The 55,225-nt window shown below is 68.1% G+C and carries 51 protein-coding genes (1 of these 51 cut by a window edge); 22 read left to right on the forward strand and 29 right to left on the reverse strand.

What is annotated here, in order from left to right:
• From ACSFBM_RS31470 to ACSFBM_RS31480, 3 genes are all read left to right on the forward strand, one after another.
• The coding region (locus ACSFBM_RS31470) for a DUF2345 domain-containing protein (protein ID WP_435487906.1) at positions 1-1,533 on the forward strand (1,533 nt) is incomplete at its 5' end.
• The gene (locus ACSFBM_RS31475) at positions 1,530-3,581 is read left to right on the forward strand and encodes a phospholipase D-like domain-containing protein (RefSeq protein WP_435487907.1); all 2,052 of its coding nucleotides are present in this window, start codon (positions 1,530-1,532) and stop codon (positions 3,579-3,581) included. The genes ACSFBM_RS31470 and ACSFBM_RS31475, both read left to right, overlap by 4 nt.
• 92 nt (positions 3,582-3,673) lie before the next feature.
• Positions 3,674-5,236, forward strand: coding sequence for an SEL1-like repeat protein (locus ACSFBM_RS31480; protein ID WP_435487908.1), 1,563 nt, complete (start codon positions 3,674-3,676; stop codon positions 5,234-5,236).
• Positions 5,237-5,272: 36 nt separating this feature from the next.
• Here the strand turns inward: ACSFBM_RS31480 and katE are convergent, their stop codons facing one another.
• Positions 5,273-7,459, reverse strand: coding sequence for a catalase HPII (katE, locus tag ACSFBM_RS31485; protein ID WP_435487909.1), 2,187 nt, complete (start codon positions 7,457-7,459; stop codon positions 5,273-5,275).
• A 32-nt stretch (positions 7,460-7,491) separates the two neighbouring features.
• A complete protein-coding gene (locus ACSFBM_RS31490; protein ID WP_435437749.1) occupies positions 7,492-7,641 on the reverse strand; it encodes a hypothetical protein in 150 nt (49 codons plus the stop codon).
• A 348-nt stretch (positions 7,642-7,989) separates the two neighbouring features.
• Between ACSFBM_RS31490 and ACSFBM_RS31495 the strand changes: the two genes are divergently transcribed.
• Positions 7,990-8,805, forward strand: coding sequence for a transglutaminase-like domain-containing protein (locus tag ACSFBM_RS31495; RefSeq protein WP_435487910.1), 816 nt, complete (start codon positions 7,990-7,992; stop codon positions 8,803-8,805).
• 141 nt (positions 8,806-8,946) lie between these two features.
• Here ACSFBM_RS31495 and ligD read toward each other — a convergent pair whose 3' ends face one another.
• The 3 genes from ligD to ACSFBM_RS31510 form a co-directional block, all read right to left on the reverse strand.
• A complete protein-coding gene (ligD, locus tag ACSFBM_RS31500) occupies positions 8,947-11,499 on the reverse strand; it encodes a DNA ligase D (protein ID WP_435487911.1) in 2,553 nt (850 codons plus the stop codon).
• 15 nt (positions 11,500-11,514) lie between these two features.
• Positions 11,515-12,486 (reverse strand): non-homologous end joining protein Ku, encoded by a 972-nt coding sequence (gene ku, locus ACSFBM_RS31505; protein WP_435487912.1) that lies wholly within the window; start codon positions 12,484-12,486, stop codon positions 11,515-11,517.
• A gap of 73 nt (positions 12,487-12,559) precedes the next feature.
• A complete protein-coding gene (locus ACSFBM_RS31510) occupies positions 12,560-13,570 on the reverse strand; it encodes a M14 family metallopeptidase (RefSeq protein ID WP_435487913.1) in 1,011 nt (336 codons plus the stop codon).
• Between the two features lie 165 nt (positions 13,571-13,735).
• Here ACSFBM_RS31510 and ACSFBM_RS31515 point away from each other — a divergent pair, with 165 nt between their 5' ends.
• Positions 13,736-13,993, forward strand: coding sequence for a hypothetical protein (locus ACSFBM_RS31515; RefSeq protein ID WP_435487914.1), 258 nt, complete (start codon positions 13,736-13,738; stop codon positions 13,991-13,993).
• Positions 13,994-13,996: 3 nt separating this feature from the next.
• On the opposite strand, the gene rpe is transcribed toward ACSFBM_RS31515, so the two are convergent.
• Positions 13,997-14,692, reverse strand: a complete 696-nt coding sequence (gene rpe, locus ACSFBM_RS31520) for a ribulose-phosphate 3-epimerase (protein ID WP_435487915.1) — start codon at positions 14,690-14,692, stop codon at positions 13,997-13,999.
• 59 nt (positions 14,693-14,751) lie between these two features.
• On the opposite strand from rpe, the gene apaG reads away from it, so the two are divergent.
• The 5 genes from apaG to thiL are packed head-to-tail and all read left to right on the forward strand — an operon-like array spanning position 14,752 to position 20,625.
• A complete protein-coding gene (apaG, locus tag ACSFBM_RS31525; protein ID WP_435439050.1) occupies positions 14,752-15,147 on the forward strand; it encodes a Co2+/Mg2+ efflux protein ApaG in 396 nt (131 codons plus the stop codon).
• 43 nt (positions 15,148-15,190) lie between these two features.
• Positions 15,191-17,164: a site-specific recombinase gene (locus ACSFBM_RS31530; RefSeq protein WP_435487916.1), complete on the forward strand. Its 1,974-nt coding sequence runs from the start codon at positions 15,191-15,193 to the stop codon at positions 17,162-17,164.
• A complete protein-coding gene (locus ACSFBM_RS31535; protein ID WP_435487917.1) occupies positions 17,161-18,432 on the forward strand; it encodes a cation:proton antiporter in 1,272 nt (423 codons plus the stop codon). Before ACSFBM_RS31530 ends, ACSFBM_RS31535 begins: the two co-directional genes overlap by 4 nt.
• Entirely contained in the window at positions 18,429-19,637 is a 1,209-nt protein-coding gene (locus ACSFBM_RS31540; protein WP_435487918.1) for a YbdK family carboxylate-amine ligase, read from the forward strand. The genes ACSFBM_RS31535 and ACSFBM_RS31540 overlap by 4 nt, the downstream gene beginning before the upstream one ends.
• 31 nt (positions 19,638-19,668) lie before the next feature.
• The gene (gene thiL, locus ACSFBM_RS31545) at positions 19,669-20,625 is read left to right on the forward strand and encodes a thiamine-phosphate kinase (protein WP_435487919.1); all 957 of its coding nucleotides are present in this window, start codon (positions 19,669-19,671) and stop codon (positions 20,623-20,625) included.
• Between the two features lie 35 nt (positions 20,626-20,660).
• On the opposite strand, the gene ACSFBM_RS31550 is transcribed toward thiL, so the two are convergent.
• Together ACSFBM_RS31550 and ACSFBM_RS31555 are read right to left on the reverse strand one after the other, a co-directional pair.
• Complete coding sequence (locus tag ACSFBM_RS31550; protein WP_435487920.1) at positions 20,661-21,371, reverse strand: DUF3053 domain-containing protein; 711 nt, start codon at positions 21,369-21,371, stop codon at positions 20,661-20,663.
• A gap of 116 nt (positions 21,372-21,487) precedes the next feature.
• Positions 21,488-22,936, reverse strand: a complete 1,449-nt coding sequence (locus ACSFBM_RS31555; protein ID WP_435487921.1) for an MFS transporter — start codon at positions 22,934-22,936, stop codon at positions 21,488-21,490.
• A 183-nt stretch (positions 22,937-23,119) separates the two neighbouring features.
• On the opposite strand from ACSFBM_RS31555, the gene ACSFBM_RS31560 reads away from it, so the two are divergent.
• Genes ACSFBM_RS31560 through ACSFBM_RS31575 form a run of 4 tightly spaced genes read left to right on the forward strand, consistent with a single transcriptional unit; the run spans position 23,120 to position 25,041 of the window.
• Positions 23,120-23,647, forward strand: coding sequence for a phosphatidylglycerophosphatase A family protein (locus tag ACSFBM_RS31560; protein WP_435439043.1), 528 nt, complete (start codon positions 23,120-23,122; stop codon positions 23,645-23,647).
• Between the two features lie 5 nt (positions 23,648-23,652).
• Complete coding sequence (locus ACSFBM_RS31565; RefSeq protein ID WP_435487922.1) at positions 23,653-24,207, forward strand: CinA family protein; 555 nt, start codon at positions 23,653-23,655, stop codon at positions 24,205-24,207.
• A 28-nt stretch (positions 24,208-24,235) separates the two neighbouring features.
• Positions 24,236-24,730, forward strand: a complete 495-nt coding sequence (locus tag ACSFBM_RS31570) for a nuclear transport factor 2 family protein (RefSeq protein WP_435439041.1) — start codon at positions 24,236-24,238, stop codon at positions 24,728-24,730.
• Positions 24,727-25,041, forward strand: coding sequence for a GNAT family N-acetyltransferase (locus tag ACSFBM_RS31575; RefSeq protein WP_435439040.1), 315 nt, complete (start codon positions 24,727-24,729; stop codon positions 25,039-25,041). Before ACSFBM_RS31570 ends, ACSFBM_RS31575 begins: the two co-directional genes overlap by 4 nt.
• Here the strand turns inward: ACSFBM_RS31575 and ACSFBM_RS31580 are convergent.
• Both ACSFBM_RS31580 and ACSFBM_RS31585 read right to left on the reverse strand, forming a co-directional pair.
• Entirely contained in the window at positions 25,031-26,218 is a 1,188-nt protein-coding gene (locus tag ACSFBM_RS31580) for an MFS transporter (protein WP_435487999.1), read from the reverse strand. The two genes, ACSFBM_RS31575 and ACSFBM_RS31580, sit on opposite strands and share 11 nt — an antisense overlap.
• A gap of 46 nt (positions 26,219-26,264) precedes the next feature.
• A complete protein-coding gene (locus tag ACSFBM_RS31585) occupies positions 26,265-27,074 on the reverse strand; it encodes a UPF0149 family protein (RefSeq protein WP_435487923.1) in 810 nt (269 codons plus the stop codon).
• 55 nt (positions 27,075-27,129) lie between these two features.
• Here ACSFBM_RS31585 and ACSFBM_RS31590 point away from each other — a divergent pair, with 55 nt between their 5' ends.
• Together ACSFBM_RS31590 and ACSFBM_RS31595 are read left to right on the forward strand one after the other, a co-directional pair.
• Positions 27,130-28,827, forward strand: a complete 1,698-nt coding sequence (locus ACSFBM_RS31590) for an FMN-binding glutamate synthase family protein (RefSeq protein WP_435487924.1) — start codon at positions 27,130-27,132, stop codon at positions 28,825-28,827.
• Between the two features lie 64 nt (positions 28,828-28,891).
• Positions 28,892-29,800, forward strand: coding sequence for a BUD32 family EKC/KEOPS complex subunit (locus ACSFBM_RS31595; RefSeq protein ID WP_435487925.1), 909 nt, complete (start codon positions 28,892-28,894; stop codon positions 29,798-29,800).
• Positions 29,801-29,829: 29 nt separating this feature from the next.
• Here the strand turns inward: ACSFBM_RS31595 and ACSFBM_RS31600 are convergent, their stop codons facing one another.
• The 15 genes from ACSFBM_RS31600 to ACSFBM_RS31670 all read right to left on the reverse strand — a co-directional run bounded on the left by ACSFBM_RS31600 (position 29,830) and on the right by ACSFBM_RS31670 (position 45,890).
• On the reverse strand, positions 29,830-32,097 hold the full coding sequence (locus tag ACSFBM_RS31600; protein WP_435487926.1) for a spermidine synthase: 2,268 nt from the start codon (positions 32,095-32,097) through the stop codon (positions 29,830-29,832).
• Positions 32,097-33,296 carry a TadE/TadG family type IV pilus assembly protein gene (locus ACSFBM_RS31605; protein WP_435487927.1) on the reverse strand — a complete coding sequence of 400 codons (1,200 nt, stop codon included), beginning with the start codon at positions 33,294-33,296 and terminating at the stop codon, positions 32,097-32,099. Before ACSFBM_RS31605 ends, ACSFBM_RS31600 begins: the two co-directional genes overlap by 1 nt.
• Before the next feature lie 22 nt (positions 33,297-33,318).
• Positions 33,319-33,666 carry a DUF192 domain-containing protein gene (locus ACSFBM_RS31610; RefSeq protein ID WP_435439034.1) on the reverse strand — a complete coding sequence of 116 codons (348 nt, stop codon included), beginning with the start codon at positions 33,664-33,666 and terminating at the stop codon, positions 33,319-33,321.
• 17 nt (positions 33,667-33,683) lie between these two features.
• Positions 33,684-34,574, reverse strand: coding sequence for a type II secretion system F family protein (locus tag ACSFBM_RS31615; RefSeq protein ID WP_435439033.1), 891 nt, complete (start codon positions 34,572-34,574; stop codon positions 33,684-33,686).
• 19 nt (positions 34,575-34,593) lie between these two features.
• Positions 34,594-35,451, reverse strand: a complete 858-nt coding sequence (locus tag ACSFBM_RS31620; protein WP_435439032.1) for a type II secretion system F family protein — start codon at positions 35,449-35,451, stop codon at positions 34,594-34,596.
• The gene (locus ACSFBM_RS31625) at positions 35,448-37,091 is read right to left on the reverse strand and encodes a TadA family conjugal transfer-associated ATPase (RefSeq protein ID WP_435439031.1); all 1,644 of its coding nucleotides are present in this window, start codon (positions 37,089-37,091) and stop codon (positions 35,448-35,450) included. The genes ACSFBM_RS31620 and ACSFBM_RS31625 overlap by 4 nt, the downstream gene beginning before the upstream one ends.
• Before the next feature lie 20 nt (positions 37,092-37,111).
• The gene (locus tag ACSFBM_RS31630) at positions 37,112-38,719 is read right to left on the reverse strand and encodes a type II and III secretion system protein family protein (protein WP_435487928.1); all 1,608 of its coding nucleotides are present in this window, start codon (positions 38,717-38,719) and stop codon (positions 37,112-37,114) included.
• An 87-nt stretch (positions 38,720-38,806) separates the two neighbouring features.
• Complete coding sequence (cpaB, locus tag ACSFBM_RS31635; protein WP_435487929.1) at positions 38,807-39,772, reverse strand: Flp pilus assembly protein CpaB; 966 nt, start codon at positions 39,770-39,772, stop codon at positions 38,807-38,809.
• A 6-nt stretch (positions 39,773-39,778) separates the two neighbouring features.
• Positions 39,779-40,015 carry a hypothetical protein gene (locus tag ACSFBM_RS31640; protein ID WP_435487930.1) on the reverse strand — a complete coding sequence of 79 codons (237 nt, stop codon included), beginning with the start codon at positions 40,013-40,015 and terminating at the stop codon, positions 39,779-39,781.
• Positions 40,012-40,734 (reverse strand): hypothetical protein, encoded by a 723-nt coding sequence (locus ACSFBM_RS31645; RefSeq protein WP_435487931.1) that lies wholly within the window; start codon positions 40,732-40,734, stop codon positions 40,012-40,014. Before ACSFBM_RS31645 ends, ACSFBM_RS31640 begins: the two co-directional genes overlap by 4 nt.
• Positions 40,734-41,705 carry a hypothetical protein gene (locus ACSFBM_RS31650; RefSeq protein WP_435487932.1) on the reverse strand — a complete coding sequence of 324 codons (972 nt, stop codon included), beginning with the start codon at positions 41,703-41,705 and terminating at the stop codon, positions 40,734-40,736. Before ACSFBM_RS31650 ends, ACSFBM_RS31645 begins: the two co-directional genes overlap by 1 nt.
• A 37-nt stretch (positions 41,706-41,742) precedes the next feature.
• A complete protein-coding gene (locus tag ACSFBM_RS31655) occupies positions 41,743-43,650 on the reverse strand; it encodes a Tad domain-containing protein (RefSeq protein ID WP_435487933.1) in 1,908 nt (635 codons plus the stop codon).
• Positions 43,651-43,689: 39 nt separating this feature from the next.
• Positions 43,690-43,995 (reverse strand): Flp family type IVb pilin, encoded by a 306-nt coding sequence (locus ACSFBM_RS31660; protein WP_435439024.1) that lies wholly within the window; start codon positions 43,993-43,995, stop codon positions 43,690-43,692.
• A 144-nt stretch (positions 43,996-44,139) separates the two neighbouring features.
• Positions 44,140-45,078, reverse strand: a complete 939-nt coding sequence (locus tag ACSFBM_RS31665) for an AraC family transcriptional regulator (RefSeq protein ID WP_435487934.1) — start codon at positions 45,076-45,078, stop codon at positions 44,140-44,142.
• A 380-nt stretch (positions 45,079-45,458) separates the two neighbouring features.
• Positions 45,459-45,890 (reverse strand): putative toxin-antitoxin system toxin component, PIN family, encoded by a 432-nt coding sequence (locus ACSFBM_RS31670; RefSeq protein ID WP_435487935.1) that lies wholly within the window; start codon positions 45,888-45,890, stop codon positions 45,459-45,461.
• Between the two features lie 124 nt (positions 45,891-46,014).
• Here ACSFBM_RS31670 and ACSFBM_RS31675 point away from each other — a divergent pair, with 124 nt between their 5' ends.
• The gene (locus ACSFBM_RS31675; protein ID WP_435487936.1) at positions 46,015-46,482 is read left to right on the forward strand and encodes a surface-adhesin E family protein; all 468 of its coding nucleotides are present in this window, start codon (positions 46,015-46,017) and stop codon (positions 46,480-46,482) included.
• Here ACSFBM_RS31675 and ACSFBM_RS31680 read toward each other — a convergent pair.
• Positions 46,468-47,715, reverse strand: coding sequence for a THUMP domain-containing class I SAM-dependent RNA methyltransferase (locus tag ACSFBM_RS31680; protein WP_435439020.1), 1,248 nt, complete (start codon positions 47,713-47,715; stop codon positions 46,468-46,470). The genes ACSFBM_RS31675 and ACSFBM_RS31680 overlap by 15 nt on opposite strands.
• 110 nt (positions 47,716-47,825) lie before the next feature.
• Here ACSFBM_RS31680 and ACSFBM_RS31685 point away from each other — a divergent pair, with 110 nt between their 5' ends.
• The 4 genes from ACSFBM_RS31685 to ACSFBM_RS31700 all read left to right on the forward strand — a co-directional run bounded on the left by ACSFBM_RS31685 (position 47,826) and on the right by ACSFBM_RS31700 (position 51,549).
• Positions 47,826-49,592, forward strand: a complete 1,767-nt coding sequence (locus ACSFBM_RS31685; RefSeq protein ID WP_435487937.1) for an ATP-binding response regulator — start codon at positions 47,826-47,828, stop codon at positions 49,590-49,592.
• A 91-nt stretch (positions 49,593-49,683) separates the two neighbouring features.
• On the forward strand, positions 49,684-50,277 hold the full coding sequence (locus tag ACSFBM_RS31690) for a cytochrome b (RefSeq protein ID WP_435487938.1): 594 nt from the start codon (positions 49,684-49,686) through the stop codon (positions 50,275-50,277).
• Positions 50,274-50,855, forward strand: a complete 582-nt coding sequence (locus tag ACSFBM_RS31695) for a YceI family protein (protein WP_435487939.1) — start codon at positions 50,274-50,276, stop codon at positions 50,853-50,855. The genes ACSFBM_RS31690 and ACSFBM_RS31695 overlap by 4 nt, the downstream gene beginning before the upstream one ends.
• 58 nt (positions 50,856-50,913) lie before the next feature.
• Positions 50,914-51,549, forward strand: coding sequence for a YceI family protein (locus ACSFBM_RS31700; RefSeq protein WP_435439081.1), 636 nt, complete (start codon positions 50,914-50,916; stop codon positions 51,547-51,549).
• On the opposite strand, the gene ACSFBM_RS31705 is transcribed toward ACSFBM_RS31700, so the two are convergent.
• Positions 51,546-51,803, reverse strand: a complete 258-nt coding sequence (locus tag ACSFBM_RS31705; protein ID WP_435487940.1) for a hypothetical protein — start codon at positions 51,801-51,803, stop codon at positions 51,546-51,548. The genes ACSFBM_RS31700 and ACSFBM_RS31705 overlap by 4 nt on opposite strands.
• A gap of 137 nt (positions 51,804-51,940) precedes the next feature.
• On the opposite strand from ACSFBM_RS31705, the gene ACSFBM_RS31710 reads away from it, so the two are divergent.
• Complete coding sequence (locus ACSFBM_RS31710) at positions 51,941-52,600, forward strand: LysE family translocator (RefSeq protein WP_435487941.1); 660 nt, start codon at positions 51,941-51,943, stop codon at positions 52,598-52,600.
• A gap of 18 nt (positions 52,601-52,618) precedes the next feature.
• On the opposite strand, the gene ACSFBM_RS31715 is transcribed toward ACSFBM_RS31710, so the two are convergent.
• Both ACSFBM_RS31715 and rpoN read right to left on the reverse strand, forming a co-directional pair.
• Positions 52,619-54,232, reverse strand: a complete 1,614-nt coding sequence (locus ACSFBM_RS31715) for a phospholipase D family protein (protein ID WP_435487942.1) — start codon at positions 54,230-54,232, stop codon at positions 52,619-52,621.
• A gap of 10 nt (positions 54,233-54,242) precedes the next feature.
• Positions 54,243-55,225 carry the 3' portion of an RNA polymerase factor sigma-54 gene (gene rpoN / locus ACSFBM_RS31720; RefSeq protein ID WP_435487943.1) on the reverse strand. Its footprint extends 631 nt past the window's final position, so 983 of the gene's 1,614 nt are visible here — the last part of the coding sequence; the start codon falls outside the window, past its right edge — the gene reads right to left on this strand; it ends in the stop codon at positions 54,243-54,245.

Consider the following 55,225-nt stretch of genomic DNA (forward strand, 5'->3'; position numbering starts at 1 on the left):
GACGAACTGGGCCGCATCAAGGTGCAGTTTCCTTGGGACCGCATCGGCCAGAAGAACCAGCACAGCACCTGCTGGATACGGGTGTCGAGTCCGTGGGCGGGCAACCAGCTGGGTGGCATCCAGATTCCGCGCATCGGGCAGGAGGTGATCGTCGACTTCTACGGCGGCGATCCGGACTTGCCGATCTGCACCGGGCGGCCTTACAACCAGAACAACCTGCCGCCATGGGCGTTGCCGGGCCAGCAGGCGCTGTCGGGTTTTCGAAGCCGGGAGCTGACCGAGGAAGGTGGCAACAGCGCAGCCGGGCGCAGCAACCACCTCGCGCTCGACGACACGGCCGGCAAGATCCAGGCGCAGCTCAAGAGCGACCACCAGCACAGCCAGCTGAGCCTGGGGCACATCACGCGCATCGAGGACAACGCGGGGCGCAAGGACCTTCGGGGCGAAGGCCTGGAACTGCGCACCGATGGTCATGGCGCCATTCGTGCCGCCCAGGGTCTGTTGCTCACCACCGAGGGGCGAGCCAACGCCAGGGCCCACATCACCGACATGGGCGAAACAGTGGCAAGGCTGACAGAGGCCCGCGAACAGCACGAGGGCTTGTCCGGATCGGCGCTGCAGGCCGAGGCGCATTCCTCGGGAGATCAGGACGAAGTCACTCAGGCCCTGAAGGCGCAGAACGACGCCATCAAAGGCGGCGCCCCGGCAAGCAAAGACCGCTTCCCCGAGCTGGCCGATCCGCATCTCGTGTTGGCCAGCCCCGCAGGCATCGAGACCACCACGTCGCGGTCCACCCATATCGCCAGCGCCAAGCACAACGCACTGACCAGCGGAGGGCACACCAGCATCTCCGCAGCCCAGAGCTTCCTGGTCAGTGCCAAGCAGGCGGTTCGGCTCTTTGCCTACCAGGCAGGGATGAGGCTGTTCGCCTACGGGGGCAACATCGACATCAAGGCGCTCAAGGAGAGCATCAACATCCTGGCCAAGCTCGATATCGTTCAAGTCGCCAACCGAATCACCATCACCGCCAAGGAGGAACTCGTTCTCAATGGCGGCGGAAGCACGATACGCCTGAATGCCGCAGGCATCGAAGATGCCACCTCCGGCAAGCATGTGGAATACGCCGCCGCGCACAGCATGGTCGGGCCGAAGAACGCACCCACCCGGTCGGCGAGTGGCATGTCGAACCTGGACCTCAAGGAAAAAGGGGCGCTGAGCTTCGTGCTGCTTTCGCACGCGCAAGACGGCCGGCCTCTCGGCTTGGAGCCCTACACCTTGTACAAGGACGGCGCGAAGGTGGCCGACGGCATCACCGATGCCGATGGGCGAGTCCTCATTGAAGACCATCAGAGCGATACGGCCTCCTACAAGGTGCGCCTTGCCAACGGCAACGAATACGAGTTGCCCGTCAGGGCACGAATTGAATCCGACGATGACAGGCTCGCTGCCTCCGGGTATCGCGCGGCTCACGGTGAAAACAGAAACCGGATGCAGCACTACCTGCGACACCGCGACGAAGAAGGCAACTCATGAGCGACCCGCGACCCGTGAACGACACCCAGCACACATCGACGGTGCCTTTGTGCACTGGCACAGGCACCGCCATCGGCAGCGCGCAATGGCTCCTGGAGAAGAAGGGCGAGGACGAGAAATCGCCGGTACTTCATCACAACAATCTGCGCCTCTACATCTGCGGCGAAGAAACTTTCAAACAGATCGCCGCCGACATACGAAAAGCACAGCACAGCATCGACCTCGTCTGCTGGGGCTTCGATCCGGCGATGGAGCTCACACGCGGCACGGCCGACCACTGGCCGCGCGGCGAAACCTGGGGCGATCTGTTGCTGGGCGCTGCGCGAGGCGATTTCAACAATGGAAAGCCGGTGCAGGTGCGTCTGCTCGTGTGGTACGACTTCATTGGCAGCGCCGCTGTGAACAACATGCCGGGCTACAAGTCTGAGTCGCTCTATGAACACAGCAAGCCGGGTTTGTTGTTTCCTCCATCCCCTTCCTTGCGTGATCGACGGGAAATATTCAATTCGCATTGGTACAGGGATGTTGTGGCGGGACGCCAAAACGCCCTGTCGCTGCGCACGCGCGGCGGCGTTCATGCCGACGTGATGGCCAGTCTGCAGGGCGAAGCGAGCGCCAAAGGCCTAGGCCGCATCGAGCGCCTGGGCTTCGAGTACCTGGCCACGCATCACCAGAAGACCATCGTCATCGACTACGAGGGCGAAAGGCCTTGCGGCTATGTGCTCGGACTGAACTCGGTCACCGACTACTGGGATACCACGTCACACAAGTTCGACGACCCCCGACGCGGCAAAAGCTGGGAGGGTGCGAACGACGTGGAGCCCGGGCTCAAGCCCTACCAGGACTACGGTTGCCGTATCGAGGGCGAAGTGCTGGCGGTGGTGTGCAAGAACTTCACCGAGGCTTGGAACAAGGCCGGAGCCAAAGGCAAAGGCGCGGGCAGCAACGTGAACCGCAAATTCGATTTCAAGGCGACGCCTGCGAACCTGACCAGGAACTTGGTCGCTCCGCGCCAGAGCGCGCAGATCCTGCGCACCTTGCCTGCCGAGGACGGCAGCGAGAAGTCCATCCACCGCCTCTATGACCACGCGATCAGCTTTGCGCGCCACTATCTGTATGTAGAGAACCAGTACTTCCAGCACGCTGACTGGGTCAAGGAACTCAAGCGCCTGCGTGCGGAGCAAGTCGCAGGTTGCCAGAAAGGCAAGCTCGACATGGCCGACGTGCCCAAGCTGCATGTGATGGTCGTGACGCCCACGCCGGAACGCGCGCAGATGGTGCCGCGAACACACGACACCGTGACGGAGCTGGGGCATGGTTCGTCCATGCCCAATCAGGCGAAGATGGTGGAAGAAGAAATCGCGCGCTACGAAGCCGTGCAGGAAGCCCGCAGGCGAAGCAAGGATCCCCTCATGATTCCACCGCCGGCTCCCCTGTCCAGCATTGCCCAGGCCTACAAGGACGCGGGCGGCGGCAAGGACGATGAGACGGCACGCAAGGAGCTGGAGGGCCAGTTCGCCATGCGCACGTTGGTGGCCAGCCTGTGGACTTTCGATCCGAATTGGCAGAGCAAGCAGAAAGACGACCTGGGCAGGCTCAAAGAATGGAGCAGCACCTCGACGTACGACAAGAGCGGGCAAGACATCAGCCTGAACCGCCAACGCATCAAGAGCATGAGCGACAAGCTTTACAAGGCGCGCTATCGCGAGATCTACATCCACAGCAAGCTGATGATCATCGACGACAGCATGTTCACACTGGGCAGTGCCAACCTGAACCTGCGCAGCTTTGCGGTGGACAGCGAGATCAACATCGCCAGCGACGATGCGGTCACGGCTGCGAATCTGCGCGAGCGGGTGTGGGGGCAGCATACCGACGGGAAGTTTTCGGGGGGGAATGCGACGGATCAGAAGGTGATGTTTCAGACGTTTCAAGATTGGCACAAGGAGGCCAGCACCAACTTTAAGAAGAAAGTCCGCGGCGAAACTCCGTCCTGCTTTCTTGTCGCATTCAACGACGAACGCACAAGCACCATTCGCTTGGGTTAATCACCTTGAAGCTACTCCGTATTTGCAACACCGCTCAGCCGCGCGCAGCATGCGCAGCGCTGTTTGTTCTCTTCACCCTGACCGCCTGCGCCATGAATGATCTTCCCCGCAACATGAACCTCAAGGCCTTCAACCCGCACCGGCTCGATTTCATATGCATGCAAGAAGCGTCCAAACTGCCAGCGATCACGAACGAATCGGAAATGCTGTTCCAGCAAGGTATGGCGGTGACCAGCAACGAACTCTGGCCCGACCAGCGCGACTACAAGAAGGCGGCTCAGCTTTGGGAGCAGGCCGCAGCCGAGGGCCATTGGAAGGCCGCGATGAATCTTGCGGGCTTGCTCGAGCGCGGCCTGGGTGTGCAACGGGATACAGAACGAGCAGTGCTGATCGTTGAAGGATTGATGAAACAGGGGGTGCCGAGCGCCTTCGACAAGATGGGCACCTACCACCGGCGCGGCATCGGGGTCAACCCGGACATCGATCGGGCTTACGGGTTCTGGCAACTCGCAGCGGACATGGGTAATCCCGCGGCGCAGACATATCTCGGCAACAAACTCGACGCCGCCTATGACGATTCACAGATGGGCGTTTGGGGCAATCGCATCGTGGGACTCAAGATGTTGGAGTGCGCGTTTGCGCAGGGATTTGGGGAAGCAGCGTACAGGCTTGGGCAAACGCTGGATATCGACAAAGACTATGACCGGGCGCTCGTTGTCCTTCACGAAGGCGTGAAATTTGGCAGCAAGGACGCAGCTGGCTACTTGTCGTCAAGCTTTAGAAATCAGGATCCGCTTACCAGCAACTTGATTGATCAGGCTCGTGCTGAGCGTTACAGCACGTTTTACGAGGCCCTCGAGCTCAACCCAGACCTTCGTCTCCCAAATCTCGACAAGGTCCTTCCCCTGCCGCCCGCTGCGCTGCCCTTCTGGAACGGCAAACGCGCGACGTTGATCGACGCAGCGAAAGCGGTCATCGTCAAGCAACCAACGCCCGCGAGACCAGAGGCCAACCGCACCGGCCGTGCACACATTCCTCAAGGCTACGTGCTGGCGAGCAACGTCACATCGCCGCCCGGCGAGAACGCCTACGACAGCCACGGCAGACCATGGGGTTTCACAGCCAAACAGCACGCTCACTTCACCGGCTACTGGCAACCTCGGATCGATGTGGTGCGGGGTGACTGGCAACTCGACTGGAACGCAGCACAGGTGCCCCAGCATTTCAAACGTGGCGAGGCCCTCCCCGATCTGGCAGAACAAATACCCCCGGGGTATGGCGCAGTGACCTGGCACTACAAGGGCATTCCGGTTCAGCAAGCCTTGTCGATCAATCCGCATGTCGCACAGGGCATTGCGCGATACGTGCCGGTACCGGAAGTGCCCCGCAGCTGCAGCGGGACCGTTCTCTGTCCGCAGACCGGCATCTGGCATGCGCGCTTGAAGAAGGAACACGCGCAGCACGCGGTATTCCATGAGCAGGGGCAGCAAACGTACATGGAAAAGGGCCAGCCGTTCCCGGTGCCAACCGCGCTACGCGGAGCGGGCGGGATCACGGTGGCAGCCAGGGACATCCGATGGGATTGGATCGGCGATGCCAATCAGACGGATGCCTCGGGGCATGTCCATGTGACGTTGGCCCCGATCGAACGTTAGCGCATTCGCTTCCGCTTCTCTCCCGCGCCCTTTTGCCTACGCCGGCACCGCGTCGACATTGGCCCGGTCCCAATGCCGGTGCTTCGCGATCGCCGCAATGAAGTCGCTCGCCACCTGCGCCGCGGCCGTCGTGTCGCCCATGTTGGTGACCGGCGTGGCCGCCACGACGACACCGGCCGGCGCCTCGGACTCCGGCGTGATGCCCAGCGTCGACAGCAGCTTCACGCCCTCGCCCACCGTGCAGATGGCCTTGCAATGCTTGTAGGCCTCCAGCACGAAGTGCACCGCGTCGCCGATGCCCGCCATCGCGGCAGCGGCTTCGCTGCCCGCAGGCACCAGCACGGCGTCGAACATCACCGAGGGCGTGTTCGAGAAAGTCATGTCGACATCGATCTGCCGCTTCGACGCGCTGGCCACGGTGCCCAGGCGCGGGCCCACCACCTTGCATTGCGCGCCGGCCTGTTCGAGCGCCTCGCGAATCGGCTTCAGCGAGGCCGAATCGACACCGTCGGCCACCAGAATGGCGATCTTGCGGGTGCGGATGGAACCGTCGCCGGTGTCGGCCATGCTGAGCGCCGGCGATTCGTCGATGGGCAGCGACATGCGGTGGTCGCGAAAGCCCGCGCGGCCTGCAGCGGCCTTGGCATCGGGCTCGCCGATGCCCAGCGGCTCGGCCACACGGCGTGCGAGCTTCTCGTCCACATGCGCCAGGTTGTCGACCATGCGCTGGCGGATCGCCGGCACCTCGAGCTTGGACAGTTCGAAGCGGAAGGCCGCGATGATGTGCTCCTTCTCGGGCGCGCTCTGGCTGTTGAAGAACAGGCGTGCCTGCGTGAAGTGGTCGTCGAACGACGGGCTGCGGCGGCGCACCTTGGGCGGATCGATCTCCTCGGGGAACGACTGGAAGCCGTTGCTGCCGCCGTCCACCCGAAACTCGGTGCCGCTGCCCAGCGTGTTGGGCTCGTAGGCCACCTGGCCGCGCGCGATGCTCTGGCGGTGCATGCCGTCGCGCTGCATGTTGTGGAACGGGCACACGGCCTTGTTGATCGGCAGCTCGTGGAAGTTGGCGCCGCCCAGCCGCGAGATCTGCGTGTCGGTGTACGAGAACAGGCGGCCCTGCAGCAGCGGGTCGTTGCTGAAGTCGATGCCCGGCACCACGTGTCCCGGGTGGAAGGCCACCTGCTCGGTCTCGGCGAAGAAGTTGTCGGGGTTGCGGTTGAGCACCAGCCGGCCGATCTTCTGCACCGGCACCATTTCCTCGGGGATCAGCTTGGTGGGGTCGAGCAGGTCGAAGCCGAGCGAATGCTCCTTGTCGGCCGGGATCATCTGCACGCCGAGTTCCCATTCGGGGAAGTGGCCGTTCTCGATGGCTTCCCACAGGTCGCGGCGGTGAAAGTCCGCATCCTTGCCGGCGATCTTCTGCGCCTCGTCCCACACCAGGCCGTGGATGCCGAGCTTGGGCTTCCAATGGAACTTCACGAAGTGGCTCTCGCCGCGGCTGTTGATGAAGCGGAAGGTGTGCACGCCGAAGCCCTCCATCATGCGCAGGCTGCGCGGAATGGCGCGGTCGCTCATGGCCCACATCAGCATGTGGGTGCTCTCGGGCATGAGGGAGGCAAAGTCCCAGAAGGTGTCGTGCGCGCTCGCAGCCTGGGGCATCTCGTGGTGCGGCTCTGGCTTGACGGCGTGGATGAGGTCGGGGAACTTCATCGCGTCCTGGATGAAGAACACCGGAATGTTGTTGCCCACGAGGTCGTAGTTGCCTTCGCGGGTATAGAACTTGACGGCGAAGCCGCGCACGTCGCGCACCGTGTCGGCCGAGCCGCGCGAGCCGGCCACGGTCGAGAAGCGCACGAAAACGGGCGTCTTCGCGTCCGGGTCCTGCAGGAAGTCGGCGCAGGTGAACTGCGACATCGACTTGTAGACCTGGAAGTAGCCGTGCGCCGCCGAGCCGCGCGCATGCACGGCACGCTCGGGAATGCGTTCGTGGTCGAAGTGCGTGATCTTCTCGCGCAGGATGAAGTCTTCGAGCAGCGTCGGCCCGCGCACACCCGCCTTCAGCGAGTTGTGGTTGTCCGGTAACTGCAGGCCCTGGTTGGTGGTGAGCGTCGCCGGATGCTCGGTGGTGAAGCCCTCGAGCTGCTGCTGCTTGGCGCTGCCCCCATCGCTTGCCTTGGAGGCACCGGTGCGGCGGCCTGCTGCGGCCTTGTTCTGTGGCGTCATCGTGGACCTGGAGTCTTTCATGAGGAGGGCGCTCAGCCCATTTCGTTGTTGTCGAGGAACATGTCGAGCACGTTGACCACGGCCACCAGGCAGATGCAGCCCGCGACGGCGGCGACGGCCCACACGAGGATCTCGTCGCCCCAGTTGGTGGTGAGCGTGTCGAAAAGCGAAGCAAAGTCCATGATTCCCTCCAAGGAAACAAACAGAACGAACCGGGCGAACGGCGGGTTGGAACTGCTTGCAATCGGGGGGCTGCAAGCGAAATGCAAGGTTATGTTTCGTGCCGCCTGCAGGCCGTAGTGGCCGCCCTCCCCCATTTGTGGGAGAAAACGTGCGGCTTCGGTAGGAGCACACCGACAGCACATCGCCGCGGCCTACGAGGGTTCGCGCGTCCTTGCCGTGGGGCGCGCGGGGCTTCGTCGCATAGCATGGGTGCGGAACATCGGAGGGGGCGGCATCAATCGTGCTTGTCGTCCCTTGCCTCGCGCGCCGGCCGCACCGCCCGGATCACCCAGGGAAGAAAGATACCCATGCAGATCAGGATCGGCTTCGACATCGAACTCGGCGTGACCGCGCCCACGGCATTGATCTACATGCTGCAGGTCCATCCGTCGCGGGCTGCGGACCTGCAGGGTCCGGAAAACATCACCATCAGCCCGCCGCTGGTCACCGACCACTACCAGGACAGTTTCGACAACCACTGCGCGCGCGTGCACATTCCGTTCGGCGTGAGCAGCGTGCGGTTGCGCAACAACGCCGTGGTGTACGACACCGGCTGGCCCGACCCCGTCGATTTCGGCGCCATGGAGCACGCGGCGGCCGACCTGCCGGTGTCCACGCTGCCCTTCGTGCTGCCCAGCCGCTACTGCGAGGTCGACAGCGAACTGCTGCAGTTCGCCTGGGCCAACTTCCTGAACGTGGCGCCGGGCTGGTCGCGCGTGCAGGCGATCTGCGACTTCGTGCACCGGCACCTGCGCTTCGACTACCAGAACGCACGCGCCACGCGCACCGCGCTGGAAGGTTTTCGCGAGGGAACGGGCGTGTGCCGCGACTTTGCGCACCTGGCCATCACGCTGTGCCGCTGCATGAACATTCCGGCGCGCTACGTGACGGGCTACCTCGGCGACATCGGCATTCCGCCGGTGCGCTACCCGATGGACTTCAGCGCCTGGTTCGAGGTGTACCTGGGCAACCGCTGGCACACCTTCGACGCGCGCCACAACACGCCGCGCATCGGGCGCGTCGTGATCGCGCGCGGGCGCGACGCGGCGGACGTGCCGATCACGATGATGTTCGGGGCGAACACGCTGCAGCGCTTCGATGTGACGACGGAAGAAGTGCTGTAGCAGCTTTGGATTTGCGCCTTCATCTGCCGGGGGAAGGCGGAGATGGGGGCAAGCCTTCGATCGAACGCCATGCCTTTTCCAACGCCGTCGTGCCCCCACCCCAACCCTCCCCCAGGGGGGGAGGGAGCAAGACACAGCGCGCTACTTGTAGCCGAGCAGCTTCATCGCTGGAGCCAGCCCCTTGCGGCTGCTTTCCATCGCGTCCCAGGGCTTGTTGCCGGTGGCGAATCGCTCCGCCGCGTTGGCCACGGTCCATTGCGAGGCGCTCGTGAGCACCGGCAGCTCTTCCCACGCCACAGGCACCGACACACCCAGCCCCGGCCGTGACCGCGCCGACCACGCAGCGACCGTGGTCGCGCCGAAGCCGTTGCGCAGGTAGTCGACGAACACCTTGCCCACCCGGTTGCGCGGCCCGCTCTTGGCGACGAAGCGCTGCGGAATGGTCTTCGCCAGATGCACGACCACGGCCTGCGAGAAGCCCTTGACGGTGTCCCAGTCGTATTGGCGGCGCACCGGCACCACCACGTGCAGCCCCTTGCCGCCGCTGGTCTTCAGGAACGAGGGCAAGCCCATCTCGTCGAGCAGCGTGCGCACCAGCATCGCCGCCTCCTGGATCTGCGGCCACGCCACGCCCTCGCCCGGGTCCAGGTCGAAGGTCATGCGGTCGGGCTTGCCGATGGCGCGCGAGGTGGCGTTCCAGGTGTGCAGTTCGATGACGTTCATCTGCGCGGCACCGATCAGCCCTGTCTTGGTGTCGATCTGCAGCAGCGGCTCATGCCCCGGGTCGAGTGCGGGATCGAGCAGCTTCACGCCGGGGATCTCGCGGTTCTGCAGGTGCTTCTGGAAAAACAGTTCCCCGCCCACGCCTTCGGGCGCGCGCACCAGCGACACGGGCCGCCCGCGCAGGTGCGGCAGCATGAGCGCGGCCACGCTGTCGTAATAGGCCGCGAGCTCGCCCTTGGTGATGCCGCTGTGCGTGTCGATCACGCGGTCGGCGTGGCTGATCTTGAGGGCCATGGGCGTTCCTGCTCCCCTGCGCTTCGGTGATGGTGTGGATTCACCGGCCGGCTGCGGCCGTTCGCGGCGGATGTCGCGCGCGGGCTTGTCGGCACGCAAGCCCTGGAACACCGCGTGGCGCACGCGGTGCTCGCGCGTCCACTCGCCGAACGACACCTCGGCCACCAGCGTGGGCGCTACCCATTGCGCCTTCACGCCGCCCGGCGGGGGCTCGAAGGGGCACGCTTCGGTGGCGAGCTTGTCGAGGCGCGACTTGATGTCGGCAAGGCGGTTCGCGTCGAACCCCGTGCCCACGTTGCCGCAGTAGCGCAGCTTTCCCGTGGCCTCGTCATGCACGCCCAGCAGCAGGGCGCCGAAGCCCGAACGCGAACCCTTGGGTGCGGTGTAGCCGCCGATCACGAACTCCTGGCGCTGCTGGTTCTTCAGCTTGATCCAGTCGGCCGAGCGGCGCGAAACATAGGGCGAGCCCTTCAGCTTGCCCACGATGCCCTCGAAGCCGATGCGCGCGGACGAGGCCAGCAGGTCGCGCGGCGAAGCGTCGAAGGCCTCGCTCAGCCGCAGCGATGCGGGCGGTTTCTTGCCCAACAGCTTTGCGAGCCGCGCGCGCCGTTCCTCGACGGGCAGCTCGCGCAGGTCTTCGCCGTCGAGAAAGGGTGCGTCGAACAGCCAGTACGCCATGGACGACGTGGCGCCGCTGTCGAAGGCGTTCTGCAGCGCCTGGAAGTCGGGTGCGCCGTTCTCGCCGTCGACGGTGATCTCGCCGTCCAGCCAGGCCGAATCGGTGGGCAGCCTGGCCAGCGCCTTGGCCAGCGCGGGCAGCCTGGCGGTCCAGTCATGGCCGTTGCGGGTGAAGCAGCGCACCTTGCCCTTGTCGATGCGCGCCAGCAGGCGGTAGCCGTCGAACTTGAGCTCGTAGAGCCAGTCCTCTGGCGATGCGGGCGGCGAGGCCGCGAGGGTGGCGAGCTGGGGCTGCAGGGTGGCGGGCAGCGCGCCTTTCTTCGCCGCCTTGGGGGCGGCCTTCTTTGCGACAGCTTTCTTTGCCGCGGCCTTCTTTGCGGGCGAACTGGTCGCGACCTTCTTCGGCGGCTGGCCGACCTCGTCCACGCCCAGCCCGGTGATCACGCTCGCGGGTTGCGCTTCGAGCACGTCGTAGTCGCCGATAGGGCGCGCCTCGCCGTCGCGCTCCTTGATGAGCAGCCACGGCTCGTGCGACTCGTCTCCCTTGCCGTGCATGCGCACCAGCGTCCAGTGCCCGTGCAGCTTCTCGCCGCGCAGTTCGAACTTGAGCTTGCCGGCGGCCAGCGATTGGCGCGCATCGCCGTCGGGCAGCCAGTCGCCGCGGTCCCAGACGATGACGGAGCCCGCGCCGTACTGCTTGGGCGGGATGGTGCCTTCGAAGTCCGCATAGGAGATCGGATGGTCCTCGACATGCACCGCCATGCGCTTCACTGTCGGGTCGAGGCACGGCCCCTTCGGTACGGCCCAGCTCTTGAGCGTGCCGTCGAGTTCGAGCCGGAAGTCGTAGTGCAGATGACTCGCGTGGTGCTTCTGAATGACGAAGGACAGCACGCCCTTGCCCGCCTTGCCGCCAGCCTTGGGCTCCGGCGTGCGGGCGAAATCGCGCTTGCCGTGATAGCGCGCCAGCGCCTTGCTCGCGGCCGATGCGGTGGTGCCCATGGCGATCGGCCCGCGTCAGGCGGCGCGGCGCGCCTTTGCGGCGGTGGCGGTCTTGCCAGCCGCCTTCGCGGCCGGCTTGCGCTTCTTCGCGGCAGCCTTGGGAGGGGGTGCTTCGTCCTCCTCCTCTTCGTCGTCGGCGGCTGCCTTGGCCTTGCTGCCGCCCTTGCGCAGGCTGCGCTGCAGCAACTCCGTGAGGTCGATGATCTTGGCGCCGCGGCTTTCGCTGGCCTGCCCTTCCTCGGGCTCGGGCTGCGTCACCGTCTCGGTCTGGCCGGCCTTCACCTTCTTGTCGACCAGCCGCAGGATCTCGTCCTTGAACTCGTCCTTGAATTCGTTCGGGTCCCAGTCGGCGCTCATGTCTTCGACCAGCTGCTTGGCCATCTTGAGCTCGCGCTCGCTCAGGCCCGCCTTCTTCACGTCTTCGGAGGGCAGCGGCAGGTCGGTCCAGGGGCGGATGTCCGCGCCCCAGCGCAGCAGGTTCAGCACCAGCCCCGGGCCCGCCGGCACCAGCACGGCCAGGTGCTGCTTGGTCTGGATGACCACGCGCGCCACCCCCACGCGGCCGCTGCGCTGCAGCGTCTCGCGCAGCAGGGCGTACACCTTGGCGCCGCGGTTGATGGGCGCCACGTAGTAGGGCCGCTCCAGGTACACGAAGGGAATGCCGTCGGCCGGCACGAAGGTCTCGATCTCGATGGTCTGCGTGGTCTTGGGGTAGGCCGCCGCGATCTCCTTGTCGCTGAGCACGACGTATTCGCCGTCTTCGTAGGCAATGCCCTTCACGATCTGCTCGCGCGCGATTTCCTTGCCGGTCTTCTTGTTGATGCGCTTGTAGCCGACCGGGTCCATGGTGCGCTTGTCGAGCCAGTCGAAGTCGATGCCGTGGTCGGTGGTGGCCGAGTAGAGCGCAACCGGAATGTGGACCAGGCCGAAGCTGATCGCACCCTTCCACAGGACGCGCGGCGCAGGGGATTTTTGAGAGACGGGCATGGGCACACTCCTTCGGCATCGCACTGTGCGCCTGCCATGGCCGCCCGGTGTAGGAGCGCCGCCCCAGACGCGGTCAGGCGGTGCCGGTCGAACCCGCCACGGGCCCCAGCTGCCGCTCGCTCGGGTGCGCGAAGTAGAACCACTCGGTGCCGGGCAGGGCCACGGCGTTGGGGAACACGATGAAGCCGTCTTCGGGCGCGGTCACCAGCGTGCCGTCGTGGCGCATGCCGATGGGCTCGCCGCGTTGCACTTCGTCGAAGGTGGCCCAGTCGCGCACGAAGCTGTCTTCTTCGTGCAGGCGGTCGGTCACGCTGGCCAGGCGCAGCAGACGGGGTGCCTGCACCGGCGCCCCTGATAGCCCCGGCGGCAGCGCCGCCATGCCCAGCAGCGCCAGCGCGCGGCGAATGGCGCGCCACGCCACCTCGGGCGCCTGCGGGTCCAGGTGCTGGCCGCATTCGAGCGTCACGCCGTAGCCGCCGCGGCTGCGGATGTACTCGTTGGTGCCGCGGCCGAAGTCGAGCGCAGCCTCGTCGGCAGGCGCGCCGCCCGCGCGCTGCGCCAGGTTCGCGGCATAGATGTCGAGCCAGCCTTCCACCACCACGGGCGTGCCGATGTGCAGCGCCAGCTGGCCTTCCTCGAACGAACGCGCGAAGGGCTCCAGCGTGCCGGTGTTGTCGCGCGGGCCGATCATGGCGAAGGCCTCGCCCGCGCTCTGGAAGGAGTGCAAATCGAGCAGCACCTCGTGGCGCGCGATGAGCGGGGCCAGCACGTTGGTGACGCGGGCTTCGTAGTCGGCGGGCTGTTCGCTCGGGCGGAACAGCCGGTTGAGGTTGCGTTCGCCCTCGCGCTGCAGGCGGCGCCGCGCGAGCGGGTTGGCCACGGGCACCAGGGTGAGCTCGCCGCGCTGCAGCTGCAGCGTGCCGGCGTCGAACTCGCCCAGGATGCGCTCGATGCCCAGCGTGCCGGAGATTTCGTCGCCGTGGACGCCGCCCACCACGAGCAACCGCGGTCCGGGGGTCAGCGAGGCAAAAGTGTGGATGCGCAGGCTGTCGGTGGCCACGCCGGCAAAAGGATCGGAGGACATGCCGGGGATTATTGCGGAGCCCCATGCCACTGAGCAAAGGCACTGCGCAAAGGCACTGCGCATTCGATGCCGTTCGAGCGCGCACCTACAGGGGCAGCCTTGCATGTCCTACCGCCCTGCCGGGGCGCTCGCGGCACGCTGGAGCGAATCACAAGGAGCAGCGCAATGAACACGAAGACGAAGACCCAGCCGAGCGACAAGACCTCGGACGCGAACGACGGCAAGACCAAGGTGCAGCAAGGCGGCGAACCGGCCCCGCGCCTGCCGAACGAGCGCGACCAGTCGTCGGACAGCCAGCAGACCCGGGACGGCAAGCCCTCGGAGGTGGGTCGCAAGGCCCATGACGACGTGGAGCGCGGCGTGGTCGACACCGACCGCGGCCCGGAAGCGGACCGCGTCTACAACGAGCAGGTCAAGCGCTGACGCTCAGGCAGCGGCAACGCCGGCGAGCTGCTTGCGCATGTCGGCGATCACCGCGCCGTAGTCCTTGGCATTGAAGATCGCGCTGCCCGCCACGAAGGTGTCGGCGCCGGCGGAGGCCACGCGTGCGATGTTGTCGACCTTGATGCCGCCGTCCACTTCAAGGCGGATGTCGCGACCGCTCTGCTCGATGCGCTTGCGCGCCAGTTCGATCTTTCGCAGCGCCGAATCGATGAAGCTCTGGCCGCCGAAGCCGGGGTTGACGCTCATGATCAGGATCAGGTCGATGTCGTCGATGGCCCAGTCCAGCGCCTCCAGGCCCAGCCCCGGGTTGAACACCAGTCCGGCCTTGCAGCCCGCGCCCTTGATGGCCTGGATGCTGCGGTTCACATGGGGCGACGCGTCGGGGTGGAAGCTGATGCAGTCGGCACCCGCTTCCGCAAAGGACGCGGCGAGGGCATCGACCGGCTGGATCATCAGGTGCACGTCGATGGGCACCGGGGTGCCGTCGGCGGTCTTGGCGTAGGGCTTGAGCGCATGGCAGATCATCGGGCCGAAGGTCAGGTTCGGCACGTAGTGGTTGTCCATCACGTCGAAATGGATCCAGTCGGCGCCGGCGGCGATCACGTCGGTCAGTTCTTTGCCGAGGTGCGCGAAGTCGGCGGACAGGATGGAGGGCGCAATGCGAAACGGGGTGCTCATGCCCCCGATTCTCGCAGCCGATGGAAGTCCGACGAAAGGCCTCCGTTACCATGCGCCCCATGTCAAACAGCCCCTTCAGCGTCCAGGTCGAACCGCGCTACCTGGCCGACCAGTCCTCCCCAAAGGACCACATCTACACGTTTTCGTACACGATCACCGTCACGAACACGGGCTCGGTGGCGGCGCAGCTGATTGCCCGCCACTGGCGCATCAACGACGCATCGGGCCATCCGCAAGAGGTCAAGGGCCTCGGCGTGATCGGCCAGCAGCCGTTGCTGGCGCCCGGCGAATCTTTCCGTTACACGAGCGGTTGCCGCCTGCAGGCGCCCAGCGGCACCATGCATGGCAGCTTCCTGGTGGTGACCGAGGAAGGCGAACGCTTCGACGTGCCGGTGCCGATGTTCGTGCTGGAAGCGGATGTCGACGGCACCCCGGTGTCACGCATCCTGCATTGAGCGCCACGACGCTCCCTTTCTTTTCCTTCCCCCGCCCCCCGACATGGCTGCCGCTTCGCGCGACTTGCAGGGGCTGCTTGCCGGCCTCGACCCCACGGCCGATGTGGCGCAGCGCCACATCTGGCTCATCAACCTCTTCGACTGGCTGCGTGGCGACCGTGCGTCGCCCCAGGCGGCCATGGGCCGCGTGCAGTTGCTGCTCGACGCCATCGAGGCGCGCCCGGAGCTGCGCGAGCGCCTGCGCGCCTGGTGGCGCGTGTTCACGCAGTCGGTCGACCTGACCACGCTGCTGGCCGACTACGGCTTCGCGCCGCGCACGGCCTTTGCCAGCGAACTGGCCGAACGGCTGCGCCGCAAGATATTGCCGGGCACGCCGGAGACCACCGACGCATCGGACCTGTTTCGCATGGTGCTGCCCGGTGTGTTCGACGCGGGCTGGATCGCGCTGCTCGACGAGGCACCGCTTGCGCGCATCGGCATGCTGCTGGCCGACGCAGCCATCGACGACGACGGCGCGCCGCGCTGGCGCCACACGGTGATGGACGCCGTCACCTACTGCGCCAGCCAGGTGGTGGCGGCCGGCTTCTCGCCCGAGTTGCGCCTGCGCATGAGCGCCGAGCTGGGCGCCACGCGGCCCTTTCATTCGCTCATGGCCGACCTGGACGAGCTGCGCGAGCAGATGTTCGCCCAGCCGCGCAACGAGGAAGCCCTGCAGGGCGCCTTCATCGCCTTTCGCGACCGGCTCGACGCCTGCCGCACGGTGGCCTCGTCGGTCTACACGCACCTGGAAGACAACGGCATCTCGGTGGGCCTGGTGTTCCGGCTGCGCCAGCTGCGCGAGCGCGTGCTGCGCATCCGCGAGCTGCTCGACTGCCTGATGTCGCCCGTGCCCGCGCCCAGCGTGGCGCGGCTCGTCGGCCGGCTCGTGCTGGCGGGCGGCGAGCGCAACAGCATCCGCGCGCTGATTGCCTCCAACTCGTCGATGCTGGCCGCCAAGGTGACCGAGCGCAGCGCCGAGACCGGCGAGAACTACATCACCCGCGACCGCGCCAGCTATGCGCAGATGGTGAAGAAGGCCGCGGGCGGCGGCGCGCTCACCTCCATCACGGTGCTGCTGAAGTTCGGCATCTACGCGCTGGGCCTGTCGGCCTTCTGGAGCGGACTGGCCGCGGGCCTCATGTATGCGGCGAGCTTCGTCGCGATCCAGCTGCTGCACCTGACGCTGGCCACCAAGCAGCCCGCAATGACGGCGCCGGCCCTGGCGGCGCGGCTGCGCGACATCAAGTCGGACGGCGCGGTGGTCGATTTCGTCGACGAGGTCGCCAACCTCGTGCGCTCGCAGGTGGCCGCCGTGCTGGGCAATGTGCTGGTGGTGGTGCCGGCCATGCTGGGCCTGGCGTTGCTGCTGCAACTGGCGCTGGGCCGGCCCCTGCTGGACGCCGCGCATGCCGCAGCCACGCTGGATTCGCTGTCCCTGGCGGGCCCCACCGCGCTTTATGCGGCAATCACCGGCATCCTGCTGTTTTCGGCCAGCATCATCGCGGGTTGGACAGAAAACGCCTTTGTCCTGCATCGCCTGGACTCCGCCATGCGTTACAACCCCCGCATCGGCGCTTTTCTGGGCGCCGCCCGGGCACGCCGCTGGGCCGACTTCATGCGCACACACATCTCAGGCTTCGCCTCCAACATTTCCCTGGGACTCATGCTCGGGCTGCTGCCCGCGTTCGCGGGTTTCTTCGGGCTCGGGCTGGACGTGCGGCACGTGACACTGTCGGCCGGGCAGATTGCCGCTGCCGCGGCGTCCACGGGTCTCGCGGTGCTGCACCAGCCCGCCCTGTGGTGGGCAGTGGCGGCCGTTCCGGTCATCGGCGCGCTCAATGTGAGCGTGAGTTTCTATTTCGCTTTCCGGCTGGCGCTGCGCGCGCACAGCGTGAGCCTGGCCGACCGCGCGCGCATCCGCCGCGCGATCTGGGCGCGCTGGCGCAGCCGGCCGGTGAGCTTCTTCCTACCTTCATGAATTTGACGAGCTTCATCAACGACATGCTGGGCTTCTGGTCCGAATGGGTGCGCCCTTCGGCCGGCCTGCCCACCATCCTGTGGTCGCTGCTGCTGGCAGCGGCCGCGGCCTCCGGCCACCTGGTGCAGCGCTACCTGGGGCTGCCCAAGGTCATCGGCTATTCGCTGGTGGGCGCGGTGGTCGGCTTTGCCGGCTTCGAGGGCGCCATCTGGCCGCTGCGGGGCCTGAGCCTGTTCCTGCTGGAGCTCGGCGTGGCGGTGGTGCTGTTCGAGGCCGGCGGCCGGCTGCCGCTGCGCTGGTTCCGCCACAACCCGATGGTGCTGGTGCAGAGCCTGCTGGAAGCCACGCTGACCTACTTCGGCGTCTACTGGATATTGACGATGCTGGGCCTGCCCGAGCCGGTGGCCAACCCCATTGCGCTGATGGCCATCGTCGCCTCGCCCGCGGTGCTCAGCCGCGTGATCATCGACACCCGCGCCGCCGGCCCGGTGACCGAACGCGCCATGACGCTGGCCACGCTCAACACCTTGTATGCGCTGGCGCTGGGCTACGCACAGGCCGGGCTGATCGAGCGCGCGCCGCAGACGCTGCTGCAAAAGCTCTACCCGGTCGGCGTGGTGCTGGGCCTGTCGTTCGTGGTGGGCGCCATCATGGCGTTGGCGCTGCGCTCGGCCCTGCGGGTGATGAGCCCGACGAGCGAGAACACTTCCATCCTGCTGCTGGCGATCATTGCGGCGGGTGCCGCGCTCACCGCGCACATCGGCGGCTCGGCGCCGCTGGCCGCGCTGATCGGTGGCGTGCTGCTGAAGGCGCTCAACCCCAAGCCCTGGGCCTGGCAGCGCCAGCTGGGCACGGCCGCCTCGCTGCTCACCATGCTGATGTTCGTGCTGGTGTCGATCGTGGCGGCGCAGGCCGACTGGACGCTGCCCGTGGCCAGCGTGGTGCTGGCGGTGATCGGCGTGCGCCTGGTCGCCAAGATCGCGGGCGTGGCCATTGCCAACCCCGGCAGCGGCGCCAGCTGGAAGCAGGCCTTCTGGGTCGGCTGCGCGATGTCGCCGCTGTCGTCGATCGCGCTGCTCATCGCCTCCAATTTCGCCACCGCCTCGCCGTTGCTGGGCACCATGATCACGCAGGTCGCGCTGCCCTCCATCCTGCTGATGGAAGTGGTGGGCGCGGTGCTTGCCACCGTGGCCATCCACGCGGTGGGCGAGAGTTCGGTGCCCTGGGCGCCCCAGGCCTTCAGCACCACCGAGGACACGCAGCGATGAGCACCACCCTTCACACGCCCGTCGATCCCGACAGCGACGACGTGCGCTCGACCGCCCTGCCCGCCGACCCGGCAAGCCGCGTCGTCAAGCTCGAGCCCTTCAACAAGTCGGAGGCGCTGTCGCTCGGCGTGGAGCTGGAGCTGCAGCTCGTGAACACGCACGACTACGACCTGGCCCCCTACGCCGAGGACATGCTGCGCCTGATGGCGCAGACCCCGCTGCCCGGCAGCGTGGTGCCCGAGATGACGTCGAGCATGATCGAGATCTCGACCGACATCTGCCATTCGGCGCAGGACGTGATCACGCAGCTCTCGCCCATCCGCGAGGCGCTGATCAAGAACGCCGACAAGCTCAACATCGCGGTGGTGGGCGGCGGCACGCATGCGTTCCAGCAGTGGCACGAACGGCGCATCTATGACAAACCGCGCTTTCGCGAACTGTCGGAGCTGTACGGCTACCTGAGCAAGCAGTTCACCATCTTCGGCCAGCACGTGCACATCGGCTGCCCCGACGCCGACTCGGCGCTGCTGATGCTGCACCGCATGTCGCGCTACATCCCGCACTTCATCGCGCTGTCGGCCTCGTCGCCGTTCGTGCAGGGGCAGGACACGCAGTTCGACTCGGCGCGGCTGAACTCGGTGTTCGCATTCCCCCTGTCGGGCCGTGCGCCCTTCACCACGAGCTGGAAGGAGTTCGAGGCCTACTTCGAGCGCATGACCCGCACCGGCGTCGTGCGCAGCATGAAAGATTTCTACTGGGACATCCGCCCCAAGCCCGAGTTCGGCACCATCGAGATCCGCGTGTTCGACACGCCGCTCACGGTGGAGCGCGCCGCCGCGCTGGCGGGCTACGTGCAGTCGCTGGCCGCATGGTTCCTGCAGGAGCAGCCTTTCGAGCCCTGCGAGGACGACTACCTCGTGTACACCTACAACCGCTTTCAGGCCTGCCGCTTCGGGCTCGACGCGGTGTACGTCGACCCGGCCACCGGCCAGCACATGCCGCTGCGCGACCACATCCTGATGACCATGACCCAGCTCGAATGGCACAGCGAGGCGCTCAACGCCACGCAGGCCCTGGGCGAGCTGCGCACCAGCGTGGAAGCCAACCGCAACGATGCGCGCTGGCTGCGGGAAAAGCAGGGCAAGGAGCGACTGCTGGCGGAAGTGGTGCGGCAGGCGGCGCTGAGGTTTCGCGGTCAGGCTTGAGCCCGGGCGCCAGCCCTTATGCTCGCACCCCATGGGTGAATTCGACCTGATCACACGCTACTTCAAGCGCCCCGCCGTGCGCTCTCCGCTCGGCGTGGGCGACGACTGCGCACTGCTGGCGCCCGCAGCGGGCATGCAGCTCGCCGTGTCGTCCGACATGCTGGTCGAGGGCCGGCACTTTCTGTCCACCGTCGAGCCCGCGCGGCTGGGCCACAAGGCGCTGGCGGTGAACCTCAGCGACCTGGCGGCCTGCGGCGCGAAGCCGCTGGCCTTCACGCTCGCGCTTGCATTGCCGGGCGTGGACGAGCCCTGGCTCGAAGGCTTCTCGCGCGGCCTGTTCGCATTGGCCGACGCCCACGGCTGCGAACTGGTGGGCGGCGACACCACGCGCGGTCCGCTCAACATCTGCATCACGGTGTTCGGAGAAGTGCCGGCCGGCGCGGCGCTGCTGCGCTCGGGCGCGCGCGCGGGCGACGACATCTGGGTGAGCGGCACGCTGGGCGATGCGCGGCTGGCGCTCGAGGTGTTCCGGGGCACGGTGGCGCTGTCGGCCGACGCCTTCGAGGCCGCGCGCGCCCGTATGGAGCAACCCACGCCGCGCGTGGCGCTGGGGCAGGCGCTGCGCGGCATCGCCTCGTCGGCGGTGGATGTGAGCGACGGTCTGATCGGCGACCTGGGCCACATCCTCGCGGCCAGCCGGGTCGGTGCCGTGCTCGACGCCGATGCCGCCGCGGCGCTCGTTGCCGCCGAGGCGCCCGGCCTGCGCACCGAGATCCTGCGCACCTGCGCGCTTTCGGGCGGCGACGACTACGAGCTGGTCTTCACCGCACCGCCCTCGGCGCGCGGTGCGGTCGAGCAGGCCGGCACGAACAGCGCCACCCGCGTCACGCGCATCGGCCGCATCGAGGCCGATGCCGGCCTGCGCATCGTGGATGCGGCCGGCGCGCCGGTGTCACAGCGCTTCGGCTCGTTCGACCACTTCATCTGAGAAGGGGCGAATCGACCTGCTGCGCGCCGCGCCGCTCAGGAGCCGCGCACCACCGTCTGCAGTTTCTGCTGCGCCGCGTTGATGGCGCTCGACTGGCCGTTCAGCTGCTGCAGCATCTTGTTGAGCTCGGCCTGCACGACCGGGTCGGTCACGCTGATGGTGCTGCCCGAGATCTGGATCTTGGACTTGTTCTGCTCGATGTAGCCGCCGATGGCCAGCGCGCTGTCGAACACGGTGTCGAGCGCGGGGAACACTTCCTTGAAGGTGGTCGCAGGCACCGTCACGGTCTTGTCGTAGGCTTTGTCGTAGACCTGCTTCAGGTCGTCGGGCTGCTTGAGTTGCGCGTGCGCGGCGTCGGCCTTGGCGGTCTGCTGGTCGAGCGCGGTGCGCAGGCCGGCCAGGCCGTCCTTCGCGGCCTTGATGTCGTCGCGGCGCGAGACCAGGTCGCCGATGGAACGCAGTCCGCCCTTGGCCATGATCTGCGTCATGGGCTGGCCCACCGACTTGTTCATGCCTTCGTTGAAGTCGGTGATCACGGCGTAGTGCTGGGCGTAGTCGCCGAACGAAGCCTTCTCGTCCGCGCTGGGTGTCGGCACGCGAATGCCGGGCTTGTCGAGCACGCGGGTCTGCAGGAAGGTGGTGAAGGCCTTGCGCTGCTCGGCCTCCTTGTTGCCGCAGGCCACCAGCGCGAAGCTGAAGGCCACGAGGAGCGACAGGGCTCCCATGCGTTGAACGATGTTTCTCATGAGGCAGTCCGCTCCCGTGTGTTTGTTGTGAAAGCAAAAAATTATAGGGAGCGCCGAATGGCATCGATGCAGGCGAGCGCCGCGACTTGCAGCGTCTTGCCAGGTCAGCCGGGCCCTCAGCCGCCGCGCCTGCCCACAGCGCGGTATGCAAGCCAGACCGCCGCAGCGGGGGCGAGCGCGAAGCTCGCGAACAGCCAGGCCGCGGCCGACTGCGCACCGTGCGTGCCGCCCGGCGTGGTGAGCCCCGCCGCATTCGCCACCAGGCCCGCCACCGCGGCGCCCACGGCCATGCCGTAGAGCTGCACGGTGGTGATCGAGGCGGAGGCCAGGCCTTCCTCGCCCTTGGGTGCCAGCGACATCACGCGCGTCAGCAGGTGCGGCCAGCCGATGCCCACGCCGAGCCCCACGGCCGCCAATGCAAGGGCGACCAGCACGGTCTCGAACACCGCACCGAAGCGACCCGGCGCCGGCAGCAAGAGCGCGAGCGCCACGAGCCCCAGCGTGCAGACCACCGGGCCGGCGCGCAGCATGCGGTCGGCCCCCGCCCCGGTGCGGCCCGACGACGCCAGCGAGCCTGCGCTCCAGCCGCCCGCCATCGCGGCCGTGAGGTAGCCCGCCGCGAGCGGCGAGTGGCCGTGCAGCAGTTGCAGGAAGTACGGCACGAAGATCTCGGTGGTGGTGCCGATCAGCAACAGCGCCACGCTCGCGTAGATGGCGCCCAGCGGCGCGCTCATCGCATAGGCGCCGCTCGGCAGCACGCGCACGGTGGCCCGGCTGTCGATGCGCGTGGCCGCAAACCCGATGGCCAGGCCCACCGCCACGCCGGCGGCCTGCCACAGCAGGCCGGACCACAGGCCGCTGGCCGCGATCACCAGCACCGAGGCCGCGAGCAGGCCGATCTGCACGCCGGGCACGCGCGGCAGCGTGGCCGGCGGCTCGTGGGTCACCCCCGCCGAGGGGCGCAGCTGCACCAGCACCAGCACCGCCTGCGCGGCCGCCACCGGCAGCAGGAACCAGAAGGCCCAGCGCCAATGCCCGGCCTGCGCGAACAACCCGCCCACGGCCGGCCCGCACAGCGTGGCCACGCCCCACATGCCCGACACCAGCGCCACCGCGCGCGGCCACAGCCGCTGCTCGAACACCAGCTGGATGAGCCCGTAGCTCAGCGCCGCCAGCAGCCCGCCGCCCAGCCCTTGCACGGTGCGGCCCGCGAGCAGCCAGGGCATGGCCGACGCGAGCGCGCAGCCCACCGCGCCGGCGCTGAACACCGCCAGCGCGGCCAGGCAGGCGCCGCGCGGCCCGAGCACCGCGAGCAGCCGCACCGACAGCGTGGCCCCGAGGATCGAGCCGACCACGAAGAGCGTGGTGCTCCATGCATACCAGTCGAGCCCGCCGATCTCGCGCACCACCGAGGGCAGCACCGTGGTCACGATGTGCACGTTGACGGCATGCAGTGCGACGCCGCCGGTGAGTGCCAGCGCGCGCCAGCCGTTGCGGCCGCTGAAAAGTTCACTCCATGCGGCAGTGGCGGGAGGTGGATGCAAGGCGGCGGAAGAGGAAGACATGAGGGAATGCGAAGGTCGAAAAGAAGCCCGGATACTAGGCGGCGCGCGCCAATTAAACAAGCTATTGCTTTGATAAATAAAAAGCCACCGTGCAGATGCCGCCGCAGCAGCCGCCACAGATGCGCGACACTCCTGCCCCTGATGCAAGCCGCTTCTTCCACACCGACACCCGACGCCGGCGCCATGCCCCGACCCTCCATGCGCCGCCCCACGCTGCGCTTTCTGCTGTCGCACCCCGCGCACTTCATCGCGCTGGGTTTGGGCTCCGGCATGCCGCGCTTCGCGCCGGGCACGGTGGGCACGCTGTGGGCCTGGGCGGCCTTCGCGGTGATGCAGCTGTGGTTCACGCCCGCCACCATCGGCTGGATCATCCTGGCGTCGCTGCCCGTCGGCTGGTGGGCCTGCACCGTGACCGCGCGCGACATGAACGTGGCCGACCCCGGCGCCGTGGTGTGGGACGAAGTGGTCGCCTTCTGGATCGTGCTCTGGCTGGTCACGCCGGCCGGGCTGCTGGCGCAGGCCATCGCCTTCGCGCTGTTCCGTTACTTCGACGCCGCCAAGCCCGGCCCGGTGGCCTGGGCCGACGCGCTCTTCAAGCAGCGCGACGCGGCGCAGATCCGCTGGTGGCATGCGGGCTTCGGCATCATCCTCGACGACCTGGTGGCGGCGTTCTGCACGCTGCTGGTCATTGCGCTGTGGCGCGCATGGTGAACCTGATGGATTCCTCTTCTTCCTCGACGTTGCCGATGTCTTCGGCTTCCGCTGCGGCACCCGCCGACCTCGACACGCCCGAGCTCGTGGTGGCGCTGGCCGACCTGCTGCAGAAAAAGGGCTGGATGCTGGCCACCGCAGAGAGCTGCACCGGCGGGTTGATCGGCGCCGCCTGCACCGAGCTGGCCGGGTCGAGCGCGTGGTTCGAGCGCGGCTTCATCACCTACTCGAACGAAGCCAAGACCGAACTGTTGGGCGTCGATGCGGCGGTCATCGCCGCCCACGGCGCGGTCAGCGAGCCGGTGGCGCGCGCCATGGCCACGGGCGCCATCGCGCATTCGGCCCGCTCGGTGCCTGTGCGCGTGGCGCTGGCCGTGACCGGCGTGGCCGGCCCGACCGGCGGCACCCCCGACAAGCCGGTGGGTACGGTGTGGTTCGGCTGGTCGGTCGACGGCAGCGTGCGCACCGAGCGCCGCCGCTTCGACGGCGACCGCGCCACGGTGCGCGCGGCCACGGTACGGCACGCGCTGCACACGCTGGTCGAGCTGCTCGGCCGCTGACCCCTTTTTTGCAACCCCGAGAGGCCCCATGACCGCAGCCACCAATGCCCAGACCATCGAGCGCTTCTACAGCGCGTTCGCCAAGCTCGACGCCGCCACCATGCAGGCGTGCTACGCCAGCGACGCGGTGTTCGACGACGAGGCCTTCTCGCTGCGCGGGCGGCGCGAGGTGGGCGGCATGTGGCGCATGCTGGCGTCGGCCACGCAGGCCAAGGGCGCCGACGTGTGGCGCCTGACCTGGCGCGACGTGAAGGCCGACGACACCACCGGCAGCGCCCATTGGGACGCGCACTACCGTTTCAGCGCCACCGGGCGCATCGTGGACAACAGCGTCGATGCACGCTTCACCTTCACGCCCGACGGGCTCATCGCCACGCACCGCGACAGCTTCGCGTTCTGGACCTGGTCGCGCCAGGCGCTCGGTACGCCGGGCCTGCTGCTGGGCTGGAGCCCGATGCTGCGCAAGAAGGTGCGCGCCACCGCCGCGGCCAACCTTGTCAACTACCTTGCACGCCAGCCATGAGCACCACCGACCTCGTCTTTTCGAACAACGAAGCCCAGCACCGCTACGAAGCCGCGCTCGAGGGCAAGCTCGCCGCCTATGCCGAGTACAACCTGCTGACCGACGCGATCATGTTCACGCACACCGAAGTGCTGCCGGAGCACGAAGGCAAGGGCGTGGGCTCGGGCATTGCGAAACACGTGCTCGACGAGGCCCGCACCAAGGGGCTGCACGTGATTCCGGTGTGCCAGTTCATCGCGGGGTACATCCGCAAGCACCGCGAGTACGCCGACCTGGTGCGGCCGGACATCCAGCGCGCCTTCAAGATCTGAGGGCGTCGGCCTTCGGCGCGGGCAGCCACGCAAAGGCCGCGATGCCCAGCACCAGCAGTGCGGCGATGGTGCCCAGCACGGCGGTCAGCGGGTCGCCGCCGTGCGCCGACGCCACCGAGGCGGCCACGCCGGTCACCCACTGCATGAGGGCCACGCCGAGGAACATGGCCATGGTGAACACGGCCATCGCGCGGCCGGTGAGCGTGGCCGGGTAGGCGCCGCGCACGTCCGCGTACTGCCACACGATGAAGCCCGAGAGCACGCCGATCAGCACCATGCCCGCAATGTCGAGCCAGGCCGAGTGCAGCACCGCGATGAGCGCGAAGAGGGCCGCGTAGCCGAGCGCGCAAATCACGATCCAGCGGCGGCGCGAGGCGCCGTCGCGGTCGAGCCGGCCGAACAGCGGCGCGCCGAACAGCGAGATCACCGACACCGCCAGCGCCACGTTGCCGCTCTGCACCAGCGAGTAGCCGTGGCGTTCCATCATCAGCGGGCCGAGCCACAGGCCGCGCAGCGAGATGAAGGCGGCATACGTCACGGCGCCGAGCACCACGATGCCCAGCGTGTGCGGCATGGCGAACAGCGCGCCGAACTGGCGGATGGCCTCGGGAATCGACTCCTGGGTGCGCGGCGTGGCGGAGGCCGGCTCGTGCACCCAGTGCCAGATGGCCAGCCAGGCCATCGCCGCGGCCACGGCCAGCACCACGAAGCCCGCCCGCCACGAATAGGCCTGCACCAGCCACGCCAGCGGCGTGCCGGTGACCAGCATGCCCAGGCCGCCGATGGCCAGCACCATGCCCGACACGGTGGCGAAACGCGCCGCCGGGAAGTGCCGCGCGATGAACACGGTGCACACCAGGAAGGCCGGCGCGCAGCCGACGCCGATCAGCGCCTGCCCGGCCACCAGCACGAGGTAGCTGGACGACAGCGCCGACAGCAGCGCGCCGACGATGGCGATCGGGAACGCCACCAGCACGGTGCGCCGCACGCCGTGCAGGTCGATGCCGATGCCCATGAAGAGCTGCATGGCGCCGAACGCAAAGTGAAAGGCCCCCGAGAAGATGCCGAGGGCCTGGGCGGAGAGGTGAAAGTCGGTCTGCAGCGGGCTCGCCATGATGGCGCCGACCGTGCGGAAGGCCTGGCTGAGCGCCACCCCGGCGCACAGCGCCAGGACCATCGTCCAGGCCGCGCGCGGCGTCAGGGGCGCGCTGCCGGCCGCTGTGTCAGGCACCGTGGCACTTCTTGTACTTCTTGCCGCTGCCGCACGGGCAGGGATCGTTGCGGCCCGGCTCGGCTTCCTTGCGGAGGGTCTCGACCTTCGGGCCCAGGCTTTTCCAGAGCTGGCGCAGGTCGTACACGGCCCAGATGGCGGCGCCGAAGTCGTCCAGCCGCTGCTGGCTCACGCTGGGCGGGGCGTCGTCGCTGTACATCGACAGCGTGGGCTTGGCGGTGTCGTCCTCGGTGAGCGCCACGATGTTGTCGAGCGCGTCGTCGAGCATCTGCGCGGCTTCCTTGTCGCGCGGCGCGGCCCACTCTTCGGGCCAGTTTTCCACCGCGTACATGAAGCCCAGCGCCCAGACCTGGGCGAAGGACGGAATTTCCTCGCCGGCCACTTCGGCACGCTCTTCCTCGCTCAGCGAGCCGATGGCGCCGCGGGTGTCGAGCACCTCGGGCTGCCAGCTGCGCTCGTCGTCGAGCGTTTCGACGGGAGCGTCCAGGCCCTCGACGATTTCGGCCCAGCGGCGCTTCCAGTTCCAGACGAACTCCATGTGCTGCGCGGACGAGAAGCCGTCGCCCAGCAGCACGGGCCAGTATTCGGCGGGCGGGATCGGGCGGCGGGTGCAGATCAGCGCGGCCATGAAGCCTTCGCAGAACTCCCACTGGGGAATTTCCTCGTCGTGCTCGCGCATGGCGTCGAGCGCCTGGTCGAGGGCGTCGAAATCGTCGGGCCCGAGCGGCGCCTGGGCGTCGGACGTGGCGGGGGCGGCAGGGGTGGCTTCAGGAGCCGGAGTGGGGGCTGGAATGGTCGTCATGGCAGGTTCGGGGCAGCCCTCTATGATGCAGCAGGCTTCGGTCGACACTATTTCTATGCCCACGATTATTCCGTTTCCGACGCGCTATAGCGCTTTTGCCCTGTGCGTGGTCGGGCTTGTGGCCTGCCTCGCTTTCGTGCTGATGTCTCCGCACCTGTGGCTCGCATGGGTCGGGGTGGTGGTTTTCGCGGTGCTTGCGGGTACAGGCGTCCACGACCTGCGCCAGACCCGCCACGCCATCCTGCGCAACTACCCGGTCATCGGGCACCTGCGCTTTCTGCTCGAGTACATCCGCCCCGAAATGCGGCAGTACTTCATCGAGAGCGACGCGGAAGCCGCGCCCTTCTCGCGCGCGCAGCGCTCGCTGGTGTACCAGCGCGCCAAGGGCGAGCCCGACAACCGGCCCTTCGGCACCCAGCTGGACGTGACCATCGCGGGCTACGAGTGGATCAACCACTCGATGCAGCCGACCCGGCTCGCGAACCACGACTTTCGCATCGTGATCGGCGGCACGCCCCAGCCGGCGGACGGCAATGCCGCGCAGGTCTGCACGCAGCCGTACAGCGCGAGCGTGTTCAACATTTCCGCCATGAGCTTCGGCGCGCTGTCGGCCAACGCCATCCTCGCGCTCAACCAGGGCGCCAAGATGGGCGGCTTCGCGCACGACACCGGCGAGGGCTCGATCTCGCAGCACCACCGGGTGCACGGCGGCGACCTGATCTGGGAAATCGGCTCGGGCTACTTCGGTTGCCGCAACGACGACGGCACCTTCAACGAAGAGCGCTTCACCGCCAACGCGCGCGACCCGCAGGTGAAGATGATCGAGGTCAAGCTGAGCCAGGGCGCCAAGCCCGGCCACGGCGGCGTGCTGCCCGCGCCCAAGGTCACGCCCGAGATCGCGGCCGCGCGCGGCGTGCCGGTGGGCGTGGACTGCATCTCGCCCTCGTCGCACAGCGCCTTCACCACGCCGACCGAGATGATGCATTTCATCGCGAAGCTGCGCGCGCTGTCGGGCGGCAAGCCCACGGGTTTCAAGTTCTGCCTGGGCCACCCGTGGGAATGGTTCGCCATCGTCAAGGCGATGCAGGCCACCGGCATCACGCCCGACTTCATCGTGGTCGACGGGGCCGAAGGCGGCACCGGCGCGGCACCGGTCGAGTTCAGCGACCACGTGGGCGCGCCCCTGCAAGAAGGCCTGCTGCTGGTGCACAACACGCTCGTCGGCGTGAACCTGCGCCACCGCATCAAGATCGGCTGCGCGGCCAAGGTCATCACCGCCTTCGACGTGGCCCGCATGATGGCGCTGGGCGCCGACTGGTGCAACGCGGCGCGCGGTTTCATGATGGCCCTGGGCTGCATCCAGGCGCAGAGCTGCCACACCGGCCACTGCCCCACCGGCGTGACCACCCAGGACCCGCTGCGCCAGCAGGCGCTGGTGGTGCCCACCAAGGCCGACCGGGTGCGCAACTTCCACCGCAGCACGCTGCATGCGCTGCAGGAGCTGGTGCAGGCCGCGGGCCTGGACCATCCGCAGCAGATCACCGCGCACCACATCGTGCGCCGCATCTCCGACACCGAGGTGCGCCTGCTGAGCAACCTGGTGATGCAGGTGCAACCGGGCGCGCTGCTCGGCGCGCTCGACGCGCAGCACAACGTTTTTCGCACCTACTGGCCGCTGGCCAGTGCAGAGAGTTTCCAGCCCGTGACGCAAGGCCCGCAAGGGCTGGTGTCGGGCTTTGCAATGGCCGCATGAGCGCAGCGCCGGACCGCCCAGAGCAAGCTCGTACCGCAGCACGCAGTGCGGAGGTACCGATCTGATGAATCCACTGAAACGAGGCGCGAACGCGCGCCTGCAATCGCGCAAGGGCGCCGCTTCGGCGCCCGCGCCCCTCGACGCACTGGCGCGCACGCCGGCCCCCGGCGACTACGCGGAATTCCTGCGCGTGACGCTGCCCCGGCAGCAGAAGAACGTGGCCAGCCACCGCTTCGGCAGTGAGCGCGTGTGGCTCAAGAAGGCCGGCCCCCGGCACGGCAAGTGGGGCTACCGCGTGATGGCGGCGGTCGCGCGCATGGTGCGGCTGGACATCATCAAGCCCGTGCCCAACCCGGGCGGCGAGGCGGCCATCGCCACCGAGGCGCGGCGGCTGAAGCAGCTCGCGGCCGCGGGCCTGCGCGTGCCCACCGTGCTGGCGCAGCAGCCCGACGGCCTGCTGATCTCGGACCTCGGCGAAAGCGGCCGTGCCACCGTGGTGCTGCAGGAGCGGCTCGACCAGGCCGCGGCCGCCGGCCCCGCCGCGCTGCTCGCCGTGTGGCGCGAAGGCCTGGCCGCCATCGCCGCCGTGCACGTGTGCGGCCAGCACCTGAGCCAGGCCTTCGACCGCAACCTCGTGCAGTGCCCCGACGGCGTGATCGGCTACATCGACTTCGAGGACGACCCGGCCGAGGTGATGACGCTGGCCGAGTGCCAGGCACGCGACTGGCTCAGCTACCTGCACTCCACCGCCATGATGCTGGAGGCCGCCGCGCCGCAGGCCGCGGGCCAGCACTGGCACGCGGCGCTGGCAGGGGTGAGCGGCGAAGTGCGCGAGCGCATCGCCAACGCGGCACGCCGCATGCGGTGGGCGCAGAAGCTGCCGGCCAGCCGCCGCTGGGGCCGAGACACGCAGCGCGTGCGGGCCGTGGCGCGGTTGCTGGGGCAGTGGCACGACACAGCACCGGCCGCCTGATCCCGGCCGTTCGCAGGCGCGACCTTCATTCAGCGCTCGGCCCAACGCAGCGCAGCCAGCAGGTTGCTGTGATCGTCGGTCCAGGTCGAGACGCCGCCGGCATCGATGGCTTCGCCGCGCTCGCGAATCACGGGGTCTTGCAGGAAGCCCGGGTCGCGCGTCAGCAGCACGTACTCCGATGCGTGTTCGAGCGTGAGATTGCCCGGCACGGGCGTGAACTGGACACGCACCGCCTGCATGCCCGCGTCCTCGGCCAGGCGCTTGACCACCGGCGCGAGTTTCAGATGCCGGTTGCTGATGTGGAAGGCGATCACGCCCGTGGGCAGCAGGTGCTTGCCGTAGAGCGCCAGCGCCTCGCGCGTCATCAGGTGCATCGGAATCGCATCGCCCGAAAAGGCGTCGACCACGATCACGTCGAAGCGCTGCGAACCCTGCGCATCGAGCTCCTGCTGCATCAGCAGCCGCGCATCGCCCTGCGCGATCTCGACCTTCGCGGGCGAATCGGCAAGGTAGGTGAAATGCGAACGCGCCGCCGCCATCACCCGCGGGTTGATCTCGTAGAAACGCAGCGTGTCGCCGCCGCGCCCGTAGGCCGCGAGCGTGCCCACGCCCAGGCCGATCACGCCCACGCGCTGCGTCGCGCCTCGGTGGGTGAGCAGCGCCAGGCCACCGCCCGACTTCGGCCCGTAGTAGGTGCTCGCCAGCCGCCGCTGCACCGCGCCCTGCAGTTGCTCGCCATGCGAGATCACGCCGTGCATCAGCCGTCGCGATGCGGTCAGCGCGCCCGGAATGCCGAACTGCTCCACGCGCAGCGCGCCGTAGAAGTTGCGCACGCGCAGCATCGTGCGGTTGTCGGCCTCGAGCACGGAGGAAACCGAGAGCCAGGCCACCGCCACCGACGCCAGCGCGCCGAAGAGGCCGGCGCCCGCCGCCCATGAGCGTGCCCGCCATGCGGTGTAGGCCGCCGCAAAGCAGGCCAGCGCAGCCACCGACGCATACAACACATTCAGCGACACCGCGACCGCATCCATCTTCAGGAACGCCGCGAAGCCCGCGACGACGGCGAACGCGAACGCCAGCCACACCCACTGCTGGCGCGCCCGCGAGAGCCACAGCATGACCAGCCCCGGCACCGCCAGGCTCGCGGGCAGCTCCCAGTAGCCGTTGAAGAAATGCGGCGCGGCCACGCCCGCGAAGATGCCGCCCACCGCGCCGCCGAGCGCCAGCAGCAGGTAGAAGCGCGTGAGCCGCTCGGGCCCGGGCCGCGCACGCGCCAGTTCGCCGTTGGCGAACATGCAGACCGCGAAGAGGCCCGCGCAGAAGAGACCGATGGCCGCGGCGATCGGCAGCGAGCGCTGCGGCGTGTTCAGGTACCAGCCCATCACCGGCGTGAGCAACAGCACCGCCGGCCAGAACAACCAGCGCCGGTACCAGCGGTCGCTGTCGAAGCACAGCACGAAGCTCAGCAGGTACAGCGCCAGCGGCACGATCCACAGCATGGGCACCGAGGCGATGTCCTGCGTGACGAAGGCCGACACCGCGAGCAGCGCGACCGTGCCGAGCGCGGCCAGCACCAGCCACAGCAACTGGTCGGCCCACGACAGCGGCACCGCGGGGGCGGCCGAGGCCGATGTCTCGGTCGCCGGGGCGCCGGCCTGCGCCGCCTGAGCCTTGCCCACGGCCACCACCGACACGATCGCCAGCACCGCGAACAGCCCGAAGCCTGCCGACCACGCCAGCGCCTGCGCACGCAGCGCGAACACCGGCTCCAGCACGAAGGGGTACACCACCAGGGCCGCCAGCGCCGCAAGGTTCGACAGCGCGAACAGCCGATACACCTTCGCCTGCCGCGGCGCGTCGCCCGCGTGCAGCCGCGCGACCCAGCTCTGCACCAGCGGCCCGGTGGTGCACACCGCGAGGTACGGCAGCCCGATGGTGGCGGCCAGCACCGCGAGCACGCCCGCCGCCGGGTCGCCCTGCCCGGTCGGCTTCCACGCCGCATCGGGAATCACCGGCAGCATCGCGCAGGCCGCCAGCAGCAGCAGCGCATGCACCACGGCCTGCGTGCGCAGCGGCCGCCGCGAGAGCCGGTCGGCATAGAAGTAGCCCAGCAGCAGCACCACCTGGAAGAACACCAGGCACAGCGTCCACACCGCGGCAGAGCCGCCGAACCACGGCAGGATCTGCCGCGCGATCAGCGGCTGCACCAGGAACAGCAGGAATGCCGAGACGAAGATGGTCGATGCGCAGAGCGCCAGCGCGCGCCCACCCTGTGCGGCGTCCGCGGCCGTGCGCATCAGCCGGGGTTGCCCGGGTTGGGCACCTTGTCCAGCTGGCCCTTCACCGAACCGTCCCAGATGGCCGGGCAGAAGGAGTTGCCGTCGCCCACCTTGTCGGCAAGCGCGTCGATGCCCTTGGCCGTCAGCTGCGAGGCCCATTCGGTGCTGTTGTTGCGCACGAAGGCGAAGATGTTGGTCATGGCGTCCTGCGGCTTCTCCAGCACGTTGATGCCGATGTTGTTGCTCCACGCCGGGTCCCACTGCAGGTCGATGCTGCGGTCGCTCTTGGGTCCGAACGAATAGAACGGATGCCAGTACATCGGCGACTCCATGCCCACCACGCCGTCGGCGGCCAGCGGGATCTTGCCGTTGGCGATGTAGTAGGCGTCCAGCTGGTTCAGGCGGAAGTCGGTGCCCGGCGCGGTGGCACCGTCGACCGACAGCAGCTTGAACCACGCCTCGCCCACGAACTGGTAGCCCTTGAGCGCCGTGAGGATGATCTTGTTGGCCACCGGAATGCCCAGCCGGTAGCCGTAGTGCACCCGCAGGTGCAGCACGCTGGCTTCGCCCAGCGTCTTGTTGGACACATTGCCGCGCAGCTCGGCGTCGGGCGGCAACGGATCGCCGATGCCCGCGGTGGTGCTCATGGCCTTGGCCTTGTAGTCGTAGGGCAGCGGCTTGCGGTAGCGCATGGTGTCGTTGGGGATCTGCACGATCCAGCGGTTCTCGCCGAAGTTCTCGACGAAGGCCCAGTCCACGAAGGACGTCTGCGTGGGGTTCAGGTACTCGATGCAGGCCGACTGGATCAGGTCGGTGTTGGTGTCGACCCAGCCCTTGAACATGCCGCCCACGCTGGCGTCGCGCACGTTCAGCGGCATCATGCCTTTCACCAGCCCCTGCCACACGCTGCCGCGCGTGAGCGCGTTGGTGGTCAGCTCCAGCGCGGCGCTGTTGAGCGTGCCCAGCCCCGGCGCGGTCGAGTTGCCGATGCGAAACACGAAGGGCAGCGGCATGCCGTTGTTGAGCGAGCCCGCGCGCGCGGCCTCGTGCGCGGCGTACTCCAGCGTGAGGCGCGCGCGGTAGATCAGGCCGAACTGCACCACGCACATCACGAAAAGAATCAGCACCGGCAGCGCGATCATCGTCTCGGTCATGGAGGCGCCGCGCTGCGCCCGCTGCTGCTTCGCGCGGCGGCGCGTGTGAAGAATGGATGGCATGGCCTGCTGCTCCTGAGTGTGTTCACCAGCCCGACAACTGCAACCCCGGGCGCAGCGCCAGCCGCCTCGCCTGGCCGGCGGCCAGTTCGAGCACGCTGGCCGCGCCCAGGCACATGGCCATGCGCATCGGGCGCAGGCCCTCGACCACGCGCGCGATGCCGCCGTGCCGGTCCAGAAAGACGACGTCGATCGGATAGCGCATGCCCACCGTGTGCACCGAGCGGCAGCGCGTGATCAGAAGGCCTTCGCAGGCGGACAGGCGCGGGCGCCCGAGCAGCCCGCGCGTGCGGTCCCAGCCGCGCTCGGCCACGCGCACGGGACCGAAGGGCTGGGCCTGGGGGGATCGGGACCGGAGGGAGACGATGCGCATGAAACGAGTTCGGGGCTTCAGAGTTTCTGGGTTTCGAGGAACTGCATCACCAGCGGGAAGAAGATGATGATGAAGGTCACAGGGAAGATGAAGATCACCAGCGGCCCGATCATCTTCACGGGCGCTTCCATGGCGAGCTTCTCGGCCATCTGGAAGCGCTCGGTGCGGCGCTGGTCCGAAATGGCGGAGAGCGTGTCGGCCAGGCTCGCACCGAGCGACTCGGCCTGCGTGAGGTTGGACACCAGGCTCTTGATGTGCTTGTTGTCCAGCCGGTCGGCCAGCGCATTGAGCGCGTCCATGCGGCTCGCGCCGGTGCGCATCTCGCGCATCATGCGGTCGAACTCCTGGCCCAGCGCGCCGCCCGGGCCCTTCTGCACCGCCTGCGCAATGGCGCCGGTGAGGCTCAGGCCGGCCTGGCAACACAGCGTGATCATGTCCAGGTAGCCCGGCAGCGTGCGCAGGATGTCCTTCTCGCGCCTCTTGCGGCGGTCGCGCATCCACATCACCGGGTAGTACCACCCCACCACGCACGACGCGAGCGTGACCCATACCTTGGTGCCCGCCATCGCATCGAGCAGGCCCGCGGTCCACAGGCCCAGCGCGGCCACCACCAGCATCGAGACGCACTGCACCGCGATGAACTCCTCGGCCCTCAGCACGAACTCCAGGCCCGCGAGCTGCAGCTGGCGCTTGCGCTTGACCAGCATCGAGGTGGGCGCGATCTCCGACACGTGGAACTGCAGGATGTTCACCACCGGCCACACCAGGCGCAGCATGCGCGGCAGCGGGTCCATGTGGGTGCGCTCCGAAGGCCTGGCCTTGCGGATCAGCGAGACCATGTACAGCAGCAGGATCACGCCCGTGGTCGCGCACAGGAAGATGATGGCCAGGAGGATGAGTGAACGCATGGTGCAATCCCCCTGCTTCTCAGATATCGATGGCCACGATTTTTCGGATCATCGCGTAGCCCAGCAGCAGCATGATGGCGATCACGGTCAGCACCACCCAGCCGATGGTCGTGGAGAACAGCAGGCCCATGGTGGGCTGCATCAGGTAGAGCACGCCCATCAGCAGCAGCGGAAAGAGCGTCATCACCAGCCCCTGGATGCGCCCTTGTGCCGTCAGCGCCTGGATGCGGCCTTCCAGGATGGCCTTGCGGCGCAGCGTCTCGGCCAGCACCTGCAGCGGCTCCGACAGGTTGCCGCCCACTTCCTTGGACACGCGCAACGCCACCACCACCAGCACGAAGTCGGGAATGCCCAGGCGCTGCGACATCTTCTGGATGGCATCGTCGAAGCTCACGCCCAGGCGCTGCTCCTTGAGCACCAGGCCGAACTCCTGGCCCAGCGGCCCCACCTGGTCGCGCACCAGCACCTGGATGGCGACCGACAGCGCACTGCCGGCGCGCAACGCACTGGCAATGAAGAGCAGCGCATCGGGCAGCTCCGACTCGATCTGCTGCCTGCGCTTCTTGCGCTGCCAGGCGAACCAGCGCGCCGGCAGCAGGTAGAGCACCACCGCCGCCACCACGCCGCCGATCAGGTTGCCCGAGATGAGCCAGCCGATGCCGCCGCACAGCGCCACCAGGAAGGCATGGCCCGATGCGAAAGCCACCGCATGCTGCGCCTGGAACTCCGACAGGTTCAGCGTGCGGCGGCCGCTCGCCTGCAGCCTGGTCATCATCTTGCCGACCAGCTCCGGCGAGCGCTGCAGCAGCAGGTAGCCGCACAGCGTGATGAAGCCCATGCCGCAGAGCACGGAGGCCAGCAGAATCATTCCTTTCATGGCACGGTCTCCCCGAAGAGGTATTCCAGGTCGAGCTTCAGGCCGTGCTCCTGCAGGCGCGTGAAGAACTCGGGCACGGTGCCGGCGGCGGTGAAGTGGCCCACGGTCTTGAACGACTCGTCCACGCCGGTCTTGCGGAAGGCATACACGTCCTGCATCTGGATCATCCCGTCGGCGAAGCCGGTGATCTCGGTGATCTGCGTGACCTTGCGGCTGCCGCAAGGAAAGCGCGTGAGTTGCACGATCAGGTCGACCGCCGAGGCGATCTGCTCGCGGATCGCCGCCACCGGAATGTTCATGCCGGCCATGGTCACCAGCACCTCCAGGCGCGACATGGCGTCGCGCGGCGAGTTGCTGTGCAGCGTGGTGAGCGAGCCGTCGTGGCCGGTGTTCATGGCCTGCAGCATGTCCAGCGCCTCGCCGCCTCGGCACTCGCCCACCACGATGCGGTCGGGCCGCATCCGCAGCGAGTTGCGCACCAGGTCGCGAATCGCGATGGCGCCCTTGCCTTCGATGTTGGCCGGGCGCGATTCCAGCGACACCAGGTTGGGCTGGCCCAGCGAGAGCTCGGCCGCGTCCTCGATGGTCACGATGCGCTCGTTGGGCGGAATGAAGTTCGACACCATGTTCAAGAGCGTCGTCTTGCCGGTGCCGGTGCCGCCCGAGACGATGATGTTGAGCTTTTCTTCCACCGCGATGCGCATGAACTCCACCATCTGCGCGGTGATGGAGCCGGTGCGGATCATGCCCTCGTGGCCCATGCGGTTCTTCGGAAACTTCCGGATCGTGACGCTGGGTCCGCGCAGCGCCAGCGGCGGAATGATGGCGTTCACGCGCGAGCCGTCTTTGAGCCGCGCGTCCACCATCGGCGAGCTCTCGTCGATGCGCCGGCCCAGCGGCGTCACGATGCGCTCGATGGCACCCAGCACCGCGATGTTGCTGGTGAAGGCGACGTTGGTGCGCTCCAGCCGGCCGGCGCGCTCGATCCAGATCTCGTCGAAGCGGTTGACCATCACTTCGGTCACGCTCTCGTCCTTGAGCAGCACTTCGAGCGGGCCCAGGCCGATGGCTTCGTCGAGCAGCTGCTGGCTCAGCAAGGCGCGGTCGAGCTCGGGCGGCAGCTCGCGCGTGTCGCGAATGATCTCGGCAATGAGCGCGCGGATGTTGGAGCGCAGCTCCTCGTCCTTCATCTGCGCGGTGTCGATGCGGCGGTTGTCCAGCTGCTGCAGCAGGGTGCGGTGCAGCGTGCGGCGCCACTGCAGCAGCGGGTCTTCGATGGTCAGCGAGGTTTCGGCCATCTGCGCGGCATCGGCCGCGTCCTGCGGGTCGCTGCCCGCCGGCCTGAGCGCCACGTCGAGCGACACCACCAGCGTATGGCCGCCGATGATGATTTCCTCGCCCCCCTTCATCGGCCCGAAGCGCGTGACGCGGTTGCCGTCGACCCAGGTGCCGAAGAGGCTGCCCAGGTCCTGCACGAACACCTCCTCGTCGTGCAGCACGAACTGGGCATGCAGCTTGGCGACGTTCCAGCCCGACAGCACGATGTGGCTGGTGCTGTCCTTGCCGACCTGGAGTTCAGCGACGTCGATCGGGACCTCGCGCACGCCCTGCTGCGGAGAATTGACGAAGACCTTGTGCATGGCGATGGAGCCTCGGGGAGTCAGGGAGCGACGGGCTGGCCGGGCGTGCCGGCGGGGATGCCACCGATGTCGGCGGCAGCGGGCGGCGGGCGCGCGCCGCGCGGGTCCGACCTGTCTTCGGTCAGCGTGCCGAAGTTGCTGCCCACGTCCTGCTCCAGCTGGCGCGCGCGCTCGATGCGCGAGCGGCTGTCCGCCGGGCCGACCACGCGCGGCGTGATGAACACCACCACCTCCTGCTCCTTGTCGGTGTCGTTGTCGGCACGGAAGGCGCGCCCGATGATCGGCGCCTTGCGCAGCCCCGGCACGCCGTCGCTGGAGCGGGTGGACTCGCGGCTCAGCAGGCCCGACAGCACGATGGTCTCGCCGGCCTTCACGTTGAACTCGGTGTCGGTGCGCCGGATCAAGAGGCCCGGAATGCCCTGCACCGCCACGCTGCGGTCGATGCTGCTCACCTCCGTCAGGATGCTGCCCGACACGTTGCCCTCGCCGTCGGCGATGGGCTTGATGTTCAGCCGCACGCCGTAGGGCTTGAACTCCACCGAGCCCGCGCCCTGCGTGCTGAGCGCGGGCAGCGGGATTTCGCCGCCGGCCAGGAACTTGGCCTCGCCGCCGCTGCGCGTGGAGAGGTTGGGCGAAGCCAGCAGGAAGGCGTTGCCGCGCTGCACCAGCAGGTTGATGCGCGAGGTCAGGCTCAGGCCGATGCCGAAGTAGGCCTCGGGCGTGCGGCGGTTCTGGCTCAGCAGGTTGGCGGTGTTGGCCCCGTTGAACGCCGAGCCGTCGGGCAGGATGCGGTAGCTGCCGCTGGAGGCGATGTCCGAGAACAGGCCGAAGTTGAAGCCGTCGCCGCCGGTCTGCCAGCGCACGCCCAGGTCGTCCAGCGCGGTCTTGCTGAACTCCACGATGCGCACCTGGATGTCGACCATGCGGTCCACGCGGATCCGGTCGGCCGTGGCCAGCGACACCACCGCGGGCGCATAGAGCTGGGCCACCGTGTTCAGGCGCTCGACCGCGGCGGGGTCCAGGCTGTTGCCGTCCATGATGATGCGTTCGCCGATGCGCCGGATGTTCACGCCCGAGATGCCGTGCGTGATCTCGCGCAGCTCGTCGGCGATGCGGTCCAGGTCGACCACGTTGACGCGCACCTTCAGCTTGCGCACGGTGCCGTTCTTGTCCCAGACATGCAGCGTGCTGTCGCCCGCGTCCTGCGCGGTGATGAGCATGTTGGCGCCGTCGAGCACGCGGGCCTCGATGATCTTTCCGTTGCCGATGGCCACGCGCGCCACGCCCGGCATCTTGACCAGCACCATCTGCCCGACGTAGAGCGTGAGCGTGTCGGGCAGCCGCTGCATCACCGTGGCGCGCGCCGCGATGCGCGCCAGCTCGCCCTCGGTGATGGAGGCCGGCGGCGGCGGCGCGGCCGCACGGATGCCGGGCGAGCGTTCGCCGCCGCCCGAACCCGTGGCGCCGGTGGCGCCCGGTGCGCCCGAGGGCTGCGCCGAGGGTGCGGGCGCCACCGTGCCCAGGGGCAACGAGGGTACCGCGGGCATGCCGGGGTACGGACCCTGGGCCTGGGCCTGGAAGACAAGACACAGCGCCGTCGCTGCCAGGGAGCATCGCTTGAGATTCATCGAACTTTTCTGGAAATCAATAAAACGGGCACGCCTAAAGGCGAAGAAGGCGAAGGCGAAGTGGGGCGGCGTTCGGGCGATGGGGCTTCAGCGCGGCAAGGCGTCGCCCGTCGGCAGCATGGCGCCCAGCCCGGGCGCACCGGGTACGCCCCGGTTGCCCGACCCGCCGACGATGTATTCGACGCCGGGGCTCATGGGGCGCGCAGGTCCGCTGGCGACCATCGGCCGCGCACGCTGCGGCCTGAAGCCGGCCACGATGGCGTCGAGGTCGACGGCATCGACGCCGCTGGTCATGGTGGCGCGGTCGTCGGGGTTGCGCAGCGTGGCGATGATCTTGCCCAGGCGCTGGGCCAGGATGAGCTTCTGCGCGTCCTGCGGCTGGATGGCGACGGTGACGGTGGAGTAGCGCTGCTGCGCATAGGGGTCGGTGTCGGCCGAGACGTCGGCGCGCTTTCGCATCGAGGCAAACTGCTCCGAGGTGATCTGGCCGGTGGCGCGCACCTCGACGTCCTGCAGCAGCGGGATCACCACCGAGGGATCGTTGGCGGCGGTCTTCTCGACCACGTACATGAAGTCGATGCGGTCGCCGGCGCGCAGCATGCCCGAGATGGAGCTGATCTCGTCCACCGGAATGGTGATGGCGCGCACGCCCTGCTCGATCTCCTGCGCGAAGACCTTGCGCGGCGTGGAGAAGAACGACGCGAGCAGCGGCTTGCCGGCGGCCACCGGCACGGTGAGCTGGCGGCCCGCGAACTGCGCGAAGGTCTCGGGCGTGAGCGCGTCGTTGTGCACGTACTCGTTGGGCACCGAGCGCTTGGCCACCATGCCGGGCAGCACCGTGGTGCCGTCTCCCAGCGCCTGGCGCGCCACGACCACGTCGCGGCGCTGGCTGTCGGCGTCCTTCTCCAGGCTGGCCGCAATTTCGCGCTCGCTGGCCCGAAGGTAGTACCAGCCCAGGCCCGCGGCCAGCAGGCCGAGCATCAGGGCACCGATGAGGGGGGACAGCCGTTTGACGCTTTGCTTGAACTTCAGAAGTCCCGGAGATGATTTCATGCCTGGCTACAAAGGATAGGAAAGGGTGTACGAATAGGTCGCCCAGGCATCGCGGAAGGCCTTGATGAGCAGCGCGATCACCGAGCGGTCGGAGCCGGGGAAGGTGGCGAACAGCATCACCGCCAGGATGCCGGCGACGATCACGTATTCGGCGATGACCTGGCCGCGCTGGGCGCGGCGGGAAGAAGCGGAAGGACGGCTTCGGCGCGGGCGGTGACGGGGGTGCATGGCGCGCGCGCTCATTCCGGCGTGGTCTGGCTGGCGACGATGAAGTAGGCGTCGTCGCGCCGGGTGATGGTCACGACCATCTCCTCGCTGTTGCGGCGGAACACCAGCGCCGAGCGCAGGCCACCCTCGACGGTGCGGTCCTGCAGCAGCGACCAGCCCAGGCGGACCATCTGTTCGCGCAGGTAGAGCGCATTGGTCTCCACGCTCACGCCGTTGGTGACGACGATGGTGCGGTTGCGCTGGCCCTCGTCGAAGGAGAGCGTGTCCGACACCACCTGCGAGCCGGCCGGGCGTGGAAAGCCCTTGCCGATGCGCTCGGCGCGCTCCTGCATGGCCTGCTCGCTGCCGGCCTTGTCGTAGACCACCGCGGCCACCAGCCGGCCCACCGTGCCCGAGGGGCCCGCGCGCAGCTGCACGGTGACCTGGTACTCGCCGAAGCGCGCACCGAGCACGCGCAGGGGGCCGACAGTGCTCACGCCGTAGCCCTTCTTGTCGGCCAGCCATTTCTCGTAGTAGCGCGACACGGCCGCCACCGATTCCGTCGACTCGATGCCGCGGATCTGCATAGGCACGGTGTTCTGCTCGAGGTACTCGGCGATCCAGAACACCTTGGCACCCGAGGGCCACGGAATCGCGGGCCAGTCGCGCTGCGGCGGTGCCGCGGCGGCCGCGCCGCACAGGCACAGCCAGGCGGCGGCGAACATCCATCGCAGGAGCGTTGCGGGCAGGCTCATCAGGGCAGCGTGTTGACCACGGGTGTCGGCGGAAAGGCGCGGTAGTAGCGGAAATGGTCCTTCACGCTGGCGCCGTTGCCCGTGCCGTCGCCACCGGTCTCGCCGGTCGCGCCGGCCGGAATGCGCTCGAAGCGGTCCAGCGGCGTCTTCTCGAGTGCATCGCCCGGCGTGAAGCCCATGGTGAGGTTGTTCATGTCGAAGGCGGGATAGACCTGCTTGATCTGGTAGGCCGTCTGGTGCATGCCGCCGCGCAGCTGCTGGTAGAAGACGCTGTCGAGCAGCTTCATGGGCACCAGGCCGTCGATCTTGCTTTCCTCGCGGTTGGTGCCGCCGGCATTCCAGGCTTCGGTGAGCATGGTGACCTGCTCACTCATGTCCAGCGCCGGCACCAGGTCGAACTTGGTGTTGGTCTGGCTCACCTTCACTTCGTGGCGCATGTAGCCGCCGTTCACGAACTGGAACTTGCTCAGCGAGCCCGTGATCACGTTGGAGCCCAGCGCGGCCTGCGCCTCCCGGATGCCGTTGAACACCACGTCGCTCGCATTCAGCAGCGACGGCATGGGCGCGGCCGTGCTCGATGCGGTGACGGCCGTGGTGCGGTAGTCGATGGGCGGCGCCAGCGGCTCGAACTCGGCGATGTTCGCCGCATGGATGGCAATGCCCGGCTCGGTGCGGTCGCGAAAGATATGGCGGCGCAGGTCGCGCGTGACTTCGGCATCGGTCTTCTTGATGGCGCCCGATGCGCCCTTGGCTTCCTCGGCCGTGATGCCCTGCGCCTCGGGCATCCACACGGTGCGCTGCCACGCCACCAGCCTGGCGGCGGCCACGGTCTGCATGCGCTTGGTGCCGTACTCGGCAATGGCCGGAATTGCCGCCAGCGTGACGGCCGCGAAGCTCACGATGAGCAGGGTCTCGACCATGGCGTGACCGGCGACGGCGGCAGCGCCTGCACGCGCCAGGCGTGGTGGCATGCGTCGATGCGGGCGGGTCATGCGCGGGCGTCCTTCATCAGTTGCCGTTGTCTTCGTCGGGCGAGCCGCTGACGGCCGCGCCGCCCATGGCGATGGCGCGCGCCCACAGCGAGGGCTCCACGTTGTGCACATGCCAGTAGGGGCTGAACAGGCTGCGGTGCTCGATGTAGCCGCCGGCGAAGCCCACGTTGTACTTGCCGATCGACGCCGGATCGGACACGGCGTTGTCCCGGCGCGCCCAGCGGTCCTGCGGCCGCCGGAAGTAGATCTGCGAGGTCGACACCGCCTTGATCTCGCGGCCCTGGAAGTTGTCGCGCAGGCCCGCCTTGCCGTCCGCCGTGGAGTTGCCGAAGCCGGCGACCTCGCCCGTGCGCACCTTGTCGCCGCCCTTTCGCACCACGAGCGTGAACGCCGGGCCCTTGTCGGTGTTCTTGCCCCACTTGAGCGGGTTGGCGCCCTTGAAGCCATTTTCGGCGAGCCAGTTGTCGGACTCGTTGGCCACCATCGGCGGATGGTCCTTGATGTCGACGAAGCGGGGCATGGCCCAGTTCTTCGTGAAGCTGGTGCCGATGTCGGTGCGCGGGCTGTAGTGCAGCTTGGCGCTGAACACCAGCACCGGCCAGGTGCCCGGCAGGATGCCGCCGTCCTTGTCGCGCGACGCGTTGTCGAAGGAGTCGCGCTCCATGTAGGCGGTGTCGCCCACCTCGCGGTTCAGGCCGCCGTAGGTGCGCCCTTCGCGGCTGTAGGTGCGCAGGGTCAGGCGCTGGCCTTCCCAGCTGCTCCTGTAGTTGGGGCCGCCCGCGGCGGCGGCGCCGGCGCCTAGGCCGAAACGGCCGCGAAAGGCGTCGCTGAGCCCGAAGATGTCGGTGTAGAGCACGCCCAGGGGCAGCTTGATCTCGATCGAATCGGCCGACTGCCAGCGGATGCGGCCGGTCTCGTCGCCGGGCAGGCCTTCGGTGGCGACGATCTCGGTGCCGCCCTTCCACTCGAGCAGCCCGCCCATCATGTCGCCGGTGATGTCGGCCAGGCCCGGTGGCGCGGTCGGGCTGCCGGAAATCATGCCCTGCATGGCACCCGACAGGCCCGTGGCGATCCAGTTGCCGATGTCGGGCAGGAAGCGGCGGTTCTTGGTCCAGTCGTCGCGCGTGGCCTGCGCGGCATGCGCGAAGCGCAGCACTTCGTTGAATTCGTCGTCGTTGAACGTGACGCTGCCCGACTGGTGATAGCTCTTGAGATAGAGCCCCACGTCGGCCACGAACTTGGTGACGAAGATGGCGGTTTCCGCCGGCGGCACCGACGCGTCGGGGTCGTTGGCGTTGAGCACGTCCTTCACGAGTTGGGGCAGCTGCGCCGTGGTGCCCACGAGCATGGCAGCCTGGCTGGCGGAGATGCCCTGGTTGAGCACGCGCAGCAGGTCGACCCCGATCTGCAGCGGCTTGGCCGAGGGCTCGACGAAGCTGGCGATGCGGTCGGCCGTGCGCTGCAATCGCTGCGCGCGCAGGAAGTTGTTGAACCACGCCAGCAGGAAGATCGGGCCCACCACCGGCAGGCGGGCCTTCTCCAGATTGCGCGCGCCCTTCAGGCCCTCGGCGACCACCAGGCCTTCCTGGATGTTGGCCGCGCTCGTGATGAGCATGGCCACCGAGGTCTGCACGCTCGCCAGCGTCGCGATGCCCGCCTCGTTGGCAGCCATCGCGCGGTTGGTGTAGGCCAGGTAGTTGAGGCTGCGCGCCGTGAGCACGCTGGCGCTGTAGGTGGCTGCGTCGGCCGTGTTCTGCAGCTTCATCTTCTCGCGCGTGGAGGTGGCGGTGTTGTAGACCACCAGCACGCTCAGGAAGATGATCGGCAGCATCGCCACCAGGTACACGATCGCCTGGCCCGACTGGCGCCGGCGCGTGGGCGCATGGGCGGGTGCCAGGGGGAGCGAAGCGCTACCTGGGGGCATCACGCGATGTCGGTCAGGCCGTGATGTGTGGCGCGCGGCTTATTTAGCGCCGTCCGCCCCGCCCTTGGTGTAGGTGCTCATGTTCATGTTGACCTGGGCATTGGTGGAAGCCTTGCCGGCGGCGGTCTGTGCGTTGGTGACTTCGGCGGAGCCCGTCTTGCCGCCCACTTCCTGCGCCATGCCGGCGACCTGGTTGCGCATGGTCTGGCCGAAGAAGCTGAACACCGCAATGGCGGCGATCGCAATGAGGCCGAGGATCACGAGGTACTCGGTCATGCCTTGGCCGCGGATCTTGATGTGCGAGGCGATACGGCGGCTCAGCGAGGTCAGACGAAGTGTTTGCATGAGAGAGTTTCCTGAAAGGTGGCTGAAAGGACAGCCGGATCGTAGGGACGCTCTCGCACCGCGTTCGATACACTTTTTGCGATTGCCGATACGAAATAACTTTCGCGAAACAGTTTGCAACTGGACGTAAGAAATTCGCGGTCTTTAGTTCGCGGAACTCGTCGCACCCTCCAATCGCAGCTGGCTCTGCCTGCGAAATTCCGTAGGCGTCACGCCCTTGATTTCGAGAAACTGCCGATTGAAATTCGACACGTTGTTGAACCCCACGTCGTAGCAGATCGAGGTGACGTAGCGGTCGCTGTGCATCAGCAGCAGGCAAGCCTTGTTCACCCGCACCTGGTTCACGTAGCTCAGGAAGCTGTGGCCCGTGGCACGCCGAAACAGCCTGCCGAAGCGCCCCGCGTTCATGCCGAGCTCCGCGGCGATGTCGGCCGCGCTCACGTCCTTGGCGGGTTCGCTCGCGATGCGCGTCACGATGTCGTTGATGGCTTCCAGCGGGTTCTCCCCGTCGGTCTGCATGCCCGACAGCAACCGGTAGTCGGTGCATTGCGCCATGTCGGCCAGGAAGTCGCAGAACAGGCTGAAGCGCTTCAGGCCGCGCGCTTCCTTCACCCGGTGCCAGTGCTGTTCCGCGCACGCGGCCATGCCGAAGAACTCGATGCCGTAGCGCGCGCGCTGGAGCATGCGCACCGCTTCCTGCAGTTCGGGAATGCGCTCGGCGGCTTCGAAGATCGGGTCGTGCAGGAACTGGATGACCAGGTCGCGCTGTGCCACGCCTTCGGCGGGTGCGTCCAGCGAGATCCAGTTGTGCGGCAGCTTGGGGCCGCACAGCACGAGGTGTCCGGGGTCGAAGGAGCCGATCCAGTCGCCCACGAAGGCCTGGCCCGACGTTGCCACGATCAGGTGCAGCTCGTACTCTTCGTGGCAATGCCAGCGCGCCAGCGGCGTGGGAAACCCGTGCTCTAGGCAGCGCACCAGCCCGACCTCTTCCGAGGGTTCGTAGCCCAGTTCGGTGGAACGGGCGAGCTCGACTTCGAGCTCGGGCAACAGTTGGCGCGGCGATCGCTGGTGTGAACTCGGCATGACTTTTCTTGAAGGACGGAAAGCATTTGCAGCGCTCGGATGCACGGCGCGAAAGCGCTGCAAACGGTCGCGGTCTTCGAAGTCGGCATGGCCCGCTTCACACGGGCCCGCAAGAGGTTTGCGTCAACCACTTCGGCGCGGCGGACGATAGTGGCGGGGCCATGCAATTGCCAGACCCTATGCGATCGACGGCAGAAGATATGCGCGCATGGCAGGCACGTCCTGCAGGTGGCATGCACACCTGCCGACGTTGTCTAGACAGCTGGGGCAACGGCAACTCCCTCTGTGATTTGCCGCTCAGTAGACGCGCGGGCCGTGCTTGTCTAGAAGCCGTTGCGATGCCGTCGCAAAGTAAGTTTTTTTCGCTCGTCCACGAAGGTTCACGCCGCTGCCAGCACCGCCTGCACCTGCACGCCGTGCGCAGCCAAACGTTTGCGCAGCGCGAGCACCGCCTGGTCCTTGCTGATCAGCCGCGCACGCTGCGCGACCGCGAGATCGATGAACACCTGGTCGTCGGGGTCCTTGCACACGCACGGTGCGCGCGGCGGCGTGTCGGCCACCAGATGCACGCGTGCGTCGAAGGCTTCGAGCACGCTGGCCGCGGCCATCTGCCGCTGCGCGAGCCGCTTCACGATGAGCGGGTAGCCGAGCACCCGCGCGAGTTCGCCGCGCATCGGCGCGGTGGCGAGCCAGCGCAGTGCGCCGGCCGCGAGCGCGGTGCGCAGGGGCATGCAGTCGGGGTTGTCGAACACCAGCAGGTCGAGCGCGATGTTGGTGTCGATGACGACGGGGGCGGATTCTGTCAACGTCATGGAATGTGGGGAGAGCAGGCCCGATGTTGCACCATCGGGAGGTCGCGTCAGGCTGGTGTCGGTTCGCGGGCGGACAATGCCGCAGGCGCACCCTCGCGCTTTCCCGCTTCTTACTTCTTTCTTCATGAAACGACTTCCGCTGCTCTGCCTCGCCCTGCTTGCCTGCGCGGGTGCCCGGGCCGAGTGGCTGACCCTGGTGGGTTCGCCGGGCGATGGAGGCAACAGCTATGTGCAGGTCGATCCGACCAGCGTCGAAGTCGACGGCGCGCACCGCATCGTCAGGTTGCGCCTGAGCCTGGCGCAGGACCGCACCACGCGCGACGGCATCGTGTTCCGGTCGTTCGACGCCAGGGTCGATGTCGACTGCGCGGCGCGCAACGCGCGCTATGTGAGCGCCACCTACTTCGGGCAGCCGAACTTCGTGGGCGAGCCCATCGCGGTGCGGCACTTCGCCGACGACGACGTGCGCCCCATGACGCTGGGCAACGCGCCGCGCGACCTGGCGGGACGCACCGTCAACGCGGCCTGCAGCGTGCGGCCCAAGGAGCCGAAAGCGCCGCAGGCGGCCGAGGGCGAGCTACTTCCGCGCTGAGCCGGCCACCATGTCGAAGCGGAACAGCCTGCATTCGATGGGGCCGTTCCACATCGGCACGCGGCGCGACTCCTTCAGGCGCATCTGCCTGGGCAGCTTCAGGTCGGGCGTGAGCACCCAGGCGGTCCAGCCGGCGTAGTTCTTCTTCCAGTGGGTGGCGAGCTGCGGGAAGAACTCTCCGCCGTCGCCTTCTTCACCGCCCGCACCCTGCGCGGTCTGCGCCGATTCGCGCGCACCGGAACGGCCCGGGCCGGCCACGCCGCCCACCTCGATGCGCTCGCCGTAGGGCGGGTTGAGCATGATCACGCCGGCCTCGACCGGCGGCATGCGCTGCAGCGCGTCGCCGCCTCGGAACTCGATGGCCTGCGCCACGCCGGCGCGCTCGGCATTGCGTTCGGCGAAGTCGACCATGCGGTGCGACACGTCGGAGCCGAAGATCGCCACGCTGCCCTCGCGCACCTTCGCGTCGGCTTCCTGCTTGATGGCCGTCCACACGTGCGGCTGGAACGGCAGCAGCTTCTCGAAGCCGAAGCGCCGCAGCGAACCCGCGGCGATGCCGCGCGCGATCTGCGCCGCCTCGATGGCGATGGTGCCGCTGCCGCAGCAGGGGTCGTACAGCGGCTGGGCCGACACGTCGCCGGTTTCGGGGTTCCACCAGCCGCTGGCGGCCAGCATGGCCGCGGCCAGGGTTTCCTTCAGCGGCGCGTCGCCCTTGTCCTGGCGCCAGCCGCGCTTGAACAGCGGCTCGCCCGAGGTGTCGATGTAGAGCGTGCAGGTCTCGGTGGTCAGGTGGGCGAACACACGGCAGTCGGGCCACTGCGTCTCGATGCTCGGGCGCACGCCGTTGGCCTTGGCGCGGAAGCGGTCGGCAATGGCGTCCTTGATGCGCAGGGTGGCGAAGTTCAGGCTCTGCAGCGGGCTGTGCTGCGCGGTGGTCTCGATCTTGAAGGTCTGCTTGGGCGTGAACCAGATCTCCCAGGCCACGCCGTTGGCGATGGCGTACAGGTCGTTCTCGTTGCGGTAGGGCGCATGGGCCAGTTCGACCAGCACGCGCTGCGAAAGCCGGCTGTGCAGGTTGAGCTTCAGGGCGTCGCGCCAGTCGGCGCGCACGCGCACGCCGCCGCGCAGCGTGAGCAGGTCTTGCCCGGCGCGGCCGGTCAGGGCATGGACCTCCTGGGCGAGGAATTCCTCGACGCCGGCGGCGCAAGGCAGGAATAAGGAGAGATCGTTCACGGGAAATTTCGCTATCGGGAAGCCCGACTCGGGGGCTCCATTGTCGCCGCGTCACAGTCCTTCTCTATATAGTCAATTCGCCGATGACCCCCACGCCCACCCCCGCACCCATGACCGAACCCGCCGGCGGCAGCGACCGCTTCGAGATCCAGTGCGAGGTGCTGCGGCTGTCCATCCGCCCCATCGGGCCGGTGCTGCTGGTGCAGTACCTGTTGAACTGCGGCGTGGCGGCGCTGTTCGCCTGGCAGTACTCGCTGCCGCGCGCGCTGGTCTGGATCGCGCTGATCACCGCCGTCACGGCCATGCGCGGCTTCTTCCCGCAGCGCCTGCCGCAGCCCTTCACGGCGCGCAGCCTGCACGAGGCGCAGCGCACGCACACGCTGCGCACGGCCGTCTGGGAGCTGGCGCACGGACTGGCCGGGCTGCTGCTGTTCAACCCCGAGCGCGCCGACCTGCAACTGCTGCTGGGCCTGATCCTGATGGGCATGACGCTGTCGTCGGCCTTCTCGGTGTCGTTCTACACACCGGCCACGCAGCTGGCGATCACGCTGCTGCTGGCGCCGATCATCGTCACCGGCCTCTGGCTGGGGGCGCCGGTGATGATGGCGGTGTCGGCCATCGGCTGCGGGCTGATCGCGATGATGTGGAAGCTGGTGGCCGAGCGCTCGCGCCAACTCGAGGAAAACATCGGCCTGCGGCTCAACGAACGCACCTTGCGCGAACAGGCCCTGGCCGGCCTGCGCGCCTCCGAGCAGGCGCAGGCCGAGCGGCTGCGCTTCTTCTCGGCCGCCAACCACGACCTGCGCCAGCCGGTGATGGCCATCGGGCTGCAGGCGGAGGTGCTGCGCCAGCAACTGAACGGCGGCGCCGACATGCAGGCGGTGCAGCACACGGTGGGCTCGCTGGCACGCGCGCAGCAGGCGCTCGAGGGGCTGACCAACCAGTTGCTGGAAATCGGCCGCATCGAGGCGGCGGTCGATCCGCTGCGCCCGGCGGCGGTGCCGCTGGCGCCGCTGCTGCACGAACTGGCGCGCCAGGCCGGCGACGCCCGCGTGCGGGTGCGCTGCCCGGCCGGTGCCGTGGCCTTCACCGACGCCGTGTCGCTGCGCCGCGTGCTGGCCAACCTGGCCGACAACGCCGTCAAGTTCACGCCGCGCGGGCGGGTGCTGCTGGCGGTGCGCGCGCGCCGGCGCGGACACGCCCTGGCCTGGCGCGTGGAGGTGCGCGACAGCGGCATCGGCATTGCCGCGGACGCGCAGGCGCGCGTGTTCGAGGACTTCGAGCAGATCGGCAACGTGGAGCGCAACCTGCAGCGCGGCCACGGGCTCGGCCTGGCGATCGTGCGGCGGCTGGCGGCGCAGTTGGGCATCGAGGTGTCGCTGCGCTCGGCGCCGGGGCGGGGGTCGGTGTTCAGCTTCGAGCTGCCGGCCGCGTCGCAAGGCGCGGTGGTGCCCGCGCACGCCGCCTACACGCCGCCCACCGCCGGGGCCCCGGCTGCGCGCACGCTGCGCCCGGGGCTGGCGGTGCTGGTGGTGGAAGACAACACCGTGGTGGCCGACAGCCTGTGCGCGCTGCTGCGGCAATGGCAAGTCGAGCCGCGCGTGTACGCCAGCGCGGCGGAGGCGCTGGCGCTGGCCGACCTGCGCGCGCTCGACGCGGCGCTGTGCGACATCCGCCTGCCGGGCTCGCTCGATGGCATTGCGCTGGCGCAGGCGCTGCAGGAACAGAAGCCGTCGCTGGCCATCGCGCTGATTTCGGCGGACATCAACGAAGCCACGCAAAGGCTCGCCACCGAGCGCGGCTGGCATGCGCTGCGCAAGCCGGTGCAGCCCGACGACCTGCACGGGGTGCTGCTGCGGGCGCAGCAGTCGGGCTGAAGGCGCGCGGCCCGGCTGGCACGGGCCGTGCTGTGCAGCTGTCACCGCTTCCGATATATGCTCCGCGCACAGGCCGCCGGTCCTGCTTCCGATGTCCGCCGACACCCCCTCCCTTTCCCTTCCCGCCGAGGCCCGCCACCTGCGCTACGACGGGTTCGCCATCGCGCTGCACTGGCTGCTCGCGGCCCTGATCGTCGGCTCGCTCGGCGTGGGGCTCTACATGACGGGCCTGCCGTTCTCGCCGCTGCGCCTGAAGGTGTACAGCTGGCACAAGTGGGCGGGCGTCACGATCCTGGCGCTGTCGGCCCTGCGGCTGCTGTGGCGCATCGGGCACCGGCCGCCCGCGCTGCCGGCGGGCATGTCGCGCCTTCAACTGGCGAGCTACCGCGTGAGCCACACGCTGATGTACCTGCTGTTCTTCGCGGTGCCGCTCTCGGGCTGGGCCTACAGCTCGGCCATGGGCATGCCGGTCGGGTGGTTCGGTGTGCTGGCGCTGCCCGACTTCGTGCCGGTCGACCGGGTCTTCGCCGAGGCGGCGCTGCAGCCGCTGCACAAGTACAGCGCCTTCACGCTGGCGGGCGTCACGCTGCTGCACGTGGCGGCGGTGCTCAAGCACCACTGGATCGACCGCGACGGTCTTCTGAAACGCATGTGGCCCGGGCCACGCAAGGAATCTGCTCGATGACGCGCCTTTTCTACCGCCTGCTGCCTAGCGCGGCACTGGCTTTCGCTGCGGCCATGCCCGCGCTCGCTGTCGCCGAGCCCACCAAACTGGTGGCCGACAAGAGCCAGATCGTCTTCGTCACCAAACAGATGGGGGTGCCGGTGGAAGGCACCTTCAAGAAGTTCGACGCCCAGGTGGCCTTCGACCCGAAGAAGCCCGAGGGCGGCACCGTGGCACTGCAGATCGACACGGGCAGCGCCGGCTTCGGCATTCCCATGAGCGACGCCGAGCTGCCCAAGGCGCCCTGGTTCGACGCCGCGCACTTCCCGCAGGCGAGCTTCCAGTCGAGCGCCATCAAGGCGCTGGGCGACGGCAGGTTCGAGATGGCGGGCAAGCTCACCCTCAAGGGCACGGCCAGGGCCGTGACGGTGCCGGTCAGCATCACGGCGGCTGGCGGCTACGCGGTGGCCACCGGAAGCTTTACGATCCAGCGGCTCGACTTCAAGGTGGGCGACGGCGAATGGACCGACACCTCGATGGTCGGCAACGAAGTGCAGGTGCGCTTCAAGTTCACGCTCGCAGGCCTCGGGCCGCTTTGAGACCCCGAACTGCCGCACCGCCTCCTTACCCGCCATGCCTCACACACCTCACGCCATGATGAAGAAGCTCATCCTCGCCTCGGCGCTCTCGGCCTGCGCCCTCGCCGGCACCCCCGCCATGGCCCAGGACTACACGGCACTGCCCGTGGCCGCCAAGCCCGCGGGCGGACCGGTGAAAAACGCCAGCTACGTGGTCGACCCGACCCACACCTTCGTGATGTACGAGATGGGCCACTACGGCACCACCACCAACCGGGGGCGCTTCAGCACCAAGGACGGCACGGTGAAGATCGACGGCACGGGCACCAGCGGCGCGGTCGACATCACGATGGACATCAGCTCCATCAACACGGGCGTCGACCTGCTCAACCGTCACGTGCAGAGCAAGGATTTCTTCAATGTGGCGGAGTTTCCGACCGCGCGCTTCGTGGCCGATCGCATCGACTTCAGCGGCGACAAGGTGGCCGACGTGCCCGGCAAGCTCACCCTGATGGGCCAGACCCGGCCGGTGACGCTGAAGGCCGCGCGCTTCAACTGCTACCTGAGCCCGCTCATCAACCGCCAGGTCTGCGGCGGCGACTTCGAGACGACCGTGGAGCGCAGCGACTGGGGAATGACCTGGGGGCTGAACTTCGGCTTCGAGAACAAGGTGAAGCTGCTGGTGCAGGTCGAGGCCGTCAACATCCAGCCCTAGGCGCGGGGGTGCTGGACGCCGGCCAGGCGCTTGCGCTCGTCGTCCTTGGAGGCTTTGAGCCAGTTGCGCAAGGCCACGAACGCACGCGGCAGGTTCAGCAGCACCAGCATCCAGGCACCAGTGACCACCGTCATGAACGCGCCGAACAGCAGTTGCTCGGCCAGCGGGGCGTCGCTCCAGTAGAAGAAACTCAGCAAAAACGACAGCACCACAGCCCAGACGGCCAGAAGGATGAGGTTTTTCATTTTTTGCATCGCAGTAACTCCGGTGCAGAAAATGTAAACCAAAAGTTACCCAAGTACTACTTAAAGTTTAGTTTTGAATCCCCGATCAGCGTGCACTAATGCACGCTGATCGGGCATTCGGTCTTCACGAGACGCCTTTCCAGCCCATGAACACCACCCTTTCCCTGCTCGGCATTGCCGGCGCCATGGCCGTCGGCGCGATGAGCCCCGGTCCCAGTTTCGTGATGGTCGCCCGCACGGCGGTGGCCTCCCGGCGCGACGGGCTGGCGGCCGCGCTGGGCATGGGCGCGGGCGGACTGGTCTTCGCCATTGCCGCGCTGGCCGGCCTGCAGGCGGCGTTCCTGGCGGTGCCGGCCCTGTACCTCGCCATCAAGGGCTTCGGCGGCGCCTACCTGGTGTACCTGGGCGTGCGCATCTGGCGCGGCGCGCGGCAGCCGCTGGCCATGGCGGCGGCGGTGCCCCCGGGGGTTACCTCGCCGGGCGCGCAGGGTAGTGGCGCACACCCCTTGCGCACCTTCCTTGTCGGCCTGGCCACCCAGGTCAGCAACCCGAAGACGGCGGTGGTCTACGCCAGCATTTTCGCGGCCTTCCTGCCGCGCGACGTGCCGCTGGTGCTGGCGCTGTCCGTGCCGGTGGTCATCTTCTGCATCGAGACCGGGTGGTACACCATCGTCGCGCTGGCCCTTTCTTCGGCGGCGCCGCGCTCGGCCTACCTGCGCTACAAGGCCTGGATCGACCGCGCCGCGGGCGGCGTGATGGGGCTGCTGGGCCTGCGGCTCGTGTGGTCGGCCGTCAGCGGCAAGTGACGCGCGGCAACCGCACCGCTAGAGCAGGCTCTCCGGCGTGAGCGGCGCCAGGATCTCGAGCATCGTGCGGTCCCAGAAGCCCGAGTCAGGCTCCTCGGTCAGCACGGTGAGCTTGCCGGCGTCGTCGCTGGTCCACTCGATGCGCGACTCGTTGCTGCCCTCGGCAAAGCGCAGCCGGTAGGCGCCCTGCTGCTTGAGCACGTCGAGCAGCTTGAGCATCTGCTGCGCCATTTCGGAGCTGTGGATGATCAGCCCGATCTCGGTGTTGGCCGACTCGGAGCGCGGGTCGAAATTCATCGAGCCGACGAACAGCGTGCGCCGGTCGATCACCGCCGACTTGGCGTGCAGCCGCCCCACCGAAGTGCCGAACAGCCCGAGCCGCACGCTGCGGCGGGTGCGGCTGGAACTCAGCTCGTACAGGTCGGCGCCCAGCTTGAGCATGTCGGGCCGGTAGCGGCGGTAGGCGGTGTGCACCAGCGGCTCGTCGGTGGCGGCCAGCGAGTTGGTGACCACGCTGATCTTCACGTTGCGCCTGCGAATCTCGCGCATCACCTCCAGCCCGGTGGCGCCGGGAATCAGGTACGGCGAGACGATGGTCACCTCGGAGCGCGCACGGCGCATCTGCTCGACCACGTTGTAGCGCACGCTGTCGACGTCCAGCAGCGGCACGCCGCCGTAGGAAGCCGTCTTGCCGATCACGCGGTCGGGCGAATCGGCGTAGGCCTCGGCCAGGGTCCAGATCAGGTTGAGCTTGCCGGTGTTCAGGTCGTCCGCCATCGGGCTGTAGCCGAGCAGGTCGTTGGGCGCGGGCAGCGGCGGGGGTGGCGTGGTGTCGGGGCCGGTGGCGGCCTCGAAGCGGCGCTGCAGTTCGTCGCGCGGCACATCGGTGCGCACCACGGAGCCGATGGGCCGCACGTAGACGCTGTTCCAGTACTGGTCGAACAGGCTGCCCAGCCGCGGTATGAGCGCGCCGGTGACGAAGGTGTCGAGGTCGAGAAAGTTCTCGCCCGCGGTGCGCCGGAAGTACTGGTTGCCGATGTTGCGCCCGCCCGCCACCGCCATCGCGCCGTCGGCGATGAACAGCTTGTTGTGCATGCGGCGGTTCACGCGGCTGAAGTCGAACAGCGAGGCGGTGAAGCGCTTCAGGATGCTGCCGCGCCCGGCCGGGAACGGGTTGAACAGGCGCAGCTCGACGTTGGGCGTGGCGGCGAAGGCCAGCAGCAGCTCGTCCTCGCCCGAGGTGTAGAGGTCGTCCATCAGCAGGCGCACCCGCACACCGCGCAGCGCGGCGTCGCGCAGGGTGCGCAACAGGTAGCGGCCGGTCTCGTCGTTCTCGATCTGGTAGTACTGCACGTCGAGCGTGCGCTGGGCGCGGCGCGCCAGCTGGATGCGGGTGTCGAAGGCGAAGTCGCCGCCGGGCATGAGGCGAAAGCCGCTCAGGTCAGGGTCGGGCTGGGCGGCCAGCGCGATCTTGCCCAGGGCGGTGTCGGCCGATACGGCCATGGCCTTGACGGCGGGGCGCGGCGCCTCGTCGGGCAAGGTGGCGCAGCCGGCGAACAGCAGCACGGCGGCCAGCAAGGCGAGGAACCCGAGCCCCCGGCGCAACATCGGATGCGGGCAACCAGGCCTCATGGTCGTCTTGCTACAGCGCCTTGCGCAGGTTGGCGGGCGCTATGCGCAGGGCCTCGCGGTACTTGGCCACGGTGCGGCGCGCGCACTCGATGCCCTGCTCTTTCAGCATCTCGGAAATCTGGCTGTCCGACAGCGGCTTCTTGATGCTTTCCGAGCTGACGAACTGCTTGATGAGCGCGCGCACCGCGGTGCTCGACGCATTGCCGCCGGTCTCGGTGCCCAGCGCCGAGCCGAAGAAGTACTTGAGCTCGACCGTGCCGAACGGCGTGGACATGTACTTGGCCGTGGTCACGCGCGAGATGGTCGACTCGTGCAGGCCCAGTTCGTCGGCAATCTCGCGCAGCACCAGCGGGCGCATCGCGAGCTCGCCGTGCACGAAGTAGCTCTTCTGGCGCTCGACGATGGCGTTGCTCACGCGCAGGATGGTGTCGAAGCGCTGCTGGATGTTCTTGATGAACCAGCGCGCCTCCTGCAGCCGCTGCGACAGCGCCTGGCTGCCCTCGCCCTTGTGCGCCTTGAGAGCGCCCGCGTAGATGTCGTGCACGCGCAGGCGCGGCATGACCTCCGGATTCAGCATGACGCGGAACTTGATGTTGGTGCCGCGGCCGGTCTTGGTGACGATCACGTCCGGCACCACGATGTTGCGCTCCACGTCCACGAAGCGCCGGCCCGGCTTGGGCTCCAGCCGCGCAATGATCTGCAGCGCCAGGCGCACCAGCTCTTCGCTGGTGCGGGTGAGCGTGGCCAGGCGCTTGAAGTCGCGACGCGCCAAGAGTTCCATCGACTGCTTGCACACGGCCATGGCGGTCTTGCGGACCAGCTGTTCCTGCTCGGTCTCGTCCGGGCGGGCCAGCGCGCGCAGCTGGATGCCCAGGCATTCGCCCAGGTCGCGCGCGCCCACGCCCACGGGCTCCAGGCTTTGCAGCAGGCCGAGCGCCACCTGGAAGTGGTGCACGAGGTCGTCGAACTGGTCGTTGTCGTCGCCGGCCAGGC

Origin of the sequence: Variovorax pasteuri (assembly GCF_051216435.1) — a bacterium.
Lineage (GTDB): Bacteria > Pseudomonadota > Gammaproteobacteria > Burkholderiales > Burkholderiaceae_C > Variovorax.

Bases quoted from the DNA above. Each gene is read 5' to 3' on its own strand.
- ACSFBM_RS31475 (WP_435487907.1), top strand. From the start codon at position 1,530: ATGAGCGACCCGCGACCCGTGAACGACACCCAGCACACATCGACGGTG.
- ACSFBM_RS31480 (WP_435487908.1), top strand. From the start codon at position 3,674: ATGAATGATCTTCCCCGCAACATGAACCTCAAGGCCTTCAACCCGCAC.
- katE (WP_435487909.1), bottom strand. From the start codon at position 7,459: ATGACGCCACAGAACAAGGCCGCAGCAGGCCGCCGCACCGGTGCCTCC.
- ACSFBM_RS31490 (WP_435437749.1), bottom strand. From the start codon at position 7,641: ATGGACTTTGCTTCGCTTTTCGACACGCTCACCACCAACTGGGGCGAC.
- ACSFBM_RS31495 (WP_435487910.1), top strand. From the start codon at position 7,990: ATGCAGATCAGGATCGGCTTCGACATCGAACTCGGCGTGACCGCGCCC.
- ligD (WP_435487911.1), bottom strand. From the start codon at position 11,499: ATGGGCACCACCGCATCGGCCGCGAGCAAGGCGCTGGCGCGCTATCAC.
- ku (WP_435487912.1), bottom strand. From the start codon at position 12,486: ATGCCCGTCTCTCAAAAATCCCCTGCGCCGCGCGTCCTGTGGAAGGGT.
- ACSFBM_RS31510 (WP_435487913.1), bottom strand. From the start codon at position 13,570: ATGTCCTCCGATCCTTTTGCCGGCGTGGCCACCGACAGCCTGCGCATC.
- ACSFBM_RS31515 (WP_435487914.1), top strand. From the start codon at position 13,736: ATGAACACGAAGACGAAGACCCAGCCGAGCGACAAGACCTCGGACGCG.
- rpe (WP_435487915.1), bottom strand. From the start codon at position 14,692: ATGAGCACCCCGTTTCGCATTGCGCCCTCCATCCTGTCCGCCGACTTC.
- apaG (WP_435439050.1), top strand. From the start codon at position 14,752: ATGTCAAACAGCCCCTTCAGCGTCCAGGTCGAACCGCGCTACCTGGCC.
- ACSFBM_RS31530 (WP_435487916.1), top strand. From the start codon at position 15,191: ATGGCTGCCGCTTCGCGCGACTTGCAGGGGCTGCTTGCCGGCCTCGAC.
- ACSFBM_RS31535 (WP_435487917.1), top strand. From the start codon at position 17,161: ATGAATTTGACGAGCTTCATCAACGACATGCTGGGCTTCTGGTCCGAA.
- ACSFBM_RS31540 (WP_435487918.1), top strand. From the start codon at position 18,429: ATGAGCACCACCCTTCACACGCCCGTCGATCCCGACAGCGACGACGTG.
- thiL (WP_435487919.1), top strand. From the start codon at position 19,669: ATGGGTGAATTCGACCTGATCACACGCTACTTCAAGCGCCCCGCCGTG.
- ACSFBM_RS31550 (WP_435487920.1), bottom strand. From the start codon at position 21,371: ATGAGAAACATCGTTCAACGCATGGGAGCCCTGTCGCTCCTCGTGGCC.
- ACSFBM_RS31555 (WP_435487921.1), bottom strand. From the start codon at position 22,936: ATGTCTTCCTCTTCCGCCGCCTTGCATCCACCTCCCGCCACTGCCGCA.
- ACSFBM_RS31560 (WP_435439043.1), top strand. From the start codon at position 23,120: ATGCCCCGACCCTCCATGCGCCGCCCCACGCTGCGCTTTCTGCTGTCG.
- ACSFBM_RS31565 (WP_435487922.1), top strand. From the start codon at position 23,653: ATGGATTCCTCTTCTTCCTCGACGTTGCCGATGTCTTCGGCTTCCGCT.
- ACSFBM_RS31570 (WP_435439041.1), top strand. From the start codon at position 24,236: ATGACCGCAGCCACCAATGCCCAGACCATCGAGCGCTTCTACAGCGCG.
- ACSFBM_RS31575 (WP_435439040.1), top strand. From the start codon at position 24,727: ATGAGCACCACCGACCTCGTCTTTTCGAACAACGAAGCCCAGCACCGC.
- ACSFBM_RS31580 (WP_435487999.1), bottom strand. From the start codon at position 26,218: ATGGTCCTGGCGCTGTGCGCCGGGGTGGCGCTCAGCCAGGCCTTCCGC.
- ACSFBM_RS31585 (WP_435487923.1), bottom strand. From the start codon at position 27,074: ATGACGACCATTCCAGCCCCCACTCCGGCTCCTGAAGCCACCCCTGCC.
- ACSFBM_RS31590 (WP_435487924.1), top strand. From the start codon at position 27,130: ATGCCCACGATTATTCCGTTTCCGACGCGCTATAGCGCTTTTGCCCTG.
- ACSFBM_RS31595 (WP_435487925.1), top strand. From the start codon at position 28,892: ATGAATCCACTGAAACGAGGCGCGAACGCGCGCCTGCAATCGCGCAAG.
- ACSFBM_RS31600 (WP_435487926.1), bottom strand. From the start codon at position 32,097: ATGCGCACGGCCGCGGACGCCGCACAGGGTGGGCGCGCGCTGGCGCTC.
- ACSFBM_RS31605 (WP_435487927.1), bottom strand. From the start codon at position 33,296: ATGCCATCCATTCTTCACACGCGCCGCCGCGCGAAGCAGCAGCGGGCG.
- ACSFBM_RS31610 (WP_435439034.1), bottom strand. From the start codon at position 33,666: ATGCGCATCGTCTCCCTCCGGTCCCGATCCCCCCAGGCCCAGCCCTTC.
- ACSFBM_RS31615 (WP_435439033.1), bottom strand. From the start codon at position 34,574: ATGCGTTCACTCATCCTCCTGGCCATCATCTTCCTGTGCGCGACCACG.
- ACSFBM_RS31620 (WP_435439032.1), bottom strand. From the start codon at position 35,451: ATGAAAGGAATGATTCTGCTGGCCTCCGTGCTCTGCGGCATGGGCTTC.
- ACSFBM_RS31625 (WP_435439031.1), bottom strand. From the start codon at position 37,091: ATGCACAAGGTCTTCGTCAATTCTCCGCAGCAGGGCGTGCGCGAGGTC.
- ACSFBM_RS31630 (WP_435487928.1), bottom strand. From the start codon at position 38,719: ATGAATCTCAAGCGATGCTCCCTGGCAGCGACGGCGCTGTGTCTTGTC.
- cpaB (WP_435487929.1), bottom strand. From the start codon at position 39,772: ATGAAATCATCTCCGGGACTTCTGAAGTTCAAGCAAAGCGTCAAACGG.
- ACSFBM_RS31640 (WP_435487930.1), bottom strand. From the start codon at position 40,015: ATGAGCGCGCGCGCCATGCACCCCCGTCACCGCCCGCGCCGAAGCCGT.
- ACSFBM_RS31645 (WP_435487931.1), bottom strand. From the start codon at position 40,734: ATGAGCCTGCCCGCAACGCTCCTGCGATGGATGTTCGCCGCCGCCTGG.
- ACSFBM_RS31650 (WP_435487932.1), bottom strand. From the start codon at position 41,705: ATGCCACCACGCCTGGCGCGTGCAGGCGCTGCCGCCGTCGCCGGTCAC.
- ACSFBM_RS31655 (WP_435487933.1), bottom strand. From the start codon at position 43,650: ATGCCCCCAGGTAGCGCTTCGCTCCCCCTGGCACCCGCCCATGCGCCC.
- ACSFBM_RS31660 (WP_435439024.1), bottom strand. From the start codon at position 43,995: ATGCAAACACTTCGTCTGACCTCGCTGAGCCGCCGTATCGCCTCGCAC.
- ACSFBM_RS31665 (WP_435487934.1), bottom strand. From the start codon at position 45,078: ATGCCGAGTTCACACCAGCGATCGCCGCGCCAACTGTTGCCCGAGCTC.
- ACSFBM_RS31670 (WP_435487935.1), bottom strand. From the start codon at position 45,890: ATGACGTTGACAGAATCCGCCCCCGTCGTCATCGACACCAACATCGCG.
- ACSFBM_RS31675 (WP_435487936.1), top strand. From the start codon at position 46,015: ATGAAACGACTTCCGCTGCTCTGCCTCGCCCTGCTTGCCTGCGCGGGT.
- ACSFBM_RS31685 (WP_435487937.1), top strand. From the start codon at position 47,826: ATGACCGAACCCGCCGGCGGCAGCGACCGCTTCGAGATCCAGTGCGAG.
- ACSFBM_RS31690 (WP_435487938.1), top strand. From the start codon at position 49,684: ATGTCCGCCGACACCCCCTCCCTTTCCCTTCCCGCCGAGGCCCGCCAC.
- ACSFBM_RS31695 (WP_435487939.1), top strand. From the start codon at position 50,274: ATGACGCGCCTTTTCTACCGCCTGCTGCCTAGCGCGGCACTGGCTTTC.
- ACSFBM_RS31700 (WP_435439081.1), top strand. From the start codon at position 50,914: ATGAAGAAGCTCATCCTCGCCTCGGCGCTCTCGGCCTGCGCCCTCGCC.
- ACSFBM_RS31705 (WP_435487940.1), bottom strand. From the start codon at position 51,803: ATGCAAAAAATGAAAAACCTCATCCTTCTGGCCGTCTGGGCTGTGGTG.
- ACSFBM_RS31710 (WP_435487941.1), top strand. From the start codon at position 51,941: ATGAACACCACCCTTTCCCTGCTCGGCATTGCCGGCGCCATGGCCGTC.
- ACSFBM_RS31715 (WP_435487942.1), bottom strand. From the start codon at position 54,232: ATGAGGCCTGGTTGCCCGCATCCGATGTTGCGCCGGGGGCTCGGGTTC.